At 63.9% G+C, this 56,803-nt stretch carries 48 protein-coding genes and 1 pseudogene (1 of these 49 running past the window's edge); 24 read left to right on the top strand and 25 right to left on the bottom strand.

The annotated features are described in order from the left end of the window. The 3 genes from NKI64_RS03410 to NKI64_RS03400 all read right to left on the bottom strand — a co-directional run. On the bottom strand, positions 1-121 hold the start of the coding sequence (locus NKI64_RS03410) for a hypothetical protein (protein WP_023736818.1). It extends 473 nt beyond the left edge of the window; only the first 121 of its 594 coding nucleotides appear in the window; it begins with the start codon at positions 119-121; its stop codon lies off the left edge, out of view. A 26-nt stretch (positions 122-147) separates the two neighbouring features. After that, on the bottom strand, positions 148-591 hold the full coding sequence (locus tag NKI64_RS03405) for a hypothetical protein (protein ID WP_023681428.1): 444 nt from the start codon (positions 589-591) through the stop codon (positions 148-150). A 76-nt stretch (positions 592-667) separates the two neighbouring features. Beyond that, entirely contained in the window at positions 668-1,285 is a 618-nt protein-coding gene (locus NKI64_RS03400; RefSeq protein ID WP_023681427.1) for a TetR/AcrR family transcriptional regulator, read from the bottom strand. A gap of 73 nt (positions 1,286-1,358) precedes the next feature. Here NKI64_RS03400 and NKI64_RS03395 point away from each other — a divergent pair, with 73 nt between their 5' ends. Next, complete coding sequence (locus NKI64_RS03395; protein WP_031198487.1) at positions 1,359-2,642, top strand: MFS transporter; 1,284 nt, start codon at positions 1,359-1,361, stop codon at positions 2,640-2,642. Between the two features lie 260 nt (positions 2,643-2,902). Further along, a complete protein-coding gene (locus tag NKI64_RS03390) occupies positions 2,903-4,477 on the top strand; it encodes an alkaline phosphatase D family protein (protein ID WP_352666485.1) in 1,575 nt (524 codons plus the stop codon). 47 nt (positions 4,478-4,524) lie between these two features. Here NKI64_RS03390 and NKI64_RS03385 read toward each other — a convergent pair whose 3' ends face one another. Next, the gene (locus NKI64_RS03385) at positions 4,525-4,803 is read right to left on the bottom strand and encodes a hypothetical protein (RefSeq protein ID WP_245262865.1); all 279 of its coding nucleotides are present in this window, start codon (positions 4,801-4,803) and stop codon (positions 4,525-4,527) included. A 197-nt stretch (positions 4,804-5,000) separates the two neighbouring features. Here NKI64_RS03385 and typA point away from each other — a divergent pair, with 197 nt between their 5' ends. Continuing rightward, positions 5,001-6,830 carry a translational GTPase TypA gene (gene typA / locus NKI64_RS03380; protein WP_023681424.1) on the top strand — a complete coding sequence of 610 codons (1,830 nt, stop codon included), beginning with the start codon at positions 5,001-5,003 and terminating at the stop codon, positions 6,828-6,830. A 54-nt stretch (positions 6,831-6,884) separates the two neighbouring features. On the opposite strand, the pseudogene NKI64_RS03375 reads toward typA, so the two are convergent. Beyond that, positions 6,885-7,226: pseudogene (locus NKI64_RS03375) on the bottom strand (DUF1062 domain-containing protein); the annotation flags it as partial. After that, positions 7,120-7,350, bottom strand: a complete 231-nt coding sequence (locus NKI64_RS03370) for a hypothetical protein (protein WP_352666619.1) — start codon at positions 7,348-7,350, stop codon at positions 7,120-7,122. The pseudogene NKI64_RS03375 and the gene NKI64_RS03370, both read right to left, overlap by 107 nt. Here NKI64_RS03370 and NKI64_RS03365 point away from each other — a divergent pair. Beyond that, the gene (locus NKI64_RS03365; protein WP_352666624.1) at positions 7,258-7,596 is read left to right on the top strand and encodes a hypothetical protein; all 339 of its coding nucleotides are present in this window, start codon (positions 7,258-7,260) and stop codon (positions 7,594-7,596) included. The genes NKI64_RS03370 and NKI64_RS03365 overlap by 93 nt on opposite strands. A 259-nt stretch (positions 7,597-7,855) precedes the next feature. On the opposite strand, the gene NKI64_RS03360 is transcribed toward NKI64_RS03365, so the two are convergent. Continuing rightward, positions 7,856-8,890, bottom strand: a complete 1,035-nt coding sequence (locus NKI64_RS03360) for an L-idonate 5-dehydrogenase (RefSeq protein ID WP_023750351.1) — start codon at positions 8,888-8,890, stop codon at positions 7,856-7,858. Positions 8,891-9,031: 141 nt separating this feature from the next. Between NKI64_RS03360 and NKI64_RS03355 the strand changes: the two genes are divergently transcribed. Further along, entirely contained in the window at positions 9,032-9,643 is a 612-nt protein-coding gene (locus tag NKI64_RS03355) for a LysE family translocator (RefSeq protein WP_023681421.1), read from the top strand. Here NKI64_RS03355 and NKI64_RS03350 read toward each other — a convergent pair. Further along, positions 9,594-10,232: a peroxidase-related enzyme gene (locus tag NKI64_RS03350; protein WP_352666482.1), complete on the bottom strand. Its 639-nt coding sequence runs from the start codon at positions 10,230-10,232 to the stop codon at positions 9,594-9,596. The genes NKI64_RS03355 and NKI64_RS03350 overlap by 50 nt on opposite strands. Positions 10,233-10,363: 131 nt before the next feature. Here NKI64_RS03350 and NKI64_RS03345 point away from each other — a divergent pair, with 131 nt between their 5' ends. Further along, positions 10,364-15,154, top strand: a complete 4,791-nt coding sequence (locus tag NKI64_RS03345) for an NAD-glutamate dehydrogenase (protein WP_352666480.1) — start codon at positions 10,364-10,366, stop codon at positions 15,152-15,154. A 263-nt stretch (positions 15,155-15,417) separates the two neighbouring features. Beyond that, on the top strand, positions 15,418-16,797 hold the full coding sequence (locus NKI64_RS03340; protein WP_023750353.1) for an MFS transporter: 1,380 nt from the start codon (positions 15,418-15,420) through the stop codon (positions 16,795-16,797). 44 nt (positions 16,798-16,841) lie between these two features. On the opposite strand, the gene purH is transcribed toward NKI64_RS03340, so the two are convergent. The 3 genes from purH to NKI64_RS03325 form a co-directional block, all read right to left on the bottom strand. Then, positions 16,842-18,458, bottom strand: a complete 1,617-nt coding sequence (gene purH, locus NKI64_RS03335; RefSeq protein ID WP_023752666.1) for a bifunctional phosphoribosylaminoimidazolecarboxamide formyltransferase/IMP cyclohydrolase — start codon at positions 18,456-18,458, stop codon at positions 16,842-16,844. Between the two features lie 106 nt (positions 18,459-18,564). Next, positions 18,565-20,289, bottom strand: a complete 1,725-nt coding sequence (locus NKI64_RS03330) for a heparinase II/III family protein (protein WP_023693200.1) — start codon at positions 20,287-20,289, stop codon at positions 18,565-18,567. 217 nt (positions 20,290-20,506) lie between these two features. Further along, entirely contained in the window at positions 20,507-21,364 is an 858-nt protein-coding gene (locus NKI64_RS03325; RefSeq protein WP_488473620.1) for a helix-turn-helix transcriptional regulator, read from the bottom strand. A 159-nt stretch (positions 21,365-21,523) separates the two neighbouring features. Here NKI64_RS03325 and NKI64_RS03320 point away from each other — a divergent pair, with 159 nt between their 5' ends. Then, on the top strand, positions 21,524-22,375 hold the full coding sequence (locus tag NKI64_RS03320; protein ID WP_488473743.1) for a phytanoyl-CoA dioxygenase family protein: 852 nt from the start codon (positions 21,524-21,526) through the stop codon (positions 22,373-22,375). Between the two features lie 19 nt (positions 22,376-22,394). Here NKI64_RS03320 and NKI64_RS03315 read toward each other — a convergent pair whose 3' ends face one another. After that, positions 22,395-23,780: an RsmB/NOP family class I SAM-dependent RNA methyltransferase gene (locus tag NKI64_RS03315; protein WP_352666477.1), complete on the bottom strand. Its 1,386-nt coding sequence runs from the start codon at positions 23,778-23,780 to the stop codon at positions 22,395-22,397. Further along, positions 23,771-24,796 (bottom strand): zinc metalloprotease HtpX, encoded by a 1,026-nt coding sequence (gene htpX / locus NKI64_RS03310; protein ID WP_352666475.1) that lies wholly within the window; start codon positions 24,794-24,796, stop codon positions 23,771-23,773. Before htpX ends, NKI64_RS03315 begins: the two co-directional genes overlap by 10 nt. Positions 24,797-24,901: 105 nt before the next feature. On the opposite strand from htpX, the gene NKI64_RS03305 reads away from it, so the two are divergent. Continuing rightward, positions 24,902-25,108: a DUF1674 domain-containing protein gene (locus NKI64_RS03305; RefSeq protein ID WP_023688862.1), complete on the top strand. Its 207-nt coding sequence runs from the start codon at positions 24,902-24,904 to the stop codon at positions 25,106-25,108. An 85-nt stretch (positions 25,109-25,193) separates the two neighbouring features. Here NKI64_RS03305 and NKI64_RS03300 read toward each other — a convergent pair whose 3' ends face one another. Continuing rightward, positions 25,194-25,859, bottom strand: coding sequence for an HAD-IA family hydrolase (locus NKI64_RS03300; protein ID WP_023693195.1), 666 nt, complete (start codon positions 25,857-25,859; stop codon positions 25,194-25,196). 180 nt (positions 25,860-26,039) lie between these two features. Here NKI64_RS03300 and NKI64_RS03295 point away from each other — a divergent pair, with 180 nt between their 5' ends. Beyond that, entirely contained in the window at positions 26,040-26,909 is an 870-nt protein-coding gene (locus NKI64_RS03295) for a transglutaminase-like domain-containing protein (RefSeq protein ID WP_023700201.1), read from the top strand. Positions 26,910-27,296: 387 nt separating this feature from the next. Next, positions 27,297-28,565, top strand: coding sequence for a class I SAM-dependent methyltransferase (locus NKI64_RS03290; RefSeq protein WP_023752663.1), 1,269 nt, complete (start codon positions 27,297-27,299; stop codon positions 28,563-28,565). Between the two features lie 66 nt (positions 28,566-28,631). On the opposite strand, the gene NKI64_RS03285 is transcribed toward NKI64_RS03290, so the two are convergent. Further along, complete coding sequence (locus tag NKI64_RS03285) at positions 28,632-29,369, bottom strand: MOSC domain-containing protein (protein ID WP_023726118.1); 738 nt, start codon at positions 29,367-29,369, stop codon at positions 28,632-28,634. A gap of 9 nt (positions 29,370-29,378) precedes the next feature. Then, the gene (gene acs / locus NKI64_RS03280; protein WP_352666472.1) at positions 29,379-31,334 is read right to left on the bottom strand and encodes an acetate--CoA ligase; all 1,956 of its coding nucleotides are present in this window, start codon (positions 31,332-31,334) and stop codon (positions 29,379-29,381) included. 305 nt (positions 31,335-31,639) lie between these two features. Here acs and NKI64_RS03275 point away from each other — a divergent pair, with 305 nt between their 5' ends. Then, entirely contained in the window at positions 31,640-31,912 is a 273-nt protein-coding gene (locus tag NKI64_RS03275) for an usg protein (RefSeq protein WP_023668649.1), read from the top strand. 60 nt (positions 31,913-31,972) lie between these two features. Here NKI64_RS03275 and NKI64_RS03270 read toward each other — a convergent pair whose 3' ends face one another. Further along, the gene (locus NKI64_RS03270) at positions 31,973-33,007 is read right to left on the bottom strand and encodes an aldo/keto reductase (protein WP_023736831.1); all 1,035 of its coding nucleotides are present in this window, start codon (positions 33,005-33,007) and stop codon (positions 31,973-31,975) included. 43 nt (positions 33,008-33,050) lie between these two features. Then, entirely contained in the window at positions 33,051-34,232 is a 1,182-nt protein-coding gene (locus NKI64_RS03265) for an MFS transporter (protein ID WP_023749346.1), read from the bottom strand. A gap of 127 nt (positions 34,233-34,359) precedes the next feature. Between NKI64_RS03265 and NKI64_RS03260 the strand changes: the two genes are divergently transcribed. Further along, complete coding sequence (locus tag NKI64_RS03260; RefSeq protein WP_023736833.1) at positions 34,360-35,268, top strand: LysR family transcriptional regulator; 909 nt, start codon at positions 34,360-34,362, stop codon at positions 35,266-35,268. 51 nt (positions 35,269-35,319) lie between these two features. On the opposite strand, the gene NKI64_RS03255 is transcribed toward NKI64_RS03260, so the two are convergent. From NKI64_RS03255 to NKI64_RS03240, 4 genes are all read right to left on the bottom strand, one after another. Next, positions 35,320-36,369 carry an aldo/keto reductase gene (locus tag NKI64_RS03255; protein WP_023736834.1) on the bottom strand — a complete coding sequence of 350 codons (1,050 nt, stop codon included), beginning with the start codon at positions 36,367-36,369 and terminating at the stop codon, positions 35,320-35,322. Positions 36,370-36,501: 132 nt separating this feature from the next. Then, a complete protein-coding gene (locus tag NKI64_RS03250; RefSeq protein WP_023728699.1) occupies positions 36,502-36,903 on the bottom strand; it encodes a type II toxin-antitoxin system VapC family toxin in 402 nt (133 codons plus the stop codon). Then, entirely contained in the window at positions 36,903-37,157 is a 255-nt protein-coding gene (locus tag NKI64_RS03245; RefSeq protein ID WP_023684084.1) for a type II toxin-antitoxin system Phd/YefM family antitoxin, read from the bottom strand. The genes NKI64_RS03250 and NKI64_RS03245 overlap by 1 nt, the downstream gene beginning before the upstream one ends. 89 nt (positions 37,158-37,246) lie before the next feature. Then, complete coding sequence (locus NKI64_RS03240; protein WP_023736835.1) at positions 37,247-37,909, bottom strand: YggS family pyridoxal phosphate-dependent enzyme; 663 nt, start codon at positions 37,907-37,909, stop codon at positions 37,247-37,249. A 148-nt stretch (positions 37,910-38,057) separates the two neighbouring features. Between NKI64_RS03240 and leuS the strand changes: the two genes are divergently transcribed. Beyond that, positions 38,058-40,685, top strand: a complete 2,628-nt coding sequence (gene leuS / locus NKI64_RS03235) for a leucine--tRNA ligase (protein ID WP_352666468.1) — start codon at positions 38,058-38,060, stop codon at positions 40,683-40,685. Continuing rightward, the gene (locus NKI64_RS03230) at positions 40,672-41,268 is read left to right on the top strand and encodes an LPS assembly lipoprotein LptE (protein ID WP_352666466.1); all 597 of its coding nucleotides are present in this window, start codon (positions 40,672-40,674) and stop codon (positions 41,266-41,268) included. The genes leuS and NKI64_RS03230 overlap by 14 nt, the downstream gene beginning before the upstream one ends. Positions 41,269-41,351: 83 nt before the next feature. Here NKI64_RS03230 and fsa read toward each other — a convergent pair whose 3' ends face one another. Beyond that, a complete protein-coding gene (gene fsa, locus NKI64_RS03225; protein ID WP_023688874.1) occupies positions 41,352-42,008 on the bottom strand; it encodes a fructose-6-phosphate aldolase in 657 nt (218 codons plus the stop codon). A 90-nt stretch (positions 42,009-42,098) separates the two neighbouring features. On the opposite strand from fsa, the gene NKI64_RS03220 reads away from it, so the two are divergent. The 4 genes from NKI64_RS03220 (at position 42,099) to NKI64_RS03205 (ending at position 48,440) form a co-directional block, all read left to right on the top strand. After that, positions 42,099-44,282 carry a primosomal protein N' gene (locus NKI64_RS03220; RefSeq protein WP_352666464.1) on the top strand — a complete coding sequence of 728 codons (2,184 nt, stop codon included), beginning with the start codon at positions 42,099-42,101 and terminating at the stop codon, positions 44,280-44,282. 280 nt (positions 44,283-44,562) lie between these two features. Then, positions 44,563-46,767, top strand: a complete 2,205-nt coding sequence (locus NKI64_RS03215) for a TonB-dependent receptor (RefSeq protein WP_352666462.1) — start codon at positions 44,563-44,565, stop codon at positions 46,765-46,767. A 15-nt stretch (positions 46,768-46,782) separates the two neighbouring features. Beyond that, positions 46,783-47,157 (top strand): hypothetical protein, encoded by a 375-nt coding sequence (locus tag NKI64_RS03210; RefSeq protein ID WP_155923829.1) that lies wholly within the window; start codon positions 46,783-46,785, stop codon positions 47,155-47,157. Then, positions 47,154-48,440: an MFS transporter gene (locus tag NKI64_RS03205; RefSeq protein ID WP_352666460.1), complete on the top strand. Its 1,287-nt coding sequence runs from the start codon at positions 47,154-47,156 to the stop codon at positions 48,438-48,440. Before NKI64_RS03210 ends, NKI64_RS03205 begins: the two co-directional genes overlap by 4 nt. Before the next feature lie 11 nt (positions 48,441-48,451). On the opposite strand, the gene NKI64_RS03200 is transcribed toward NKI64_RS03205, so the two are convergent. Continuing rightward, positions 48,452-49,618: an MFS transporter gene (locus NKI64_RS03200; protein ID WP_352666458.1), complete on the bottom strand. Its 1,167-nt coding sequence runs from the start codon at positions 49,616-49,618 to the stop codon at positions 48,452-48,454. A 119-nt stretch (positions 49,619-49,737) separates the two neighbouring features. Here NKI64_RS03200 and NKI64_RS03195 point away from each other — a divergent pair, with 119 nt between their 5' ends. The 5 genes from NKI64_RS03195 to NKI64_RS03175 all read left to right on the top strand — a co-directional run bounded on the left by NKI64_RS03195 (position 49,738) and on the right by NKI64_RS03175 (position 56,540). Continuing rightward, on the top strand, positions 49,738-51,525 hold the full coding sequence (locus tag NKI64_RS03195) for an IucA/IucC family protein (protein WP_352666456.1): 1,788 nt from the start codon (positions 49,738-49,740) through the stop codon (positions 51,523-51,525). Further along, positions 51,522-52,586: a GNAT family N-acetyltransferase gene (locus NKI64_RS03190; RefSeq protein WP_023755520.1), complete on the top strand. Its 1,065-nt coding sequence runs from the start codon at positions 51,522-51,524 to the stop codon at positions 52,584-52,586. The genes NKI64_RS03195 and NKI64_RS03190 overlap by 4 nt, the downstream gene beginning before the upstream one ends. Beyond that, positions 52,583-54,403: an IucA/IucC family protein gene (locus NKI64_RS03185; protein ID WP_050588432.1), complete on the top strand. Its 1,821-nt coding sequence runs from the start codon at positions 52,583-52,585 to the stop codon at positions 54,401-54,403. Before NKI64_RS03190 ends, NKI64_RS03185 begins: the two co-directional genes overlap by 4 nt. Next, positions 54,400-55,734, top strand: a complete 1,335-nt coding sequence (locus NKI64_RS03180) for a lysine N(6)-hydroxylase/L-ornithine N(5)-oxygenase family protein (protein WP_023726134.1) — start codon at positions 54,400-54,402, stop codon at positions 55,732-55,734. The genes NKI64_RS03185 and NKI64_RS03180 overlap by 4 nt, the downstream gene beginning before the upstream one ends. A 110-nt stretch (positions 55,735-55,844) precedes the next feature. After that, positions 55,845-56,540 (top strand): aspartate/glutamate racemase family protein, encoded by a 696-nt coding sequence (locus tag NKI64_RS03175; protein ID WP_023726135.1) that lies wholly within the window; start codon positions 55,845-55,847, stop codon positions 56,538-56,540. 16 nt (positions 56,541-56,556) lie between these two features. Here NKI64_RS03175 and NKI64_RS03170 read toward each other — a convergent pair whose 3' ends face one another. After that, positions 56,557-56,745 (bottom strand): hypothetical protein, encoded by a 189-nt coding sequence (locus tag NKI64_RS03170; RefSeq protein ID WP_023726136.1) that lies wholly within the window; start codon positions 56,743-56,745, stop codon positions 56,557-56,559. Between the last annotated feature and the right edge of the window lie 58 nt (positions 56,746-56,803).

Below are 56,803 nucleotides of genomic sequence, written 5' to 3'. Positions count from 1 at the left end.
CCTTCGCATAGGTGACGCAATCCTTTTGCGAGTCGAGGTCGGTGTAGACGCTGGATATTCCGTCGGCATGGGCGACCTGGCAGAGGCCGGCAAGGGCAAGCGAGAGCAGAAGAGCGCGCATGGCGAATAATCCCTGTGGTTATTTCGCTATCGGGCTCTGAGCCTCGCAAAAAAATATAGCGCGTACAAAGCGGAAAACGAAGCGGCTGCAACGAACGCCTGGTAGTCCATCCAGCAGATTGCGAGGAGTGACGCGCAGGCGGCAAGCAGGACGACGGGAACAAAAACATCCAGGTATAAAAATACCAAAGCGACTGCGCTTATCGACGCGATCAGAATGCGCGCCGTTTGGGTAATGCCGTGTGCCTTGCCGTCGAAATACATCCCAACATACATCGCAACCGATGCGACCAAAAACAGAAAAAGCACTCTGCGCAGAACGGCCTCCTTGACCCTGTGCTCGTTCAGGTCGAAGACCGTGGCAATATCCCTCTTTTCCTCGTGCGAGATCAACGCCAGGTCGCCCCGCTTCATGTAATTGATCCCGAACATTTTTTTGAGATCGTCCAAAATCGTCTGAGCAATGTTCAAGTCGTTACCTGCGATTCTGTTTTGATCGCTGACATGACAGCGATATTGCTTGCGGTTGGAATGGATCGCAAGAGGTCTATTTCTTCAAGCTCGCCTCGATCAGCAGGTCGGCGTTGCGGGCGACCGCTGCCGCCGGGCCGCCGAGGCCGAAGAGCTGGCCACTGATATAGGCGCCTTCGATCAACAGCAGCAGGCCGTCGCCGAGCGTCTCAGGGTCTTTAGCGCCCATCGCTGCGGCCATCGCGCGCAGGCGGTGGCGCAACTCCTGCTTGTTGGCCTCGCTGACGACGCGCGCCGGATGGCCATGTTCGGGATATTCCACCGCCGCGTTGGTCATGCCGCAGCCGCGATAGTCCGGCCTTTGCGTGCGCTTGCCGACGCGAGTCAGGAAAGCCCTGAGCTGTGCCCGCGGGTCGCCGGGATGGGCAGCCACGGCTTCGTCGAAACGCTCCCAATACTCACGGTCATATTGCCTGAGATAGGAAGCGGCGAGCTCGTCCTTGGAGGGAAAGCTGCGGTAGAGGCTGGGCTTGGTGACGCCGGCGCGCTTGACGATCTCGTCGACGCCGATCGCCCGGATGCCGCGGCGGTAGAACAGGTCGTAGGCCACGTCGAGGATTTTCTTGGCAGCCTTGGGCGGTGCGGCTGCATGACCGTCCTTGATGGTCAGTTCAATATTTTTGTCCGTTGGCATGGTATGACTCGATTGACGTGTTACCGATCGGTACGTATACATGTCCTCACCCTGCAACGTACCGGTCAGTAACATGATAGCTCAATCCCGTCCCTTTGGCCAGCGCTACGCTTTCGTCGTGGTTGGCGTCATCTTCCTTTGCCTGTTGATCGCGGCCGGGCTTCGTTCCGCACCCTCGGTGATGATGCTGCCGTTGGATAAAAGCTTCGGCTGGGGGCGCGATACGGTTTCGATTGCCGCTGCGATCGGCATCTTCCTTTACGGCCTGACCGGGCCGTTTGCCGCCGCATTGATGGAGCGTATCGGCTTGCGCCGCACGCTGCTTGCCTCGCTTGTGATCATGTCGGGCTCGACCGCGCTCAGCCTACTGATGACCGAGCCCTGGCACCTGTTCCTCACCTGGGGCGTGTTTTCCGGCATCGGCTCCGGCGCGGTCGCCACCGTGCTCGGCGCCACCATCGTCAACCGCTGGTTCAAGACCAATCGCGGCTTGGTGATGGGGCTGATGTCGGCCTCCAGCGCCACCGGCCTGTTGGTGTTCCTGCCGCTGCTGGCATCGCTCGCCCAGTCGGGCGGCTGGCAGCCCGTCGCTATCGCCGTCTCGATCGCCACCGCCTGTCTTCTGCCGCTGGTCTGGCTGTTGGTTCCGGAGCGTCCCGCTTCGATCGGCATGGTGCGCTATGGCGCCGGGGCGGATGACGTGCCGCCGGTATCGCCGGCATCGCAAGGCAATTTCCTGGCGCATACGCTGAACACGCTACGCCGCGCTGCCCGCACCCGCGTCTTCTGGTATCTGTTCGCCACGTTCTTCATCTGCGGCTTCACCACCAACGGGCTGGTCGGCACGCATCTGATCTCCTTCTGCGGCGACATGGGCATCCCCGAGGTACAGGCCGCGGGCCTGCTGTCGCTTATGGGCATTTTCGACCTGATCGGGACGACGCTCTCGGGCTGGCTCACCGACCGTTTCGACCCGCGCAAGCTGCTCGGCGTCTACTACGGCATTCGCGGCCTGGCGCTGATCTATCTGCCCTATTCCGGCTTCTCGGCGACCAGCCTGATCATCTTCGCGGTGCTCTACGGTCTCGACTGGATCGCCACCGTGCCGCCGACGCTCAGGCTCGCCAACGAGGCCTTCGGTGACCGCAGCGGCCCGATCGTGTTCGGCTGGATCGTAGCCGGCCACCAAGTCGGCGCCGCCACCGCCGCCGCCTTCGGCGGCACCATGCGCGAATTGCAGGGCAATTACGAACTGGCTTTCCTGATCGCCGGCATGACGGCGATCGTGGCTGCGTGTCTGTCGCTGCTGATCAATACGAGCAGGCCGGCTTTCGATCCGGAGCCGCAAGCGGCGTAAGGCGCGGTACTAATCTCCCCCCTCAGGGGGGAGATGGCCGCGAAGCGGCCAGAGGGGGTCCGTGCGACCGGACTCAGCCTCTTGCGCAGAGGTCGGCGCTCCAAGCGAGGCGACCCCCTTCTGTCGCCTTCGGCGACATCTCCCCCCTCAAGGGCGGAGATCACCTGTCGATTGTTATCAAAGTTTCATCTTCCCGAGATGTGGCTGAAACATTGAAGCTGGAGCTTGCTGGCACCGTTCGAAGCCATCAGGAGACAGCCATGAACAAGATCTCGTTGACCCGCCGCGCTTTCGTCACCTCTGCCAGCGCCGCCGGTCTGCTCGGCGCATCGGGGCTCGCTTTGCCCTATTATTCGCGCGCCAGCCAGCGCCCGGCCTTCACCCATGGCGTCCAGTCCGGCGATGTCGATGCCTCGAGCGGCATGGTGTGGACGCGCACCGACCGGCCTTCGTGCGTCATGTTCGAAGTGTCGTCGACGGAAAACTTCGCCAATGCGACGCGGCTGGCGCCGCTCGATACCTCGCCGGCCAGCGACTTCACGGTCAAGCGCCTGCTTACCGACCTCGCCTCCGACCAGGATATCTTCTACCGGATGACTGCCGCCGACCTGTCGGATATCAACGCCGTTTCCGAACCGATCGTCGGCCGTTTCCGCACAGCACCCGCCTCGAAGCGCGACATAAAATTCGCCTGGTCGGGCGACACGGCCGGCCAGGGCTGGGGAATCGATGAGACCGGCATGAAAACCTACGCCACCATCGCCAGGCACACGCCGGATTTCTTCCTGCATTCCGGCGACACCATCTATGCCGATGGCGCCATGAAGGACGAGGTAGACCTGCCTGGCGGCGGCAAGTGGAAAAACGTCGTCCTGATCGACGGCAAGCGCAAGGTGGCCGAGACGCTGGATGAGTACCGCGACCAGTGGAAATACAACATGATGGACAAAAACGTTCTGGCCTTGAGCGCCATCTGCCCGACCTTCTACCAGTGGGACGATCACGAGGTGCTGAACAACTGGTCGGATTCGAAGAATCTCGGCGCCGACAGCCGCTACACCGAAAAATCCATCCATGTGCTCGCGGCGCGTGCGGCGCGCGCCTTCCATGAGATGACGACGATCCGCTACGAGCCGTCCGAGCCCGGCCGCCTCTACCGCAAGATCGCGCATGGGCCGCTGCTCGACGTGTTCTTCCTCGACATGCGCTCCTATCGCGGCCCGAACGGCCCCGACATGCAGGAGGACATGACGCCGCAGTCACGCATGCTGGGCGAACAGCAGACGAAATGGCTGAAGCGCGAGCTGACGAATTCCAGGGCGACCTGGAAGATCATTGCCGCCGACATGCCGCTCGGCCTCGTCGTCTGGGACGACGGCGCCAAGAAGGTCGGCGCGGAAGCCATCAGCAATGGCGACAATGGCCTGCCCAAAGGCCGCGAGCTCGAGATCGCCGACCTGTTGCGCTACATCAAGACTGCCGGCATCACCAACACGGTCTGGTTGACCGCCGATGTCCACTACACGGCGGCGCACTATTACAACCCCGACAAGGCGCGGTTCCAGGATTTCAATCCTTTCTGGGAATTCGTCTCGGGCCCGATCCACGCCGGTACCTTCGGTCCCAATGATTTCGACATGACCTTCGGCCCGGAGCTGAAATTCATCAAGGCGCCGACCACCGAACAGGGCCAGAACCTGCCACCCTCGGCCGGCCTGCAGTTCTTTGGCCTGGTGGACATTTCAGGGGCGACAGAGCAGCTGACCGTGCGGCTGATGGATCGCGACGACATCGAGCTTTACAAGGTGACGCTCGATCCGGTGCGGTCGGCGTAAGCCTTTGGGCCGGTGCGAAGGATCGCTATGCCTGGAATGGGCAGCCGTCAGTCCGGGTAGCAAACCGTCGGAATCTTCGGCCACACCGCGCTGTCGCAGCCTGCAACCCGCTGCCTCTGCTTGAAAGAGGCGCTGACCGGGCCGGTGACCACGGGGTCGACGCCATCAGGGGCGTCGGCAAACATCTGCTCGGCCGTCCGGTCGGGCGACGAAGCCGGATTGGCTTCCTTCACCGTGGCGGCCGATTGAGCGGCATTGGCCGCCAGCACGGCAGCGAATGCGACCGAAGCGATGAGGGGCCAAAATCGGTTGAGTTTGTCGGTCATGAATTTCGAACTACCCGGGCCCAGAAAGGTTCCCGCCTTGGTTAACAAAACCATCTCACACCGAGATGCTTAAGATTTGATGAGTATTTGGTGGTGCGCCTCCTCTTTCGCAATTGCGAAAAACCCTGTATGAGCCGCGCAACCGAAAGAGGCGGCGCCTTCTGGCCTGCTGCCTGCAACGCTCCCGAGACCACAAAATGAAAATTCGTAATATCGCGATCATCGCGCACGTCGACCATGGAAAAACCACCCTCGTCGACCAATTGCTGCGGCAATCCGGTTCCTTCCGCGACAATCAGCGCGTCGCCGAGCGCGCCATGGATTCCAACGACCTCGAAAAGGAACGCGGCATCACCATCCTGGCCAAGGCGACCTCGGTCGACTGGAAGGACACCCGCATCAACATCGTCGACACGCCCGGCCACGCCGATTTCGGCGGTGAGGTCGAGCGCATCCTGTCGATGGTGGATTCGGCGATCGTGCTGGTCGACGCCGCCGAAGGCCCCATGCCGCAGACCAAGTTCGTCGTCGGCAAGGCGCTCAAGGTCGGCCTGAAGCCGATCGTCGTCATCAACAAGATCGACCGTCCGGACGCCCGCCACGTCGAAGTGGTCAACGAGGTGTTCGACCTGTTTGCAGCGCTTGACGCCACCGACGAGCAGCTCGACTTCCCGATCCTCTACGGTTCTGGCCGCGATGGCTGGGTCTCGGAAAATCCGGAAGGCCCGAAGGACCAGGGCCTGGCGCCGCTGTTCGACCTCGTCATCAAGCATGTGCCGGAGCCGACCGTTCATCCCGGCCCGTTCCGCATGATCGGCACCATCCTGGAAGCCAATCCATTCCTCGGCCGCATCATTACCGGCCGTATCGAGAGCGGCACGCTGAAGTCCAACCAGGCGGTCAAGGTGCTGCACCATGACGGCACCCAGATCGAAACCGGCCGCATCTCCAAGATCCTCGCTTTCCGTGGCCTCGAGCGCCAGCCGATCGAAGAGGCGCAGGCGGGTGACATCGTCGCCATTGCCGGCCTGTCCAAAGGCACCGTCGCCGACACGTTCTGCGACCTGGCGGTGACCGAGGCGTTGCATGCGCAACCGATCGATCCGCCGACCGTGACCATGTCTTTCCTGGTCAATGATTCGCCGCTCGCCGGCACTGAAGGCGACAAGGTGACCAGCCGCGTCATCCGCGACCGCCTGCTGCGAGAAGCCGAAGGCAATGTCGCGCTCAAGATCGAGGAATCGCCCGACAAGGATTCGTTCTTCGTTTCCGGCCGCGGCGAATTGCAGCTGGCCGTGCTGATCGAGACGATGCGCCGCGAAGGCTTTGAAATCGCCGTGTCGCGTCCGCGCGTCGTCATGCAGAAGGGCGAGAACGGTGAATTGCTGGAGCCGGTCGAGGAAGTCGTCATCGACGTCGACGAGGAGCACGCCGGCATCGTCGTGCAGAAGATGTCGGAGCGCAAGGCCGAGATGGTCGAGCTGCGGCCTTCGGGCGGCAACCGTCAGCGCATCGTCTTCCACGCGCCGACGCGCGGACTGATCGGCTACCAGTCGGAACTGTTGACCGACACGCGCGGCACCGCCGTGATGAACCGGCTGTTCCACGCCTACCAGCCCTACAAGGGCGAACTGCCGGGCCGCACCAACGGCGTGCTGATCTCCAACGAACAGGGCGAGGCAGTGGCCTATGCCATGTGGAACCTCGAAGACCGCGGCCCGATGGTCATCGACCCGGGCGTCAAGGTCTATCAGGGCATGATCATCGGCATCCATAGCCGTGACAACGACCTCGAAGTGAACGTGCTGAAGGGCAAGAAGCTGACCAACATCCGCGCCGCCGGCAAGGACGAGGCGGTGAAGCTGACGCCGCCGATCCGCATGACGCTGGAGCGCGCGCTGGCCTGGATCCAGGACGACGAGCTGGTCGAGGTGACGCCCAAGACCATCCGCCTGCGCAAGCTCTATCTCGACCCGAACGAGCGCAAGCGCTTCGAGAAGTCGGCCAAGGTTGTGGGCGCGGCGTAATCGTCTGATTGTCTAGATCGAGAGGGGCGAAGCACCGGTGCTTCGCCCCTCTTGTCATTCACCCACGGCAGCCGAAATGATGGCTTCACGATCCGGCTCGTCGGCCAGGTCAATGCGAATCGCCGTGCCGTCGCGGGCCGGCTTGCGCAAAGCTCTGGCGCCTTCGGGAACAACAACCAGCAATCGTTTCTCCTCCAGCGCCTGAAGCCTTGATCGGGAGATGCCGAGTTCGCCGGCGAGCAGACGGTCGAGCCGCAGCGATGTCGGCATTTCCAGCCCAAGCCTGATTTCAAGCGCGGCTGCGGGTCGGCCTTCGCCGCCGAGCCGGTGTTTGTGAACGGCGACATCGAGAAACTCCTCGACGCGGCCGACCCGGTTTCGCAAAGCCACGACATCGAAGGCATGGCGGCGGGCGAGGGCCGGATCGTTGCTTTCGAGCGGCTGCCAGCAGCGCGAGTTCGATGTCGCGGCGGTTGCAGCGTTCGAAAATGCCGAAATTCCACGAATTGTCGCAGTCGATGCAGCGATAGATCAGCCAGACATCAATGCGTTTGCCATTGGCGTTGACGCGGAATTTGTCGCTGCAGCGATAGGCTTTCACGGCGCTGCAGCGGTTGCAGTGGACCAGGGGTCGAGGCGCGATTTCGGGCGTGATTGCCCAGTGGATAGCGAGATGTTGGGACAAGCCGGAAGACCTTCCAGTGTGGAAGTTCTTCAGGTCGGCAATGGCGAGATGCCCATGCGGGCACGGCGTGGCGAGAGCTAGCTATGTCGGAAATCAGCTGTCACGGGCGGCAAAGCGCGCGACAACGGTTCAGCAGTGCCAAACCGGTCTCGAACCGCCGCCTGAGGAACACGTGAAATGGAGCAGGCACCGCTTAATGCGGCGCCCTGCCAAGTGTGATCAGGGGAGTTGGCGAGACCGGCGGTTACTGAGGCAAAATGAAGCTCGAAATGAATGTCGGGACGGTTCTTCTAGCGGCAAGATGCCGAGCGGGCAAGGTTCATAGGGTGTCTCGCCCTGCTCAGGCGAAGGCGATCTGTACCTTCATCGATTTGTTGCGGTCGCCGGCGATCTCGAAAGCCGCAACCGCCTCGTCCATTGGATAGATGCCGGTCAGCAGCGGCTTGACGTCGACGCGACGGTTGTTGATCAGATCGACGGCCAGCGCGAACTCGTCGTGGAAACGGAAGGAGCCGCGCATTTCGATCTCCTTGGCGACGATGAGATTCTGAGGCAGCGACATGTCGCCGCCTAGGCCGAGCTGCACGAGCACCCCGCGCGGCTTCAGCACATCGAGCCCGGCTCGCACCGCGCGCTCATTGCCGGAGCATTCGAACATGACGTCGAAACTGCCCTTCTCGACATTGTAGCCAGCGAGCTTGTCGGCATCTGTGGCGACATTGATGGTGCGGTCGGCGCCGATCTCGTTGGCCTTGGCCAGAACCGCGTCCATGACATCGGTGACGACGATCTCACGCGCGCCGTGGACGCGTGCGGCAAGGATGCTGAGCGCACCGATCGGCCCGCTGCCGGTGACCAGAACCCGCTTGCCGAGCAGCGAACCGGCGCGGTTGACGGCATGCAGCGTTACCGCGAACGGCTCGGCAAAGGCGGCTTCGTTGATGGAGACATGGTCGGCGATCTTGTGGCACTGCCAGGCCTCGGCGACGAGGCGCTGGCGGAAGGCGCCCTGTATATGTGGCATCGGCATGGCGCTGCCGTAGAATCGCATGTTGAGGCATTGGTTCTGCACGCCCTGCAGGCAGTACCGGCACGCATTGCAGGGCCGGCTGGGCGAAATCGCGACGCGGTCGCCGACAGCGAGGCTGGAGACGCCGGCGCCAAGCACCTTCACCGTGCCGGCGATCTCATGTCCCAGAATCATCGGCTCGCGCAGGCGCACCACGCCGAAGCCGCCATGATTGTAATAGTGCAGGTCCGAGCCGCAGATGCCGCCGGCCTCGACCGATATTTCGACCTGTCCGGCGCCAGGCGCGCCCGAATCGGTCTCTTCGATGCGCAGGTCTTTTGCGGCGTGGATAACGATTGATTTCACGGCCGCGATCCTTTCTCAAACCGCTGGCACGGGCAAGTCCGATCTCCGAAATGTGTCGCGTTCGTTGGCCCATCAGGCAGAGGGGTGCCAAATTGACGCCGACCGGATATCATTTGCCATCCAACGCTCGAAGGCTCCGCCATGCACCTCACCTCGCTGCTGATCTTCGCCGCCGCTCTCTTCGTTGCCGCCGGCTCGCCCGGCCCATCGATCGCCGCACTGGTTGCCCGCGTCATCTCGAAGGGCTTTCGTGACGTGTTTCCGTTCCTGCTCGCCATGTGGATCGGCGAGGCCATCTGGCTGTCGCTGGCGGTGTTCGGGCTGGCGGTCGTGGCGCAGACCTTCCATTTCGCCTTCGTCGTCGTGAAATGGATCGGCGTCGCTTACCTCGCCTACCTCGCCTTCAAGATGTGGACCGCACCTGTCGACGCAAAAGAAGGCGAGATGCCGCGCGAGGATTCGCCGGCAAAACTGTTCTTTGCCGGCATGGCGGTGACGCTCGGCAATCCCAAGATCATGATGTTCTATCTGGCGCTGCTGCCGACGATCATCGACCTCGCTTCGGTGAGTGTCATCGGCTGGGTCGAACTGACGGCGACGATGGCGGTGGTTCTGATCGCCATCGATCTCGCCTGGGTCGTCGCGGCCTCACAAGCGCGCAAGCTGCTCAAAAGCAGGCGCGCCATGAAGATCGCCAACCGAATCAGCGCCACGACGATGGCCGGCGCTGCCGGGGCCATCGCGGCGCGTTGACCTCTCCTATGAGGAGAAGGAAACTTTCACCTCGCCATGGCTGGTATTCGTCGTTCGGCCGCATGTCGATGGCCGCCGCCACGCGGTTCGACATGTTGAAGAAGGCGGCGGTCGAGGCGATGTCCCAGATGTCGCGGTTGGTGAAGCCGGCGTTGCGCAGTGCTTCCCTGTCCGCCTCGACGATCTTTGCCGGCTCTTCCGTCAGCTTGACGGCGAATTCGAGCATCGCCGTCTGTTTCGGTGAAAGATTGGCAGCGCGGAAGTTCATCACCATCATCTCGCCGAGAGCCGGATCGCCGGAGATCTGGCGCACCGCCGCGCCATGCGCGGTCAGGCAATAATAGCAATGGTTGATCGAGGAGACGACGACCGCGATCATCTCCCGTTCCAGCTTCGACAGGCCGGATTCACCCAGCATCAGATCATTGTAGGTTTCGGTAAAGGCGCGCAGCTTCTTCTCGTCGAAGGCATAGGCAAGAAGCACGTTGGGAACCAGGCCGAGCTTTTCCTCGCATTTGGCGAAATAGGCTTTTGTCGCCTCGCTCAGTTCCGCGATACCCAAGTCAAGTGCGCTGATTTTGCCGGACATGGGGTCTTCCTCCTCGTTCACCGCCGCCTGACCGTCGAATTCCTGTAATTCTTATCGAGCCGTCAAACCTTTGTCGCCAAACAGCGGTCATCTGCTACCATAGTCGTAAAAGCATGTGACGGGAGGACAACATGGCGAGCGTGAAATCCGCAGCTAAGCCGAAGAAAACAGCCACTGCCGGGGTGAAACCCGACGGGAAGCCGGCCAGGCTCGCCGACTATCTGCTGGCCCGCGCGCCGGCCGAAGACATTGCCGCCTATGACGCCGCCGACCTGGAGCGAGCCGCCGACCTGGCAGGACGTGCGGTCGCCGCCCACAAGAAGGGCCAAAGTGTCGTCGCCGTCGATGCCGGGTCGGGCGTCTCCCGCGAGGGCCGCCCGATGACGATCATCACCGTCGTCAACGACAACATGCCGTTCCTGTTCGATTCGATCCTCGGCGAGATCACAGAAACTGCCGGCGAACCGACTTTGGTCACCCATCCGGTCATCGTCGTGCGTCACGGCAAGGCCGGCGTCGACGAGATCCTCGGCGACGGCAGCGCCCTCAAGGACGATGGCAATCACGACCGCCTGAGCGTCGTCCATGTCCATATTCCGCGCCTGACGGCGGAGCAGGCCGACGCGCTGGCCGACCGCCTGCGCAAGATGCTCAACCAGGTGCGCGCCGCCGTCAGCGACTGGAAGCCGATGCTCGCCCGTCTCGACCAGGCGATTTCCGAATTCCGCTATTCCGCCGTGCCGCTCGACAAGAAGAGCGTTGCCGAGGCCATCGCCTTCCTTGAATGGCTGCGCGACGACAATTTCACTTTCCTTGGCATGCGCGAGTTCAAATATTCCGGCGGCGCGGAGAGCGGCAATCTAGAGCGCGCCGACAAACCCGGTCTCGGCATCCTCGCCGACCCGGATGTGCTGGTGCTCCGGCGCGGCACCGAGGCGGTGACGACGACGCCCGAAATCCGCGCCTTCCTGCATGGGCCGGAGCCGCTGATCGTCACCAAGGCCAACGCCAAGTCGCTGGTGCACCGCCGCATTTATCTCGATTATATCGGCGTCAAAACCTACACCGCCAAGGGCACGCTTGCCGGCGAGTTGCGCATGGTCGGCCTATTCACCTCGACTGCCTACACGCGCTCGGTGATGAAAATCCCGTATCTGAGGTCAAAGGCCGAGACCATCATCGCCAAGTCCGGCTTTGACCGGCACGACCATTCCGGCAAGGCACTGATCAACGTTCTGGAGAGCTATCCGCGCGACGAACTGTTCCAGGTGCCGGTGCCGATCCTGAAGAAGCACGCCGCGGCCATTCTCGGCCTGGTCGAGCGGCCGCGGGTGCGGGCGCTGGTGCGCGCCGACCAGTTCGACCGCTTCGTCTCGATCCTCGTCTTCGTGCCGCGCGACCGCTATGACAGCGTCGTGCGCGAGAAGATCGGCACCTATCTCAAGACCGTCTTCGAAGGCCGTTTGTCGGCTTACTATCCGGCTTTCCCCGAGGGCGGGCTGGCGCGTGTGCATTTCATCATCGGCCGCTCCGGCGGCAAGACGCCGAAGGTCGAGCAGGCGGTGATCGAAGCGGCGATCCGCGACATCGTGCGAACCTGGGACGACGCGCTGGCCGAAGCTGCGGAAGCCGTCGGCGGCGATCCATCGCTGAAGGCGATCGCCGCGCGTCTGCCTGAGAGCTATCGCGATTCCTTCAGCGCGGCCGTCGCGCTGAAGGATGCGGGGCGCATCGCCGGCATCAGCACCGCCAACCCGATCGCCATCGACTATTACCGCCATGCCGAGCAGAAACCGCATCAGGCAGCGCTGAAGATCTACCACCACGGCAGCCCGGTAGCGCTGTCGCGTCGCGTGCCGGTGCTGGAAAACATCGGCTTCCGCGTCATCAGCGAGCGCACCTTCGAGGTTGGCGAGGACGGCGGCGACACCGTCTTCGTCCACGACATGGAGCTGGAGAACAGCTACGGCAAGCCGATCGACCTCAGCGATGGCGGCGCGCTGTTCGAGGACGCGTTCCTGTCGGTCTGGCGCGGCGACATCGACAATGACAGCTATAACGGGCTTGCCCAGACCGCCGGCTTGTGGTCGGGCGAAGTCAGCATTCTGCGCGCCTATGGCCGCTACCTGCAGCAAGCCGGTATCCCGCAGAGCCAGGATTTCATCGCGGCCGCGCTCAACCGCTATCCCGACATTGCGCGCGGCCTGCATGCACTGTTCGTCGCTCGTCTCGGCCCGACCGCCGAGACGGAAGGCGTCATCGCCGCCAAGCACCTCAAGGCCAAGATCAAGGACGCGCTGGAGGAAGTCCCTAACATTGATGACGACACCATCATCCGCCGCTATCTCAACCTGATCGAAGCCTCGTTGCGCACCAACCATTTCGTTGCGGGAACGAAGGAGCGGGGCCAGTCACTGGCGATCAAGCTCGATTCGCAGGCGGTCGAAGGATTGCCGGCGCCGCGGCCGTGGCGCGAGATCTTCGTCTACGGTTCCGAGGTCGAAGGCGTGCATCTGCGCTTCGGCCCGGTTGCGCGCGGCGGCCTGCGCTGGTCGGACCGCGCCCAGGATTACCGCACCGAGGTGCTCGGCCTGGTGAAGGCGCAACAGGTCAAGAACGCCGTCATCGTGCCGGTCGGCGCCAAGGGCGGCTTCTATCCGAAGAAGCTGCCGATGAGCGCCGGCCGCGACGCCATCTTCGAGGCCGGCACCTCGGCCTACAAGAATTTCGTTTCCAGCCTGCTGTCGATCACCGACAACATCGGCCTCGATGGCGTCATACCCCCAGCCGGTGTCGTCAGGCGCGATCCTGACGACCCCTACTTTGTCGTCGCCGCCGACAAGGGCACGGCAACCTTCTCCGACACCGCCAATGCCATTTCGGAGAAACACGGTTTCTGGCTCGACGATGCCTTCGCCAGCGGCGGCTCGGCCGGCTACGACCACAAGAAGATGGGCATCACCGCCAAGGGTGCCTGGGAAGCGGTCAAGCGGCATTTCCGCGAGATCAACCGCGACATCCAGACCACCCCCTTCACCGTCGTCGGCGTCGGCGACATGTCGGGCGACGTGTTCGGCAACGGCATGCTCTTGTCGCCGCAGACCAGGCTGATCGCCGCCTTCGACCATCGCGACATCTTCATCGATCCCGATCCAGACAGGGTGGCGTCGATGGCGGAGCGCGAGCGCATGTTCGCGCTGCCGCGTTCGTCCTGGCAGGACTATGACAAGACCAAGCTGTCGGAAGGCGGCGTCATCGTCTCGCGCAGCCAGAAGTCGATCACGCTGCCTGCGGCAGCGGCGGCGGCGATTGGCCTCGCCAAGACCACCGCGACACCGGCCGAGATCATGACCGCCATCCTCAAGGCGAACGTCGACCTTCTGTGGTTCGGCGGCATCGGCACGTATTTACGGGCCTCGGGCGAAACCAATGCCGAAGTCGGCGACCGCGCCAATGACGCCATCCGCATCACCGCGCTCGATGTGCGGGCCAAAGTGATCGGTGAGGGCGCCAATCTCGGCGTCACGCAGCGTGCCCGCATCGAATTCGGCATGAATGGCGGTCGCTGCAACTCCGATGCCATCGACAATTCCGGCGGCGTCAACTGCTCCGACGTCGAGGTCAACATCAAGATCGCGCTGGCGTCCGCCATGCGCAAGGGATCGCTGACCCGGCCGGCGCGCAACAAGCTGCTGGCCGAGATGACCGACGAGGTCGCCGGCCTCGTGCTGTCCAACAATTACGAACAGACGCTGGCGCTTTCCATCGCCCGCAAGCGCGGCCTTGCCGACATTGCGCACCAGAGCCGGTTCATGGCGGCGCTGGAGGCTTGGGGCCTGCTCGACCGCGCTGTCGAGACGCTGCCGTCGCCGGCCGCCCTTGCCGAGCGCGAGGCGCGTGGCGAGCCGCTGACCCGGGCGGAGCTTGGCGTGCTGCTCGCCTATGCCAAGATCGTGCTGTTTTCCGACATCGTCGCCAGCGACGTGCCTGACGACGCGCATTTCGACCGCGATCTGATGGGCTATTTCCCTGACCGGATGGCGAAGAAATATGCGGCCGAGATCCATGGCCACCGGCTGCGCCGCGAAATCATCGCCCGCGTCGTCGCCAACGATCTCGTCAATCGCGGCGGACCGTCATTCGTCAACCGGCTGCAGGAAGCCACGGGGCGCAGCGCGGCCGACGTGGTGCGCACCTTCGCCGTGGTGCGCGACGGCTTCGCGTTGCCGGCGCTCTATCAGGAGATCGATGCGCTGGACAGCCACATCGACGGCCAGGCGCAGCTCGATCTCTACCAGTCCGTCAGCCGGCTTATCTTCGTGACCAGCGGCTGGTATCTGAAGAACGATGCCGGCACCGCAGCGCTCGGCCAGCGCATTGCCGAACTGCAAGAGGCGCGCATGGCGCTGGAGCCGAAGCTGCTCTCGCTGCTACCGGCCTTCTCGCGCGAGCGGGTCGAGGAGAGGCGGTATGGCCTGTTCAAGGCCGGCGCCCCCGAAAAGCTCGCCGGGCAGCTGGCAATGGCCGATGTGGCGGGACTGATCCCCGACATCGCACTGACGGCGCGCACGGCCAATGCCGACGTCGTCGCCTCGGCCAAGGCGTTCTTCGCCGTCAGCGATGCCTTCCGCATTCCGCGCGTCGAAGAGGCGGCGCGTTCAATCACGCCGTCGGACTATTACGACCAGCTGGCGCTGTCGCGCGCCACCGACACGATCGGCGCGGCGCGGCGCGGCATTGCGGTGGCGGCTCTCGCCGGCCATGCCGGGACGGCGGATCCTGTGGCGGCCTGGCTGGAAGCCGGAGGCGAGCGCGTGGCGCGCATCCGCGAGCGGCTGCAGGCGCTGACCGAAGGCGGGGATATCACCGTGTCCAGGCTGTCGGTGGCTTCGGGGCTGATGAGCGATCTGACGGGGATGTGAGGCTCGGGACTTTACCCTCCCCCTTGTGGGGAGGGTCGCTGCGAAGCAGCGGGGTGGGGGTGCGGCACCGACCCCACCCGGACCTTCGGTCCGACGTCCCCACAAGGGGGAGGTAGAGGCGCGGCGCCTTTCTTCGCGTCTCTATGCAGGTAGACAGCGGCGACATCCAGGTGAGGGGCAGCGCGAATCTTTGGCGGTTTGCATGAGCATTCGAAACATGCAGACATGGCATCCGACAAGCGCGGTGTCCCGGGGGAATCATCATGGCGGCGGTAGAAACAGTGCAGCGGGCATCCGGGCACGGCATCTGGGGATGGATGTTCTTCGACTGGGCGGCGCAGCCGTTTTTCACCGTCGTCACCACCTTCATCTTCGGGCCTTATTTCGTCTCGCGCATGGCGAGCGATCCGGTCTCAGGCCAGGCGGCCTGGGGCTACGGCATCGCTGTTGCGGGCCTGGTCATTGCCGTGCTGTCTCCCATCCTCGGCTCGATTGCCGACCAGACCGGGCCGCGCAAGCCGTGGATTGCGTTCTTCGCCTCGATCAAGATCATCAGCCTTTGCCTGCTATGGTTCGCCGCTCCCGGCTCGAACCTTTTCCTGGTGGTGCTGTTCTTTTCTCTCGCTTCGGTCGCGGCGGAATTCTCGACCGTGTTCAACGATTCGATGATGCCGCGCCTGGTGCCGAAGAGCGAGATCGGCCACGTCTCCAACATTGCCTGGGGACTTGGTTATCTCGGCGGCATGATCGCGCTGATCTTTGTTGTCGCCTGTCTTGCGGGTTCGCCGGAGACCGGCAAGACGATCATCGGCATCGACCCGCTCTTTGGGCTCGACCCGAAACTCGGCGAGGACGCGCGCGCCACCGGGCCGCTGTCGGCCGGCTGGTATTTCCTGTTCATCCTGCCGATGTTCTTCTTTACGCCGGACGCCATCAAGGGGATTCCGATCGGGCCCGCGGTGCGCGAGGGGCTGTCGGAACTGAAGTCGACGCTGACTGAAGTGCGCCGGCGCAAAGGCATCTTCCGCTTCCTTGTCGCCCGCATGATTTATCAGGACGGCGTCAATGCGCTGCTCGCTTTGGGCGGCACCTTTGCGGCAGCGATGTTCCACTGGTCGATCACTGAGATCGGCATGTTCGGCATTATCCTCAACGTCGTCGCCATCGTCGGCTGCCTGGTTGCCGCATGGCTGGACACCGCGCTTGGCTCCAAGACCATCGTGATGATTTCGCTCGTCCTGCTCAGCATCGCCACCATCGGCATCGTTTCGACCGGGCCAGGCTACACATTGTTCGGCGCCTGGATGATGCCGGGAGCCGATAGTGGCGGCCTGTTCGGCACGGCGGCGGAAAAGGCCTACATTTTCTATGGCCTGCTGATAGGGCTGGCGTTCGGACCGGTGCAGGCGTCGTCACGCTCCTACATGGCGCGCAGCGTCACCGCAGCCGAGTCCGGCCGCTATTTCGGCATCTATGCGCTGGCCGGACGGGCGACGAGTTTCCTGGCGCCGTTCATGGTGGCGTCGATCACGCTCGCCAGCGGCTCGGCGCGGCTCGGCATGGCGGCCATCGTGCTGTTCCTGGGCGTTGGGATCGCGATATTGATCTGGACGCCGTACCCGGCGGATCAGCCGGTGGAATAGCGCCGCACTTTTCCTTCTCCCCTTGTGGGAAAAGGCAGAGGCGCTCAATGCCTGAAATGCCTCACGCCGGTAAACACCATAGCAATGCCATGCGCGTCGGCAGCGGCGATAACGTCGTCGTCGCGCATCGAGCCGCCGGGCTGGATCACCGCCGTGGCGCCGGCTTCGATGGCTGAGATCAGCCCGTCGGCGAAAGGGAAGAAAGCGTCGGAGGCGACCACCGAGCCCTTGGTCAACGGCTCCGCGAGGCCAGCTGCTTCCGCCGCGTCGAGGGCCTTGCGGGCGGCGATGCGCGAGGAATCGACGCGGCTCATCTGGCCGGCGCCGATGCCGACGGTAGCGCCGTCTTTTGCATAGACGATGGCGTTCGACTTGACGTGCTTGGCGATGCGGAAAGCGAATTTGAGGTCGGCCATCTCGGCCGCACTCGGTGCGCGCTTGGTCACCACCTTGAGCTCGAGATCGTCGACCACCGCGTTGTCGCGGCCCTGGACGAGCATGCCGCCGGCGACGGATTTCACAGTGATGCCGCCGGCGTGCGGATCGGGCAGACCGCCGGTGACCAGCAGTCGCAAATTCTTTTTGGCGGCGATGATGCGGACAGCGTCCTCCGACGCGTTCGGCGCGATGATCACCTCGGTGAAGGTTTTTACGATCTCCTGCGCCGCTTCCGCATCGAGGATGCGGTTCATGGCGACGATACCGCCAAAGGCCGAAACCGGGTCGCAGGCCAGCGCTCTCGCATAGGCAGCAGCCAGCGAAGCGTCCTCGGCGACGCCGCACGGGTTGGCGTGCTTGATGATGGCAACGGCGGCGCAGCGGTTGGGGTCGAACTCGCCCACCAGCTCGAAGGCGGCATCGGTGTCGTTGATGTTGTTGTAGGACAGCTGCTTGCCCTGCAACTGGCGAGCCGTGGCGACCCCCGGCCGCTTGTCGCCATTGACATAGAAGCCGGCGCTCTGATGCGGGTTCTCGCCATAGCGCATGACACTTTCCAGCCTGCCCCCGAAGGCGCGCCAGGTCGGATGCTCGATCTCCAGCGTTTCGGCGAACCAGCCGGAGATCGCCGCATCGTAGCTGGCGGTGCGGGCAAAGGCCTTTGCCGCCAGCTTCTGGCGGAAATCCAGCGACAGCGAGCCGATGTTCATCTCTAGCGCGTTCAGCACCGAGGCATAATCGCCGGGATCGGTGACGATGGCGACATAGGCATGGTTCTTGGCCGAGGCGCGGATCATCGCCGGGCCGCCAATGTCGATGTTCTCGACAACAGCGGCATAGTCGGCGCCGGAGCGGCGGACCTCCTCGAACGGGTAGAGATTGGAGACGAGCAGATCGATCGGCTCGATGCCGTGATCGTGCATCGCCTTGGCGTGTTCGGGATCGTCGCGCACGCCGAGCAGTGCGCCATGCACCGACGGGTGCAGCGTCTTGACGCGGCCGTCCATGATCTCGGGAAAGCCTGTCAGTTCCGAGACGTCACGCACCGCCAGCCCCGCCTCGGCGATCGCCTTTGCCGTACCTCCGGTCGAGACCAGCTCGACGCCGGCCGCGACCAGCCCTTTGGCGAAGTCGGTCAGGCCGGTCTTGTCGAAGACGGAAAGCAGGGCGCGGCGGACCGGAAGGAGGTCGGGTGCCGGAATGTTCTTGGCGGCGACGGCCATGGGCTGGCGGCCTTTCAGGGCTGATTGGAGAGCGTTGCCGGGCCGTAGCACATGAGGTCAGGAAATCAAGCCGGAAGCTCGATCAAGCCGGCGCCGGCAACGACGCTCAGCTGTTCTCGGGATAGCCGGCGATGCCGGTGCGCGTGAGCTGCCAATGCACCTCGGCGATCTCCGAGGCCTTGAAGGCGAGCACGATCTGGCGGCTGCGGCGCGGGCCGCCAAGGCCGGCGAAATAGATCGATTCCTCGACCTCCGGCACCACTTCGGTGCAGGTGAACACCCATGTGTCGGCCTGGTCGGCGGTCAGCACCAGGCGGTCATGCTCGTCCTGCAAAAGGTTGATATCAGGGTGGATGTGGAAGCGCACCACGACGAAGTCGCGGCCATTGTTGCGGATCGCCGCACCGCCCGGGCGGAGGAAGCGATCCCTGCCGGCGAGCACATTGCCCTCGCTCGACAGTTTCAGCTCGCGCTCATGCAGGAAGCCAAAGCGCTGCATATAGCCGTCATGGCGGGCGATGAAGCCTTGCGTGCCCTTCTGGTCGATGCGCTTGCAAGGCACATGCTGCGGGCCGCCGAGCAAGGGTGAGCCGAGCAGGTCGTTGACGCGCAGCGAATGGGAAAACCGCGCCGACGAGGTGTCGTTGATGGTGGCGGTCGAATGCGCCGCGGTGGCACGGGCCAGCGGCCGGAACTCGGCAGCGCCATAGGTGTCGATGCCGGCATTGACGATATAATGCTGGCGACCGGACGAGAGTTCGAAGGCCAGGCACCCGGCATGCGCGGCGTTGGACACATCGACGGCCGGCGACGGGCCGGTATCGGCAATCACCGTCACGCCGCCCATCGACAGGCGCTCATAGCCGGAATGCGGCGCGTGCAGCAGCGGCGCGCCGGCGGTGTCGTCGTGGCGCAAGATGGTGGCTATACGGTCGTGGATGGTGGCGCCCATGCCGTTGAAGCGGGCGAGGCTGCCATCCTGATGGCGGAAGAAGCGCAGCGCCGGCAGCATGCGGTCGATGGCGCCCATCAGGGCGGCCGGTGGCGTTTCGGCCTGGTTGGCATAGGTCTGACGCAGCGGCAGGAGATCGGCGAGCAATTCGAGCACCGCCATCGGGTTGCGCGAAATATGGCCGCCATCGGGAAGGATCTGGCGGTCGAGTTCTTCCGCCAGGTTGCGGGTGGCGCCGCGCAGTGCCGAGGCCGGCGCCGGCAGCGACAGCGCGGCGAAGGCAAGCGCGATACGAGCGCGCAGCCTGTCCTTGCCGTCCGGCATCTCGCGCGCCATCGAGCGGAGATAGCGGATCTGCACGGCGAGCGATTTCAGGAAGGCGCGATAGAACGGAAATTCGGCCCCTTGTAGGACAACCGAGGAGTGTTGCAACCAGGCAATGACTCGCTTGGCGGTGGTGCCGGGCTCCCAGGCTATGCCGGAAATCTGGTTGCCATGCATGGCGATCCAGTCGGAGACAAGCGCGCGTGCATTGGCGGCGGCCAGCTCGGTGCCGGCGGCGCGCATATGGCGCAGCCAGCGAAAGCCGTGCAGCGTCTTCACCCAGCCGCGATTGGCGACATCGATCTGGAATGGCGATTTGCCGCCGGTCTCGACCAGATGTCCCGACAGCGGATAGCGGCCATAGTAGATCTCGAGCGCGATCTGCGGATCGGCGAGCCTGAGGTCGGGCGGTGCAATCAGGACGCGTTCGGGCGTGCGCCCGGAATAGCGCCAGCGATAAACTGGCCCCGCGCGAAGGCGCCGGCGCGTCTTGCGCCAAAACTCCTTAGCGACAAGCGTCCACAGACGTGTCGTGCTGCCGGCAGCCAGTGCCAAAACCCCTCCTCGTCGCCTGGAGATAGAGCATGCTGTCGCCCGAAAACCGCGTCACACTTTTCGGCATCATGTTCCGGTACCCCAGCACAAGCTTATATGATTCAAGAACTTATGCGAAGTCGAATTCCGCCGACGTGAAGCGCCTCACGCTGCCGGCCACCGACCCACCCCGAAAAAAGTCAAGCGCTTCGCGGGTTTAAGCCCGGCAATCCTGCACTCACTTGCGGTTGTGGCGAGACCGAAATTCGCTGGGCGAACAGTTTTCGCGGTCGCGAAACAGACGGGAGAAATAGAAGGCGTCGTGGATGCCGACGGCGGCCGCAATGGACTCGATGGGCGAATCGGAGGCGGCCAGCATCTGTTTGGCGCGGTCGAGCCTCGTGCGCAGTTGGAAGGCCTTGGGCGACATGCCGGCTGCCCGCGCAAATCTGCGCCGCAAGGTTGCCGGCGACATCGAGAATTTCGCGGCGAAGGCATCGAGATCGACCGGGTCGCACGCGCAGCGGCGCAATTCGTCGACGATGGGCTGCATGTCGGCGGCATCCTGGAGGCTGTGGTTTCGTTGACGGCTGTTCCAATCCATTGCCTGGCGGGCAGCACGCACGACGATGCGATGCATCGTGGCGGCGGCTTCTGCCTGGCTCAGCATCGTATCGAGCGACAGCTCACCATGCAGCCTGTCGAACAGCCGCTGCATTTTGCCGAGGTCGCGCAAGGGGACGACAGGGGCGTCCTCGGCAATCAGCCGCAGCCGGGTGAAATCGCGTATCAAGGCGCCGTCGAAGAGCGCCCAGCGTTCGAGCCAGCCCGATGCGTCCGGCCCGTAGGAATGCATCCTCCCGGGAAGCAGCCAGAACAGGGCCGGCGCTTGGATCGTCTGCATGCCGGCAGTCCTGGTTTCAAGCCAGCCTTGACCGTTCTCAATCAGCACCACGGCGAATTCCGGCAATTTGCGCGCTTGGATCGCCTGCGTGACGCGATGCCGACCAATCCCTGTAACCGACAGGCCGCCGGCCGCGGCCGGTGCGGATCTGTAGAGTGCGTAAGAGAGATCGTTCATGAGCGAAAAGTCCATGGCTTCGTTCCGTCCATGGGCGAGTGTGCAAACAGCATGGCATTTCCAGCTAAGGATGGAAAATCGCAGGTGGCTGAAATGTCTAGCTCAACAGGTGGCATGCAACGACGGAGTCCTGTTGCGTCAATCGATCTGAACGCCAACGGCAAGACATTATCGATGGCGCCGAACCGGTTGGGTCATCTCGTGCCGACCGACGCCGGGATCGGCATCGATGCCATTCGAGGCCTCCTTGCCGAGCAAGGCTATGTCTGGCTGAAAGGTATGCTGCCGCGCCGCGACGTCATGGATTTTCGCGGCTGGGTGTTTTCGTATCTGGCCGACACCGGCTTGCTGCAGCCCGGGTCCGATCCCGCGCTTGGCCTGGCGGCCGGCACGTTCGACCGTCAGCTCGCCGATCGCCGGTTGATGGCGCTGGTTCGCTCCACCGCCTATGAAGGGTTCTGCGCACAGCCCCTGATGGCTCGGCTAATGGATGCGTTCGTCGGCGGGCTGTCCTATTTGCACAAGCGCAAGATCATGCGTTTCACCCAACCGGGCACCACTGTGGCGACGCCGGCGCATTACGACCTCGTCTATCTGCGCGGCGGCACTAGCCGCATCGTCACTGCCTGGATCCCGATCGGCGACGTTCCCGTCGACATGGGCGGCCTGGTCTATCTCGAGGGATCGCACGCCATCGGCCTCGACATGGAGGCCCGGTTCGCCAGGGACAATGCCGGGCTGAGCCCGCAGGAGCGCATCAGCGCCTACAACAGGAACATGAGCGAGGGCGGCTGGGTGTCGAAGGACCTGCCCGACATGGCGGAGCGGTTCGATACACGCTGGCTGATCGCGGATTTCGAGGCCGGCGATGTCGTCCTCCACTCGCCCTACATGATCCACGCCTCGACAACCAACCAGAGCGCGGAGGGGCGTATCCGGCTCTCCACCGATATCCGCTACCAGAATATCGATGATGAGATCGATGCAAGGTGGGGGAAGCACTGGTCCTTGGACGACATGCTTTAGGCATGTCGTCGCGTCGGAGTCAGGCCAGTCGTCGCATGCGGGCGGCGAAGAAGCCGTCCAGGCCGGAAACCCCTGGCGAACCAAGGTCAAGATCGGCGGGTGTGGTGCGCAGCGTGCCTTGCGGGGTCAGGAAGGCGTCGATGCCGGCGATTTCGCCGGGCTGCAGCGGATCGTCGGCGACGGTCTTGCTGCCGGCCAGAAAGGCGCGATACAGATCCTCGCCTTCGATCGGGTCCAGCGAACAGTTGGAAAAAACAATCCGGCCGCCCGGTTTGACCAAAGTGACGGCGCGGGCGAGCAGCTTTGCTTGCAGATCGGCTAGCTTTTCGACGTCGGCTGCCGTCTTGGTCCATGGCACGTCCGGGTGGCGCCGAACCGTGCCGGTGGAAGAGCAGGGCGCGTCGAGCAGGACGGCGTCGAAAAGCTCCGCCGGCTGGTATTTCAGCAGATCGGCCTGCACGATCTCGGCGGACAGCCCAAGCCGTTCGAGGTTCTGCGTCAGCCGCGCCAGCCGGTTCTTCGAGGTGTCCAAGGCGGTGACTTTGGCGCCGGCAAGGATAAGCTGAGCGGTCTTGCCGCCGGGGGCGGCGCAGAGGTCGGCGACGCGTAATCCTTTGACATCGCCGAACAGCCGCGCCGGAAAACTGGCGGCGGCGTCCTGGACCCACCATGCGCCTTCGCTGAAGCCCGGCAGTTCGGTGACGGAGGCGCTGAGCTTTTCCACTCGCACCGTGCCGGTCGGCAGCACGATGCCGCCGAGCTTTTCGGCCCACAATTCGGGATCGGCCTTGACCGTGAAATCCACCGGCGCCTCAACGCGATGCGCCGCCAGGATCTGTCTGGTCATCTCGGCGCCATAGGCAGCCTTCAGCCGGTCGGAGAACCATTTTGGCGCCTCATCGGTGGCGGCAAGAGCGGCAGGCAGTTCGGTCTCCTTGGCGCGCGCCAAAGTGCGCAGCACGCCGTTGACGAGGCCGGAAAAGCGCTGCGTGCGTGGGTCCGACTTGGCGTGGGTCACAGCCAAATCGACGGCGGCGCTGTCGGGGATGTCGAGGAACAGGATCTGCGCCGCCGCAACATGCAGGATGTGCAACAAAGCTGTGGCGTTGGGCGGCAGCGGCTTTTCAAGGCGGCGGGCGAGGAGCCCGGCAATGGTCATGCGGTAGCGCAGCGCGGTCACCAGTATGGCGCGCACCAGGCCGCGGTCGCGCAGGTCGAGCACTTTGTATTGCGGATGGCCGTTCTCGTGGTCGGTCAGCCCGTCGAGCGGCGTCTTGGCGTCGATAACGGCGGCCAGCAGCCGCGCCGCGGCCTTGCGCGCGGCGAGGCCGGCGACGAATTCGTCCGAGCTGTTTTCGCGATCGCCTGAATGTGCGGGCCGGGATCTGGCGCCGCTCACGACCACGGACCTTTGGGTCCGGTCGGATTGCGGCCCCACGGATTGGCTTTCGGCTTGGCCGGTTTGGTCGGCTGCGTGGGGCGTGCTGCCTTACCCCACGGACCTTGCTCGGCATCGGCCGGCAATTCTTCGATCGGCTCTGGCGTCGGCGCCTGGCGCGGCGCCGGCTGGAGGCCTGCCATGTCGCGCGCCATCGCCTGCAGCGCGGCGATGCGGTTGTCGGTGTTCGGGTGGGTCGAAAACAGGCTGTCCATTCGCTCGCCGTGAAGAGGATTAATGATGAAGAGATGCGCGGTCGCGGGATTGCGTTCGGCATCCGGGTTGCGGATGCGTTCGGCGCCGCGGGCGATCTTGTCAAGCGCTGATGCCAGCCAAAGCGGATTTCCAACGATTTCGGCGCCGCGCCGGTCGGCCTCGTATTCGCGGGTGCGGCTGACCGCCATCTGCACGATCATGGCGGCGAAGGGCGCGACCAGCATCGCCACCAGCACGCCGACAAAGCCGAACGGGTTGTTGTTGTCGCGGCTGCCGCCGAAGAAGAAGGCGAAATTGCCGAGCATCGAGATGGCGCCGGCGAGTGTCGCGACAATGGTCATGGTCAGCGTGTCTCGATGCTGGATGTGGGCCAGCTCATGCGCCATGACTGCCGCCACCTCCTCATGCGACAGGCGCTCCAGCAGCCCGGTCGAGGCCGCGACCGCGGCGTTCTCGGGATTGCGGCCGGTGGCGAAGGCGTTCGGCTGCGGATTGTCGATCAGATAGGTCTTGGGCATCGGCAGGCCGGCCTGCTTGGCCAACGCCTCGACGATGGCGTGGAATTCGGGCGCGTTCTTCGCGTTGACCTCGACGGCGCGGTTCATCGACAGCACCATCTTGTCGGCATTCCAGTAGCTGAACAGATTGGTGCCCGCGGCGACCAGGAAGGCGATCATCATGCCGCCGGTGCCGCCGATCAGAAAGCCGACGCCCATGAACAGCGCCGTCATCGCGGCCAGAAGCATGGTGGTGCGTAGCGTGCTCATCATCTGCTCCCTGTGCGGCCGTGGCAAAAAAAGGTCGATCGGGGTGAACTCATGGCTATATGATGGGAAACGCCGCCCTTTGTTTCAATCCGCCCGGACTATCGCATGACCGACCAACCCAGCAAAGCCGATGCCGACCGGGAGAAGGACCTGACGCCGGCGGCCAGCCGAGCGCTGGCTGAAGCCGAGGCGCGCCGTGAAGCGTATCGCCAGAAGGAAGCTGCGTTGCCGAAGGAAATCGGCGGCCGCGGCGGCAAGGAACCCGGCCGCTACGGCGACTGGGAAGTGAAGGGACTGGCTAGCGATTTCTAGTGGTTCAGGAACGGAAGAACTGGGGAACTGGTGAGCTGAAGAGTTGAAGAAAAAGGCGCACAGCAGTTCTCCAGTTCTCCAGTTCTCAGGCCGCGCTGCGCTGTGCCCCCAACGTCATCCAGCCGCTGTCATCGATCGTGATGGAGACGGTTTCGTAGCCGCCAATCGAGTTGTGCTGAGTCGTCATTGGATGCTGGTGAGTGGCGCTGATCACCATCACCGACGCGCCCGCTGCTTCCGCCGCCGCGATACCGGCCGGTGCGTCCTCGAAGACCAGACAGTCGCCGATATCGACGCCGAGCCGTTTTGCCGCCAGCAGGAAACAGTCGGGCGCCGGCTTGCCGTGCGACACATCCTCGGCCGCGACCACCAAGGCGGGAACCGGGATGCCGGCGGCCCGCATGCGCAGCAGCGCCAACGGGCGCGGCGCCGAGGTGACGATCGCCCAGCGCTCTGGCGGCAAAGCGTTGAGGAACGGCACGGCGCCAGCGATCGGCAGCACGCCTTCGACATCGTCCGACTCGGCCTGCAACAGCACAAACGCCTCATGAACAGGGTCGACGCCGGGAAGCGCCAGCCTGGTGATGGTCTCGACCGCCCGCACGCCATGGATCGTCGGCAGGAAGGCTTCGACGTCGAGACCGTGCTTAAGCGCCCACGCCGCCCAGACGCGCTCGGCCGAGGCGATCGAATTGAGCACCGTGCCATCCATATCGAACAGGAACGCGGCGAATTTTCTGCCTGCAAACATCCGATTTTCCATGGGGTTAGGGATCGTTTCGGGAGGGTCGAAACATGTCGTGCGACCGTAACGTCGCCACGCCTGCCTGGGAAGCCGCGCGAGAGCCTTTTCGATAGTTCCAGGGAACCATGGTCCCGCCTCTGGCGTTTTGAGCATACTGTTTTCCACGGGATCGAAGGGGCAATCATTGTGCTGATCCGGCTCGGCTACGAAATCGCCATTGAATGCGTCGGCGCCACGCCGGTCATCTCGCTGCTTGATATCCACAGGGATCGTCAGGCCGACATCAAACGGCAGACGCGCGTGCTGACGTCGCCTTCAGTGCCGAGCAAGGTCTATCACGATCTGTTCGGCAATACCTGCCGCCGCTTCACCGTACCCGCCGGCAGTTTCCGCATTCTCTATGACGCAGCCGTCGAGGACAGCGGCGAGCCTGACGCGGTCAACACGCTGGCCAGGGAAGTGCCGGTGGCGGAACTGCCGGACGATGTGCTCGGCTACCTCCTCGGCAGCCGCTATTGCGAGACCGATCATCTGAGCAGTCTGGCCTGGCAGCTTTTCGGCCATGTTCCCTCCGGCTGGGCGCGGGTGCAGGCGATCGTCGACTATGTCCACAACCGGCTGTCCTTCGGCTATGGCTATGCGCGGTCGACGCGCACCGCAGCCCAGGCGCATGAGGAGCAGGTTGGTGTATGCCGCGACTTCGCCCATCTAGCGATCACGCTCTGCCGCTGCATGAACATCCCGGCCCGCTATGTGAACGGTTATCTCGGCGACATCGGCGTACCGGCCGACCCGGCGCCGATGGACTTTTCGGCCTGGATGGAAGTGTTCCTCGACGGCAAATGGTACACGTTCGACCCGCGTCATAATCGTCCGAGGATAGGCCGCGTCGTCATCGCGCGCGGTCGTGATGCCACGGATGTCCCGCTGCTGCACAGCTTCGGCCCGCATCAGCTCTCGCTGTTCAAGGTCTGGACCTATGAGCAGGAAGGCAATCTGTTCAACCCGCCCTATCACGGCGTCGACAAGACGGTGAGCGCGCGGATGCTGGCGTGACCGGACTCTGATCCGCTTCGACACACAATCCGGGAATGGAAAAGGCCGCCGCTTCTTGACGAAGCCGGCGGCCTTCCGTGTTTCCGTCCGTGGCGCGGCCAATGGCGGCGACCGAGGTCACCCGCCGCGCTTATCGCGCCTTAACGGGAAGACTGCTTCCCGAAAGTGCAATCCGCTGAGGCCACGTTCTGGAAAACGAAATCACTCGACATCGGATCACCTCCTTTCGATTTGTTGAACACGTACAGATGATGGGGTGCGTTGCAGCAAAAAACAAGATGCCGATTTGAAATAGCTGGCGAGCCGCCTTTTGCGCCGGGTTGCGAAGAGCCGCGCGGGCGGGCAAAATCCATGCAAGGTGGATTGTCAGGACTCGGGAGGATTGCCATGGAGGCAGCCGAGAAGGCCGCGCGCATCGTGCGAACGGTGATCGAAACGCTGAAGCCGGGTTTTGCGGTCAAGCTGTGGACCGGCGAGCGAATCGGTCCCGCCACCGGGCCCGTGCTCACCATCAACGACCAGGACATCGTCTGGCAGGTGGTGAAGCGGCCATCGTTGTCGACGCTGATCGAGATGTGGATCTCCAAGACGATAGACATCGAAGACGGGACGATTTTCGATTTCTACGCACTGCCGTCGCAAGGCAAGCTCAGGACCAAGCTCAAGTCGCTGCCGAAGCTGGCGATCCTGCGCGACCTGCCGGCGGTGCTCCTGTCACGCAAGCAGATGAGTGCACGCACCGATCTGTCGGGTCGCAACCCCTATGTCAGCGGGTCGAGCCAGGAGGCGATCCAGCATCACTACGACATTTCGAATGCCTTTTACCGGCTCTTCCTCGACGAGCGCATGGTCTACAGCTGCGGCTACTTCAAGGATTTCGCCGATGGCATCGACCAGGCGCAGGCCGACAAGCTCGACCATATCTGCCGCAAGCTCAGGCTGAAATCGGGCGAAAAGCTGCTCGACATCGGCTGCGGCTGGGGCGCCATGCTGATCCATGCGGCCAAAAATTACGGCGTCGTCGGCCATGGCGTGTCGCTGTCGCAGGCGCAGACCGATCTCGCCCGCGAGCGCATCCGCGCCGAAGGGCTGCAGGACCGCATCACCATCGAGATCAAATCCTATGCGGAACTCAAAGGCTCCTTCGACAAGATATCCTCGATCGGCATGTTCGAGCATCTCGGCCTCGCCAACCACGCCAGCTATTTCAAGACCATCCATCGCTTGCTGAAGCCCGGCGGCATCTATCTGCACCACGCCATCACCAGGCGAAGCAAGGGCGACTTGAAGAAAACCTTGCGCAAGGGGCCGGAGTTCAAGGCGCTGCTCAAATACATTTTCCCCGGCGGGGAACTCGACACGATCGGCATGACGCTGGGCAATCTGGAGGCGCATGGCTTCCTGGTCTACGACGTCGAGAATCTGCGCGAGCACTATGCGCGCACCTGCCGGCTGTGGGCCCAGCGGCTACAGGCTCGCTTCGACGAGGCGGTCGCCGAAGTCGGCGAGGCCAAGGCACGGCTGTGGCTGCTTTATCTCACCGGCTGCTCGATCACCTTCGAGCGCGCCTCGGCGCAGATTTTTCAGACCGTCGTCACCAAACGCGCACGCGGCCCGAGCGGGCTGCCGCCGACACGGGCGGATCTGTATCGGTAGGGATAGGATTCGGGGCCGAACCCCACGCTTTCCAAGGTCTGCGATTCGCTGCCTCGCGGTAGAGGCCTACACGAACCGCATCGGCGCGCCGATCTCGACACGGGCAGGCCTGTCCACAGTGCAATAGACGCCGAGATTATGGGCGTTGTGGCGGACCAGATTGCGCAGGATGCCGGGATCGTGGTCAAAGCCGTCCTGGCTGATGATGGTGAAGCCGCAGCGGCGGCACGGCTCCGAGACGGTCACCAGCAGGTCGCCGATGGCAAGCTTGCGGCCAATCCACTCGGTCTCGGGAAACGAGCCTTCGACCGCCGCCATGTCGACGACGATGTTGGGGCGGAAGCGGCGCGGATCGGGAATGCCTTCGGGGTGCAGCGCCTTTAGCCGCGCCAGCGATGCGGTGGTCAAGAGATGGATCGGCGCTTTGCGGTAGCGCGCCGCGGTGAGCGGGCCGGTGTAGCCGGGGGCGTTGTCCTGGCTGAACGGCCGGATCGAGGCGGCGAAGCCGAGATAGGTCGAGACGGCGCTGTCGCATTCAGCGCCCGGCGCTACCAGCCAGTCGCCGTCGGGAACGGCGATCTCCAGCTTGCGGTCCTTGCTCAGCCGGGTGCGGATGCGCGGCACCTTGTGCCACTTGGCGTCGCGGTCGGGCCGCGCGATCTCATTATCCGAGACATCGACAAGGCCGAACAGCCGGTCGCCGTCGATGGTTTCAAGGCCGACCGAAATGGCGTCCTGGCGTTCGCCGGCAAGCGAACTAGCGGGGTAACGCCAGAGCTCCGTGACTGCGCCCAGTGCAGCCATCAAATCCCCTCAGCCCTTCTTGTTCTGGCGGTTGGCGATCAGATCATCGACCACGGCCGGATCGGCCAGTGTCGAGGTATCGCCGAGCGCGGAAAAATCGTCCTCGGCGATCTTGCGCAGGATACGGCGCATGATCTTGCCGGAGCGGGTTTTCGGCAGTCCGGGCGCGAACTGCAGCTTGTCGGGCGAGGCGATTGCGCCGATCTCCTTGCGGACATGGGCGACAAGCTCCTTGCGCAGTTCCTCGCTCGGCTCCACGCCTTTCATCAAGGTAACGTAGCTGTAGATGCCCTGGCCCTTGATGTCGTGGGGATAGCCGACGACAGCTGCTTCCGACACCTTCTCATGGCTGACGAGCGCCGATTCGACCTCGGCCGTTCCCATGCGGTGGCCGGAAACGTTGATGACGTCGTCGACGCGGCCAGTGATCCAGTAATAGCCATCGGCGTCGCGGCGACAGCCGTCACCGGTGAAGTATTTGCCCTTGTAGGTGGAGAAATAGGTCTGCACGAAGCGGTCATGATCGCCATAGACGGTGCGCATCTGGCCGGGCCAGGAATCGGCGATGCAGAGATTGCCGTCGGCCGCCCCTTTCAGCACCCTACCTTCGCCGTCGACCAGCTGCGGCCTGATGCCGAAGAAGGGCCGCGTCGCCGAACCAGCCTTGAGGTCGGTGGCGCCGGGCAGCGGCGTGATCAGGATGCCGCCGGTCTCGGTCTGCCACCATGTGTCGACGATCGGCACCTTGCCGTTGCCGACGATGTTGAAATACCACTCCCAGGCTTCCGGATTGATCGGTTCGCCGACTGAGCCCAGCACGCGCAGCGACTTGCGCGAGGTCTTCTTCACCGGTTCGTCGCCGGCGCCCATCAGCGCGCGCAGTGCCGTCGGCGCAGTGTAGAAGATGTTGACCTTGTGCTTGTCGATGACTTCCCAGAAGCGCGACTGCGAGGGGTAATTCGGCACGCCCTCGAACATCAGCGTGGTGGCGCCGTTGGCGAGCGGGCCATAGACGATGTAGCTGTGGCCGGTGACCCAACCGACATCGGCGGTGCACCAGTAGATATCGCCATCATGGTAGTCGAAGACATATTGGTGGGTCATCGAGACATAGACGAGATAGCCGGCGGTGGTGTGCAGCACGCCCTTCGGCTTGCCGGTCGAGCCTGAGGTATAGAGGATGAACAGCGGATCCTCGGCCTTCATCTTCTCCGGCTTGCAGTCGCCTTTCACCGTGGCGATCTCGTCATGGTACCAGATGTCGCGTCCCTGAACCCAGCCGGTCTTGCCGCCGGTGCGGCGCACGACGACCACCTTATCGACCTTGGTGCCGGCCTTGGCGGCGATTTCGATCGCTCTGTCGGTGTTTTCCTTCAGCGGGATCGGCTTGCCGCCGCGCAGGCCCTCGTCGGCCGTGATGACGAAGGTCGACTTGCAGTCATCGATGCGGCCGGCCAGCGCGTCCGGTGAAAAGCCGCCGAAGACGATCGAGTGGATGGCGCCGATGCGGGTGCAAGCCAGCATCGCGTAGGCCGCTTCCGGGATCATCGGCATGTAGATGGTGACGCGGTCGCCCTTCCTGACGCCGTGCTTCTTCATCACATTGGCGAGCCGGCAGACATGCTCGTAGAGCTCGTTATAGGTGATCTTCTTGTCGTCGTAGGGATTGTCGCCTTCCCAGATGATGGCTGTCTGGTTGCCGCGCTTCTTCAAATGGCGGTCGATGCAGTTGTAGGAGACGTTGGTTTCGCCGTCCTCAAACCATTTGATCGAGACCTTGCCCTCGAAGGAGGTGTTCTTGACCTTGCTGAACGGCTTGAACCAGTCGATGCGCTTGCCGTGCTTGCCCCAGAACTTGTCCGGATTCTTCACGCTGTCGGCATACCATTTGAGGTAGGTGTCGTTGTCGATCAGCGCATTCTTCTTCCACGCCGGCTGGACGCGGTGGATCTTCACCTCGGACATGTCTTCACTTTCCTCCCAAACCACCCCGCCGGCTTGACCTCAGCCAGGATCACGGCGACGCAGCCGCGAATTCGGCGGCATTATTAACAGTTCCGCGCTGACGGCAACATTAGACGTTGGATTCGCGTGGCGGGATGCCGCAGCTCCCGTTTCGGTTGCATCAGCACTCGGCAGCGGTCGCTGCTAACTGCATGTTTTCGTGCATAAAACCCGACTGGGATCAGGAAAATCATAGACAGTTAAGGAACGGCGCGCACAATTCGGTGTTGGGAGGAATGGAGAATCAACTAGGCCAAGGGGCTGTCATGCGCGATCATTCCGAAATGGACCTGATGCTCAAGGGGTATGGCCTGACCACGGCCAAGATTCTGTACCATTTTCCCGACCACCCGCATCTGCTGCAGAGCTTCATCTGGCAGGATTACGATCTGGCGCCGAAGTTTCCGGTGCTGATCAAGTTCATCGAGTTCTGGAAGGCCAGGCTCGACGGGCCGCTGCATTCGATCAGCTACACGCACCAGAAGCTGATCGCGCCGAACGAATGGCGGAAGGTGGATGGGGAGTTCGTGCTGCACTGAGCGGCAGTATAGCTGATCTCCCCCGCAAGGGGGGAGATTGGCAGCTTCAACGTCGTGTGATCACACCGCAGGCGGGTTCAGCCGGGCGAAACCTTCCTGGCGGAGATAGGGGAAGTACGGGTAGGGCGCGGTCACTTCGCTTGCCATGTCGAGCTTTTTGACCTGCTCCGGCGTCAACGCCCAGCCGACGGCGCCGAGGTTCTGGCGCAGCTGTTCCTCGTTGCGGGCGCCGATGATGACGGAGGACACGGTCGGGCGCCGCAACAGCCAGTTGATGGCGATCTGCGGCACGGTCTTGCCGGTCTCTTCAGCCATCGCATCAAGCGCATCCATGACCCGGTAGAGATGTTCGTCCGCGACCGGCGGGCCGAAATCGGCGGTGTCGTGCAGCCGGCTCTTTTCCGGCAGGGGCTGGCCGCGGCGGATCTCGCCGGTCAGGCGGCCCCAGCCGAGCGGGCTCCACACCAGCGCGCCGATGCCCTGGTCGATACCGAGCGGCATCAGCTCCCATTCATAGTCGCGACCGACCAGCGAGTAGTAGACCTGATGCGCGGCGTAGCGCGGGTAGCCATGCTTGTCGGCTTCCGCCAGCGATTTCATCACCTGCCAGCCGGAGAAGTTGGAGACGCCGACATAGCGCAGCTTGCCGGCGCGCACGAGGTCGTCCAGCGTCGACAACACCTCCTCGATCGGCGTGCCGGCATCGAAGGCGTGCAGCTGCAACAGGTCGATGTAATCGGTGCCCATGCGCTTCAGGGCGGCGTCGACGGCTTTGATCAGCCGCGAGCGCGACGAGCCGTAGTCGGCCGGTCTGTCGCCCATCGGCAGCGAAGTCTTGGTCGAGATCAGCACCGCGTCGCGGCGGCCTTTGATGGCTTCGCCAAGCACTTCCTCGGAGGCGCCGTTCGAATAAACATCGGCGGTGTCGAACAGATTGACGCCGGCCTCGAGGCAGATGTCGATCAGCCGCCGCGCTTCCTTGGCATCGCTGTTGCCCCAGGCCCCGAACAGCGGCCCGGAGCCGCCGAAAGTGCCGGCGCCGAAAGAGAGTGCGGGCACTTTCAGGCCCGATGCGCCGAGACGTCGATAATCCATTTTATGCTCCTTGATGATGTCGAAGAAGGATTGCGCGTGATGCTCATGACTGGGCGCAGACCGGCGCCCCGATTGTGGGGGCGCGATCGAGGCGCAGCGCCAGGGCAGCGACGCCAAGAGCCGCGACCGGCAGCAAAGCGGCGATCCAGGTTAGTGAGCCGAGGCCGAGGCCATGGGCAATCACCGCGCCGCCAAGCCAAGCGCCGGCGGCATTGCCGAGGTTGAAGGCGGCGATGTTGAAGGACGAGGCGAGGCTCTGGCCCGCGCCTTGCGCCTTTTCCAGCACCCACATCTGCAGCGGCGCCACGGTGGCGAAGGCGGCGGCACCAAGCAGGCCGACATAGATGACGGCCAGGATTTGGCTGTGGACGGCGAAGGTCATTGTGGCCAGCACCAACGCCAGCACCACGAGGCTGCCGAGCACCGCCGGCACCAACCAGCGGTCGGCGACCTTGCCGCCAAGCAGATTGCCGGCGATAAGACCGCCGCCGAAGACGAGCAGGATCGGCGACACGGCGGCTTCCCTGAAGCCGGTGATCTCGGTGAGCAGCGGGGCGATGTAGGTGAAGACGGCGAAGACGCCGGCGTAGCCGAGCACGGTGGTGGCGAGGCCGAGCAGCACCGGCGTGCGGCGCAGCACGGCGAGATCGGCGCGCAGGTTGGTCTTCTCGGGCGCCGTCTGGCTGCGTGGTACCAGAAGCAGGATCACTGCGAAGGCAGCGAGACCGACCAGAGCTACCGCCCAGAAGGTGGCGCGCCAGCCGAAGGTCTGGCCGAGCCAGGTGCCGAAGGGCACGCCGAGGATGTTGGCGATGGTCAGGCCGGTGAACATCAGCGCGATCGCCGAGGCTTTCTTGTTGGGTGCGACCAGGCCGGTGGCAACCACCGAGCCGACGCCAAAGAAAGTGCCATGGGCAAGGGCGGTGATGATGCGGGCGCCCATCAGCGTCCAGTAGTCGGGGGCGATCGCACAGGCGAGGTTGCCGAGCGTGAAGATCGCCATAAGGGCCAGAAGGACGGTCTTGCGGGGCCAGTTGCCGGTGGCGATGGTCAAAAGCGGCGCGCCGATGACGACGCCCAACGCGTAGCCCGAAATCAACTGGCCGGCGGCCGAGATCGAGACTCCGAGATCTTTGCTGACATCGATCAGCAGCCCCATGATGACGAATTCGGTGACACCGATGCCGAAGGCGCCGGCAGCGAGGGCGTAGAGAGCAAGAGGCATGGCGGTTTCCAGTTCGAACTCGAATGAGCGCGCTGTCCAGACCCGCGCCCCGACCGCAGAGATCGTGTTGCCATGCCTTGTGAACCAGACTTGCTTTGGGCATATTTCCTGTGAAATAGATTCACAAATGGCCAGACCCGATATCAACCGTTCCGGCGAGATCGAAGTGTTCGTCCGCGTCGTCGAGGCGAGCAGCTTCTCGGCTGCGGCTCGTTCGCTGCGTATGACACCGTCGGCGGTGAGCAAGCTGATCGCGCGACTGGAGGCAAGGCTCGGCGCGCGGCTGGTCACCCGCTCCACGCGCAAGCTGCAGCTGACGCCGGAAGGGACGGCGTTCTATGACAGCGGGGTGCGCATCCTGGCCGATATGGCGGCGGCCGAGCGCGAGGCGGCCGTGGGTGCCGCGCCGCGCGGACGGCTGCGCGTCAACTCCTATGTGCCCTTCGGGGTGCATCGGCTGATCCCGCTGCTGCCTGAGTTCCTCGAACGCTATCCCGAGATTTCGGTCGATCTGGTGCTTACCGACAGCGTCATCGATCTGATGGCTGAACGTGCCGACGTCGCCATCCGCGCCGGGCCGCTCGGCGAATCGCGGCTGGTGGCGCGCAAGCTCGGGCAAACCCGGATGACAGTCGTTGCCGCACCGTCCTATCTCAAGACGCATGGCACGCCGCTGATGCCGGCCGATCTCGACCGGCACAATCGCATGGCTTTCGGCTTTGTCCGGCATGTCGATAGCTGGTCGTTTGTCGATGCAACCGGGAACGCCGTCATGGTGCCGATCACCGGAAACACGCTGGTCGGCGATGGCGAGTCGATGCGGCTGATGGCTGTTGGCGGCGCCGGCATCGCCCGGCTGGCGCACTGGCATGTGGCCGATGACATCGCGGCGGGCCGGCTGACGGCGCTGCTGGAGGATTTCAATCCGGGCGACGAGGAGCCCACCCACGCCGTCTATGTCGGCCAGGGCCGGCATTTGCCCGCACGGGTGCGGGCGTTTCTCGACTTTCTGGTCGAGAGCGTGCGGATGAGCTGAAAAGACGTTGGGGAGCCAGATGACCCCCCAAGCATCAGGCGACAGCGATGACTACTTCTTCGGGGCGAACGGAGCCGGGCGACGGCCGGCGCCCTGGCGCTCCAGCATCCAGCCGGGATATTCGGCCGGCAGCGCACTGACTTCGTCCAGTTTGGCAAGATCGTCGGCGTCGAGCTTCAGCTCGGCCGCGGCAAGGTTCTGCTCGAGCTGCTCCATGCGGCTGGCGCCGATGATGACGCTCATGACGAAAGGTTTGGCCAGGACATAACCGAGCGCGACCGTAGCGACGCTGACATCGTGCTTTTTGGCGATGTCGCGCATGACTGCGACGGCTGCCCAGGCGCGGTCCTCATTGACCGGCGGGAAGTTGAAGGCGGCGCGGCGGCCTTCGCCATTGCCGGGCGCGCCCGGTCCGTACTTGCCGGACAGCAGGCCACCGGCCATCGGCGACCAGACCATGAGGCCGAGCTTCTCCTCGTTGATCAGCGGCACGATCTCGCGCTCGAGGTCGCGGCCGGCGATCGAATAATAGGACTGGATGGTCTCGAAGCGGGAAAATCCCTTGCGCTCGGCTATGCCGAGGGCCTTAGAGATGCGCCAAGCCGCCCAGTTGGAGACGCCGACATAGCGGACCTTACCGCTGGCAACGAGATCGTCGAGCGCCCGCAGCGTCTCGTCGATGGGGGTCACCGTGTCGGTGCCGTGCAGCTGGTAAAGATCGATATGGTCGAGCTGCAGCCGCTCCAGGCTGCCCTCGACCGAATCCATGATGTGGCCGCGCGAAGAGCCGCGCTCGTTCGGGCCCTGGCCCATGGCGCCATGCACCTTGGTGGCAATGACGACGTCTGAGCGCTTGACGCCAAGATCCTTGAGCGACTGGCCAAGCAGGCGTTCGGACTGGCCGAATGAATAGACGTCGGCCGTGTCGAAGAAATTGACGCCGGCGGCGACGGAACGGGCAACGATGTCGTTGACGCCCTTCTGGTCGAGGCTGGCGATCAGGCCCCATTGGGCATTCTCGCCGGCGGCGCCGAAGGTCATGGTGCCGAGGCACAGTTCGGAGACGAACATCCCCGTATTTCCGAGTTGATTGTAGCGCATGGTGGCTCCAGCAGATTGGTGATGACTCCAAGCAAATAGGAACGGCGCGTTTCGTTTCCAGTCGTGGCGCAATGATGGGCCGGCTCTGGCTCAACCTGTGGCCGACCCCAACACCGGATCAACACAGGCGGGTCAGGCTTCCCAAGGGTTGAACATTGTGACGCCAGTATCGTCGAAATCGGCGACGTTGCGTGTGACCAGTATGAGGTCGTGGAAGAGCGCCGTCGCGGCTATAAGCCCATCTGCGTCGCCGCGCGTGCGGATCGCGGAGATGCGACCCCATTGGGCAGCGATGCTCTCGTCTATGCCGAGAATTCGGTTTTCGTAGCTGTGGCGCAGACCGTGGAACCACGCTGCTAAATGGTTTGCAGTGTCGGGGTCGTTTCGCCGCTTCATTTCGATTCCGCGTGCGATTTCACCGAGCGTGATGACGCTTAGAAACAGAGACTGGCGCTCTTGCTTGATTATCCAATCCGCCACTGGCCCCTCTCGCTTTCGCGCACCCGACACGACGTTCGTGTCCAGAAGAAACATCAGAGGTCCACGTCTCTGCCGGGCCCCTTGGAGCGGCGATTGACCTCTTCGACGAAGTCGTCGTCCCACTCGGGACCGGAAAGAAGGTATTCCGCAAGTGAGGGCTTAGAGCCGACGAGCCTTTCGTATTCTTCAGCGGCCAACACGACAGCAGCGGGCTTTCCACGCAAGGTGATGGTCTGCGGGCCCTTTTCACGAGCCTGCTGAACCAGCTTCGAGAGATTGTTTTTTGCGTCCTGCAGATGCCAGTTCATGGAAGATACCTAGCTAGCTTGGCTAGATATAGCATCGCTGCAGCGATGCAGCAACAAATGCTACTGTTAGGGCCGCGAGATCACCGAGGTTATCGGCCGCCAAAAATCGCCGAGCCGACGCGGACGCTGGTGGCGCCGAAGGCTATGGCGGTCTCGAAGTCGCCAGACATGCCCATCGACAGTTTTGCCACGCCGGCCTCCATGCCGAGCTTTTCCAGCAGGGCGAAATGCGGGCCGGGGTTTTCGTCGGCCGGCGGGATGCACATCAGGCCTTCGATGGCGAGGCCATGGACATCGCGGCAGCGGGCGACGAAGGCGACGGCGTCGCGCGGCTCGATGCCGGCCTTTTGCGGCTCCGAGCCGGTATTGACCTGGACGTAGAGTTTCGGCGTGCGGCCCTGGCGCACGATTTCCTTGGCGAGTTCGGCGGCGATCTTTTCGCGGTCGACGGTCTCGATGACGTCGGCGAGAGCTACGGCTTCCCTCGCCTTGTTCGACTGCAGCGGGCCGATCAGATGCAGTTCGATATCAGGGAATTCCGCTTTCAAGGCCGGCCATTTGCCTTGCGCTTCCTGCACGCGGTTTTCGCCGAAGACGCGCTGGCCAGCCTCGATGACCGGGCGGATGACGTCGGCCTCAAAAGTCTTCGACACCGCAACCAGCGTCACCGAACCGGCGTCGCGGCCGGCCTCGCGCTCGGCGGCAGCGATCCTCGTCTTGACGGCGAAAAACTGTTCGACGGCGCTGGCCATGTCCATATCCTGCCTGTCTTTAATCGTCTTGGCCGGCTCGCCGCAGTTGACGGGTCCGGCAATCCATGGTGAACACCGCGACGACATTTACCTTGGCCACCGGGCCTTGTCCGGCGGTCTGCGCCTGCTTTTAAGTGAAAATCATCCGATGGCAACCGAACGATACAATCCGCGCGCGTCAGAGCCCAAATGGCAGAAGGCCTGGGCCGAAAAGAAGCTGTTCGAAGCGCATAACAACGATCCAAAGCCGAAATACTACGTGCTGGAGATGTTCCCCTATCCCTCGGGGAAGATCCATATCGGCCACACCCGCAACTACACGATGGGCGATGTGGTGGCGCGCTACAAGCGGGCCAAGGGTTTCAACGTGCTGCATCCGATGGGCTGGGACGCGTTCGGCATGCCGGCCGAGAATGCCGCGATGCAGAACAAGGTCCATCCCAAGGAATGGACCTACGCCAACATCGCTGCCATGCGCGAGCAGCTCAAGATGATGGGCCTGTCGCTGGACTGGTCGCGTGAATTCGCCACCTGCGACGTCGACTATTACCACCGCCAGCAGATGCTGTTCCTCGATTTCGTCGAGAAGGGGCTGGTGACGCGCAAATCCTCCAAGGTCAACTGGGATCCGGAGGACATGACGGTGCTCGCCAACGAGCAGGTCATCGATGGGCGCGGCTGGCGTTCGGGCGCGCTGGTCGAACAGCGCGAGCTGACGCAATGGTTCTTCAAGATCACCGACTATGCGCAGGACCTGCTGGATTCCCTGAATGGTCTCGGCGAGTGGCCGGAAAAGGTCAAGCTGATGCAGCAGAACTGGATCGGCCGCTCGGAAGGGCTGCTGATCCGCTGGCCGCTAGCAGAGCCTGTTGGCGACACGAACGAGCTGGAAGTCTACACGACCAGGCCCGACACCATCTTCGGCGCCTCCTTCATGGCGGTCGCCGCCGACCATCCGCTGGCCAGGAAGGCCGCGGAGAGCAATGTCGAACTGGCCAAGTTCATTGACGAAATCAGACATATGGGCACCTCGGTGGCCGCACTTGAAACGGCGGAGAAAAAGGGCTTCGACACCGGCATCCGCGTCGTGCATCCGTTCGACGACACGTGGACGCTGCCGGTCTTTGTCGCCAATTTCGTGCTGATGGAATACGGCACCGGCGCCATATTCGGCTGCCCGTCCGGCGATCAGCGCGACCTCGACTTCGCCAACAAATACGGCCTGCCGGTCATCCCGGTGGTGATGCCGGAAGATGGTGACGCAAAGACTTTCCAGGTCACGGAAGAGGCCTATGTCGACGACGGCGTGATGATCAATTCACGTTTCCTCGATGGCATGAAGCCGGATCAGGCATTCGACGAAGTCGCAAAACTGCTGGAGCAGAAGGCCATCGGCGGCCGGCCGATGGCCGAGCGCAAGGTGAACTTCCGCCTGCGCGATTGGGGCATTTCGCGCCAGCGCTACTGGGGCTGCCCGATCCCGATGATCCATTGCGAGGATTGCGGCGTGGTGCCGGTGCCGAAGGCCGACCTGCCGGTCAAGCTGCCCGACGACATCGAATTCGACCGTCCCGGCAATCCGCTCGACCGTCATCCGACCTGGCGGCATGTCAAATGCCCGCAATGCGGCAAGGATGCGCGACGCGAGACCGACACGATGGACACGTTCGTCGATTCGTCGTGGTATTTCGCGCGCTTCACCGCGCCCTGGGCCAACGAGCCGACGGAGCCGAAGGCTGCCGATGACTGGCTGGCCGTCGACCAGTATATTGGCGGCATCGAGCACGCGATCCTCCATCTGCTCTATTCGCGCTTCTTCACCCGCGCCATGCGCGCGACCGGGCATCTCGACCTGGCCGAGCCGTTCAAGGGCCTGTTCACGCAAGGCATGGTGGTGCATGAGACCTACCGCGTCGGCGGTGCGTCGAACAATGGCCGCTGGCTGTCGCCGGCTGAGGTCAGGATCGAGGATGTCGGCGGCAAGCGCCGCGCCATCGAGATCGCCACCGGCGAAGAGGCGGCGATCGGCTCACTCGAAAAGATGTCGAAGTCGAAGAAGAATACGGTAAGCCCGGAAGACATCACCGACGGCTACGGCGCCGACACCGCACGCTGGTTCATGCTGTCGGATTCGCCGCCCGAGCGCGACGTCGAATGGACGGACGATGGCGCCGCCGGCGCACATCGCTTCATCCAGCGTGTCTGGCGCCTGGTGTCCATTGCCGCCGAGACGCTTGACGGCGCCAAGCCGCAGGCGGCGCCGGAGGGCGAGGCGGGGGCCGTTTCCAAGGCCGCGCACAAGATCCTGAAGGCCATCGGCGAGGATATCGAGAAGCTCGGCTTCAACCGCGCGATCGCGCGCATCTACGAACTGGCCAATGCGCTGACCACGCCGCTCAACGACGTCGCCGAGGGCAAGGCCGACGCCGCGCTCAAAGGCGCCTGCCGCGAGGCGGTGGAGATCCTGGTGCATGTCGTCGCGCCGGTCATGCCGCATCTGGCTGAAGAGTGCTGGCACACGCTCGGTGGCACCGATCTGGTCGCCGAACGGCCATGGCCGGTCTACGACCCGGCGCTGGTGGTCGACAACGAGGTTGTGCTGCCGGTCCAGGTCAACGGCAAGATGCGCGGCTATTTGACAATTGCCCGCGACGCGGACCAAGGTGCGATCGAAAAAGCGGTTCTGGCTCTCGACTTCGTGCAGAAAGCGCTGGAAGGTAAGGCGCCCCGCAAGGTGATCATCGTGCCGCAGAGGATCGTCAATGTCGTTGTTTGACTTCAGAAGGATGGGGCCTGATCTGGAAAAGACGGCGCGTTTGCTGCGCCGCGCAGCGCTGTACGGCATGGTCGCTTCGATGGCGCTGGTTTCGGCCTGCACGGTCAGGCCGCTCTATTCCAGCGCGCCGTTGACGGCCGGTTCGACGCTCAGCGCTTCGGCGGAACTGGCGTCGGTCGCGGTCAAGCCGGTCAAGACCCGTTACGCCCAGCAGGTCCGCAACAATCTGATATTTGCCTTTGGTCAAGGCGCCGGCGAGCCGCCGGCGCCGGTATACATGCTCGATCTCGGCGTCACCGAACTGGTCGAATCGGCCGCGGTGGTGCAGATCCAGACCGACGAAGACGAGCCGACGGCGGGCACTGTGACACTGACCGCAAGCTATGTGCTGACCGATGCCAGGACCGGCGTGGTGATCGCCACCGGCAAGCGGTCGATCCCATCATCCTTCGACAAGCCGACGCAGGAGTTCGCTTCCTACCGGGCGCAGCTCGACGCTGAGAACCGCGCCGCGCGTGAACTGGCTGAAATGGTGAGCCTGTCCGTCGCCCAGGACTTGGTCAGGCACGGCAAGAAAGCCTGAGCATTCCCTGGCGCTGCCAACTCGACTTTAGCAGTCCGCAATAAAAAGGCCGGTTTCCCGGCCTTTTTGTATCGAACCCGATCTCAGCCGATCTTCTGGCCGGTCTTGGCCCAGTCGGCAGCGAACTGATCCAGGCCCTTGTCGGTCAACGGGTGCTTGACCAGCGCCTTCAGCGTCGCGGCCGGCGCGGTAACGACATCGGCGCCGATCAGGGCTGCCTGCTTGACGTGGTTCACGGTGCGAACCGAAGCGACGAGGATCTCGGTGTCGAAATCGTAATTGTCGTAGATCTGCCGGATCTCCTGGATCAGTTCCATGCCGTCCGCGCCGGTATCGTCGACGCGGCCGACGAAGGGCGAGATGAACGAGGCGCCGGCCTTGGCCGCCAGCAGCGCCTGGTTGGCCGAGAAGCACAGCGTTACATTGACCATGCGGTTCATCTCGGTGCGGATCGTCTTGCAGGCGCGCAGGCCGTCGAGCGTCAGCGGCACCTTGATGCAGACATTGTCGGCGATCTTGGCCAGGATGTTGGCCTCGGCCATCATGTCCTTGTATTCGACCGCAACAACCTCGGCCGAAACCGGGCCCTTGACGATGTCGCAGATCTGCTTGGTGACCTCGGCGATCTTGCCGCCGGATTTCAGGATCAGCGAGGGATTGGTGGTCACGCCGTCGAGCAGCCCCAGGTCGTTCAGTTCCTTGATGTCCTTGATGTCAGCGGTGTCGACAAAAAATTTCATGGGGGTCTCCTGAAAGATTTCCATGTGCATGCCATGCACATTCGGGGTTGCCCTTTGATCTAGACCAAAGTCGGGGCAAGGTCACGCCCGATGATCGAAGATTCGCCCTTTGTCGCAGCCGCGCCGGTGCTGGTGCCGATGCCCGCCGAACGGCCCTACACCTACGCTGTGCCCGCCGGCATGCGCGTGGTGCCGGGCTCGATCGTGCGCGTGCCGCTCGGTCCGCGCCAGGTTGCCGGCATCGTCTGGGATGGTGCGGTCGAGAATATCGACGCCAAAAAGCTGCGCCCGATCGAACAGGTCTTCGACTGCCCGCCGATCGACCGCGGCATGCGCCGCTTTGTCGACTGGCTGGCGCAGTACACGCTGTCGCCGCCCGGCATGGTGGCGCGCATGCTGTTGCGCGCGCCGGAGGCGTTCGATCCCGAACCATGGATCGAGGGCCTGCAGCGGACCCTCGTCATGCCCGACCGGATGACGGATGCCAGGACGCGCGTGCTGGAGACGGCGGAAGGGGGGCTTGCCTGGACGCGATCCGGCCTGGCGCACGCGGCGGGCGTGTCGTCGACGGTGGTCGAGGGGCTCAAGGCGCAAGGCGTGTTCGAGACGGTGATGATCCCGCCTCGACCGGTGGTCGCCGCGCCCGATCCCTCCTACGCCATGCCGGAGCTGATGCCGGACCAGGCAGACGCGGCCGCCATGCTGCGCGCCAATGTCACGGCCGCTGCTTTCAACGTCACGCTGCTCGACGGCGTCACCGGTTCAGGCAAGACGGAAGTTTATTTCGAGGCGGTGGCGGCAGCCCTCGACCAGGGCAAGCAGGTGTTGATCCTTTTGCCGGAGATCGCGCTGACGCATGCCTTCCTCGAACGCTTCCAGCAGCGCTTCGGCGCCAAGCCGGCGGAATGGCATTCCGACCTGCCGCCCCGAATGCGCGAAAAGGTCTGGCGACAGGTGGCGGAAGGCGGCGTGCGCGTCGTCGCCGGCGCACGCTCGGCGCTGTTCCTGCCGTTCCGCGAGCTCGGGCTGATCGTCGTCGACGAGGAGCACGACCCTGCCTACAAGCAGGAGGACCGCGTCTTCTACAATGCCCGCGACATGGCGGTGGTGCGCGGCCATATCAGCGGCTTCCCGGTGGTGCTGGCGTCGGCGACGCCATCGGTCGAAAGCCGGGTCAATGCGCAGCAGGGCCGCTACAGCAGGGCGGTGCTGTCGGCGCGCTTTGCCGAAGCCGCGCTTCCCGATCTCAAGACGATCGACATGCGGCGCGCGCCGCCGGCCCGCGGCGGCTTTCTGTCGCCGCTGCTGATCGACCAGATGCAACGTACGCTGGAGAAGAAGGAGCAGTCGCTGCTGTTCCTCAACCGGCGCGGCTATGCGCCGCTGACGCTGTGCCGCGTCTGCGGCCACCGCTTCGGCTGCCCGGTTTGTTCGGCCTGGCTGGTCGAGCACCGCTTTCGCGGCCAACTCGTCTGCCATCATTGCGGGCACAATGAGAAGCGGCCGGAGGCTTGTCCGGAATGCGGCACGCTCGACCATCTGGTCGCCTGCGGGCCTGGCGTCGAGCGGATAGCTGAAGAAGTCGTGGCGCATTTCCCCGACGCGCGCACGATCGTCCTGTCGTCCGATTTGATGGGTGGAGTGCGCCGGCTGCGTCTGGAGCTCGAGGCCATTGCCAATGGCGAGGCCGACATCGTCATCGGCACGCAGCTGGTCGCCAAGGGCCATAACTTTCCCAACATGACGCTGGTCGGCGTCGTCGATGCCGATCTCGGCCTCGCCAATGGCGATCCGCGCGCCGCCGAACGGACCTTCCAATTGCTCAGCCAGGTGACTGGACGCGCCGGCCGCACCGGCAAGAAGAGCCTCGGCCTGCTGCAGACTTTCCAGCCGGACCATCCGGTGATGCGGGCGATCGTCTCGGGCGATGCCGAGGCCTTTTACGAACGCGAGATCACTGAGCGCGAACGGGCAGCCCTGCCGCCCTTCGGCAGGCTTGCCGGCGTCATCGTCAGTGCGGTGACGCGGGCCGAGGCCGAAGGCCACGCGCGCGGCCTGCGCCGTGCAGCACCCCAGGCCAGCGACCTGTTCGTGCTCGGCCCGGCCGAGGCGCCGCTGTCGCTGCTTGGTGGGCGCCATCGTTTCCGCTTGCTGATCCAGGGTGAAAAGCGCGCCGACATCCAAGGCTTCATCCGCACCATGCTGGCCGAAGGGCCGAAGCAGCGCGGCTCGGTTCGCGTGCAGGTCGACATCGATCCGCAGAGCTTCTTGTAAGCACAAAGGCTGACGACGCCGCCGGCTGCCCTATGCCGTTTTGTCAAGAAAGCTCAACATCTTAGCGCCGGCTAAAATGCGCGCCGTTCATGTACCCGGCTCCCATCCGTTCGCTGACTAATCCTGATTTGAAAAGCCACAAAATAAATGTTGACTCGTTTTATCATGAATTATAACTGGGCCTTTCCGCTCTGGCGCTGGGGACCAGGGCATAGATGGGGACAGCATGCGCAGATTTTTCAGTACGCTTCTTTGGTCATCGGCTTTGGGTTCGTCGATTATGGCAGGCGCGGCATTTGCCCAGGAAGCCGCTCCGACGGACCAGCAGGGAGCCACCGTGCTCGATCAGATACTGGTCACCGGCCGCAATGAAAGGTCGATTTCCAGCGTCGCTCAGTCTGTCCAGGTCGTGGAACAGGAACAGGTCGAGGAAGCCGCGCAGGAAAATATCGACGCCGCGACCCTGATCAGCCGCATCGTCCCCGGCTACGCGCCACGCAACCAGACCATTTCCGGCGCTTCGGAAACCTTCCGCGGGCGCAGTCTTCTCATCATGGTCGACGGTGTGCCGCGCAACACACCGCTGCGGGACGTCTCACGCATCCTGTCGATGATCGACCTGAATTCGGTCGAGCGCATCGAAGTCATCAATGGCGCGTCCAGCCTTTATGGCGCCGGCGCCACCGGCGGCACGATCAACTTCATCACCAAGCGCGGCGACAGCGACAAGCCGAAGGTGACGGTGCGCACCGGCGTCACCGCCTTCACCGAAAACCCCGGCAAGTCGGCCGGGTCAAGCACCAGTGTCTCGGTCGAGGGCAAGAAAGGCGATTTCGACTATTTCTTCTCGGCGTCCGGTGATCTGTCGCGCCGCACCTATGACGGCCACGGCAACGAGATGGCTTCGGACGCCATGCTTGGGCAAGGCGGCGGCGACCGCACCGGCACGGGCAATCTCTTCGGCGTGGCCGGCTACCAGTTCGATTCCAGGCGCTTCGAGGCCAGCGTCGACTGGACCTATGCCAACCAGAAGCCGGACTGGTTCACCGATTACACGACCAATCCCGTCTCCCCGGATTTCGGCGATCCCTATGAAGGCAAGCCGCTGAAGGAAGATTCGAAATATCTGACCGCCAAATACACCGACAGCGACTTCGCGCTCGGAAACCTCGAGGTCAAGGCGTTCTACAACGACATCTTCAAGCAGTCGCCCTTTACCAAATTCTCGGCCGTCAACAGCCAGGTGTATTTACCGACGAACCCGACGCGGCCGGTGATCCTGCCGCCGGGTACGGACCCGACCGCCGACTTCAACCAGACGGCGCTGCAATCGCGGCGCAGCGGCGTCAACCTGACCGTCAACACGCCGATGGACTTTATCACTCAGGGCAGCACGCTGACCTGGGGCGCCGACTACGTCTTCGATGCCACCGATCAGCAGCTGACCAACGGTCAGGACGCCATCTCGCCCACGACCCAGAACTCGGTCGCCTTGTTTGCGCAGGGCGAAATTCCGGTGACGGATCGCTTTCGCATCAGCGGCGGCGCGCGCTACGACCAGTTTTATCTCAACGTTGAAGACTTCACCCGGCCTGCCGCTGCCGTTCTGCTAGGCCGGAACATTATCGGCCTGCCGGCGATCCAGGTGACCGGCGGCTCGTTCGACTACGACGCCGTCACCTTCAACGCCGGCGCCGTCTACGATCTGACCGAAAGGATGCAGCTTTTCGGCAATTTCTCGCAAGGCTACAGCCTGACCGACATTGGCGGCTTCACCCGCCGGGCCGGGTTGAACTCCAACGCCGAAACCTGCGACGCCTATGGCACCGCCATCCGGCCGCTGCTGCCGTGCACCAACGCGCCGGATTACGCGATCAGCTATGCCGATATCGCGCCTGAACCCCAGCTGGTGAACACCTGGGAAGCCGGTCTGCGCGGCGATTGGGGCGACTATCGCGGCGGCGTCAGCACCTATCTGTCGACCTCGGACAACGGCGTCAGCTACGACATCGTCAACAACCGGGTATCGCAGCAGAAGGAACGTATCTGGGGCGTCGAAGCCAATCTCGAGGCAGACCTCAGCGGCATGTTCACGCTGGGCGGATCGGTCGGCTATGTCGAAGGCAAATACGACGCGGATCGCGACGGCCACATCGAAGCGAACGAGTATCTGCCGAACAACCGTGTCCCCTCGACCTACAAGGGCCTGGTCTATCTCACCACCCGTTTCGAGAACGAGCTGACCCTGCGCAGCGAGTTGGAGCTGTTTTCCGGACGCGACCGCATCGCCACCCAGGAACTGGACGGTGCAGCACTGGTCAATCTCGCCGTCTCGAAGACGTTCGGCAATGAAAGCGTGCTGAACCTTGCCGTGCGCAATGTGTTCGACACCTACTACATCAACCCTTCCGCATCGGCGACCCGCGGCGCCGACGTTCCGGGTCTGGGACGTTCGGTTGCGTTGTCCTACCAGATCACATTCTGAGGGGCGGCGGTGGCGGTGTCTCTCCAACGAAACGGTGCATTGGTCTCGCTGCTGGCAGAAGCGCCAGCCGATCCGGCGGATGGCGCGCGCTATATCGAGGCGCTCGGCCGCCTTTCGCAGGAACGGGAGCCGTTCGTGCTCCTGGTCGATATCCGCATCGAGATCGCGCTGAGCGACGCCCAGCGCAAGGCGCAAAACCTCTGGTACAAGGCGGAACGCGAGCAGCTCGAAAAAGCCTGCCGCGCCTGTGCGCTGGTGCGCCCCGCCGCCGACGAGAACATGCAGCGCGTCTGGCAAAGCCTGTTCGGCTTTCCAGTGCTCGTCACCCGCAGCCGGGCGGAGGCCGGCGCCTTCCTGAACGGTTACGCACCGAAGGACTATGTCAAATGAGCGCCGACGCAGACCGGCCGGCGCCCGCCGGGCTTTCGCGCCTGCGGCTTTTCGTCGTTCTCGCCTGCCTTTATCTGGCGCAGGCCATCCCGAGCTATCTGTTTGCCGCGGCGATCCCGCCGATCCTGCGCGAGCAAGGCGTGTCGCGCACCGCCATCGGCATGATGGCGCTGCTGATGCTGCCGCTGGTGCTGAAATTCCTATGGGCGCCGCTGGTCGACCGCTTTCGGCCAATGGCCCGCGCCCATCGCGCCGGCTGGGTCATCATCACCCAGATCGGCGTCATCGCCGGCATCGCCGCCATGCTTTGGATCGAGCCGACCGATGTCGCCGGTATCTTTGCCGTCGGCCTTGTCGTGAGCCTGTTGATGTCGACCCAGGACATCGCCACCGACGGCTACGCGGCCAAATATCTCGACCCGAAGGACAGGCCGATCGGCAATGCGATCCAGGGCGGCGCCGTCGCGCTCGGCGTCGTTCTCGGCGGCACGCTCGGCCTGTTGGCTTATCATCATGCCGGCTGGCAAACCATGGTGGCCATGGTGGCCGCGCTGTCCATCATCCCGCTGGTCGCCGCCTTCGCCATGCGCGAGACCGATCCCGTCGCCAGCGCGCTGCAGGCGGCCATCGACCGCCCCTCGATCATGCGTTTCCTGCGCCGGCCCGAGGCACGCCAGATCCTGTGGATCGCGCTCATCTACCGTGCCAGCGAGGGGCTGGTGAAGTCGATGGAAGGCTCCTATCTCGTCGATGCCGGCGTGCCGCTCGACATCATCGGTTATCTCTCGGGGGGTGCTGCGCTCACCGTCGGGCTTGGCGGCTCGGCGTTGGCGGCGTGGCTGCTGCACAAGCGCGGCGCCGCCTCGGTGCTGGGCCTGCTCGGCGCGCTGCGCACCATCTGCTTCCTGATCTTCGCGCTGCATGCTTTCGGCACTATTGCCGGCTTTTGGCCGATCTTCGGCGCCTCGTTCCTGCAGACGCTGGTGCGCTACATGGAGATCGTGGCGCTCTACAGCCTGTTCATGTCCGTCACGTCGTCGGACCAACCCGGCACCGATTTCACCATCCTGTCCTGCGCCCAGCTTATCGTCTATCTCGTCGGCTCCATGCTGGCCGGCCGCCTCGCCGACATGCTCGGCTACTCCGCGTTGTTCACCCTGGCGACAGTGCTGTCGGGCATCGCCGTGGTGGCGACCTATCGCATGCTGAATGCCCATTTCGCCGATGCCGCAAAAGCCCAGCCGGGTACTCCGATGCGGCCGCTGCCGGAGGTCGCCGAATGAGCGCGGTTTGGCTAGTGCTTGCGAACCATGGCAGCGAGACAGGCAGCGGCCAGCGCCAGCGCCGCGCAGCCGGCCAGCGGCGCAAAGGGCCAGAGCGTGAAGGCGAAGCCGCCGGCCAATGCGCCGATGCTCTGGCCGAGCACATGGGTGCTGGTGAGCCAGCCGGCCGCCGCGCCCTGCTCGCCGGGCTCCAGGCGCTTCATCAGCCAGGCGGTGTAGCCGGGTGTCGCCAGGGCAATGCCGGCCGCCGCCACCACCAGAGACGCTGCCGAGGCAACATGGCTGGCCGTGACGGCCAGCGCCGTCATGCCGACGCAAACCATGAGACAGCCGACGATGACGCTGTTGCGCTCCGCCAGCCGCAGGCGCGCCATGAGCAGTCCCTGGACCAGAACCATGACGACGGCGACCAGCATCAGGGCCAGGCCGGTCAACGTCGTGGCCTGCGTCGCACCAAGGCCAAAACGCTGCTGGGTCATCGGGCCGAGCATCATCTGCACCTGTCCGAAGCCGAGCGTCAGGCACAAGCCCATCGCCAGGCAAGGCAGAGCGCGGCGATCGAAGGGCGATATTCCTCGGCCGACGTCGGCCGCCCTGCCGTCGGTCCGTCCGCCGGCTTCCCCTTTGCCCCGCGCGAGCCACAGCAACAGCGGGCTGAACAGGAACAGGATGGGCGGCAGCAGCGGCGACAGGACGGCAGCCGTTGCCGCCAGCGCGCCGGCCAGCCGCCCCATGCTGACGCCGGCGCCAAGCAGTCCCAGCGCGGCCTGTCGCCTGTCATCGGCAACCGAGCGGCTGGCCCAGACCTGCGCCGTCGGCATGACGCCGGACGCGGCAAAACCGTACACGGTTCGCGAAAGCATCAGCAAAGCGATGCCCAGCGCGGCTCCCGTGCCGGCTATCAGCAGAATGGCGAACACCGCCTGGCCGGCCAGCATGGCGAGGCCGAGCAAGCGCAGCAGCCTGGCATGGCCAAGCCGCTCGCCCATGCGACCCCACAGCGGCGAGCCGACCAGAAAGGCCGCCGCGCCGACAGCAGTTGCCGCGCCGATGGCAAACGTGTCGAGCCTCAGCCGCTCCATCACCAGGGGAACGAGCGATACGAAGGCCGACTGGCCGAAGCCGATTGCCGAGACCGCGGTTGCCAGGCGGCGCAGAAGCGAAGATCGATTTTTCATACGGGTCGTCACAAGACCAAGCTTATTTCTTGTTCAGAATAGATAATCAACAGAAATGTTTAAAGACGACAACGTATAAATGCAATGCATGCAGTTATTGGGATTTATGGGGGATGCACATGGAACAAGTAAAACCAGAATCTTTCTCTGCATTAAGCCCGTTACTCAATGCGTTGCTGCGGGAATGGGATAGCTGGGAATTCGTCGACGCCAGGCAAACCGGGCTGTTTCGGCCGCAGGCAGCCGTGCTGCGTCTGAATTTCCCTGCCTCGCGCGCGGCGGTGCTCGTCGAGGCGCGGCATCGCTCGAAGGTTGGTTACCACGATTTAGCGATGCCGCTCTGGCGCCTCGATATTAGTAACGAGGGGGCCGATGGCGAAGCGACCGAGATCGACCTTTTCAGCCTTTTGGCGCTGATCCTGGCGGATCCCGACATTGCCGGCCGGGCGACAGCGAAAAGCCGACTGACCTTCCTGCGCCGCAGCCTGGCCAGCATCGCCGCAATCGCTGACGCGACTGCGGCGCGTGGATCGTCGCGGCCCTTCTCCGAAGGCGATCCTGATTTCATCGATGCCGAAAGCGCCCTGCGCTTCGGCCATGCCGTGCATCCGGCGCCGATGAGTCGCGAAGAGTTCACGCACACGGATTCCGCGCGCTTCGGGCATGAATACTGCAATGCGTTCAAACTGCGCTGGTGGGCCGTCGACCCGACCATCCTCACTGGAGGCAGCGTCGAGCCGCTAGATGTCACCGAGATGGTCCGCGGGCTTGCCGCCAGCGATCCGCAGCTGCTTGCTCGGGCTGGCAAGCAACAGGGCAAGGTTCTCGTTCCGATGCATCCGTGGCAGGCCGTACGGCTCATGCTGGAAGACCGCGTCGAGCGCCTGTTTCGCGCCGGTCGTATCGTCGATGTTGGGCTCGGCGGACCAGCGTGGCGGGCCACGACCTCGCTGCGCACGGTTCATTCGTCTGAAGCCGAGTGGATGCTGAAATTCTCGCTCAGCCTGCGCCTGACCAATTCCAGGCGCATCGTCGAGGAGCATGAGTGCCGGCGCGGCCTTTCGGTGCACCGGCTGGTCAAGGGCAAGCTCGGCTATGCCTTGCAGCGGCGCTGCCCGACCATGACGGTGCTGGGTGAGCCCGCCTGGTTCTGCCTGCGTGACGAAGACGGCCGGCTGATGACGGATACCATCGTCTCGTTTCGCGAAAATCCGTTTCGCGGCACGGGCAATCCGCCGGCTGCCGTTCTCGGCGCGCTTTGCGAGCGCCATCCCGGCCGTACCGAAAGCCATCTGTCCGACCTGGTCCACCGTATCGCCCGCGACGAGAAGCGACCTGTCGAGGAAACGGCGCGTTTGTGGTTCGAGCGTTTCCTTCATGCCGCCATCGAGCCGTTTATCGTTGCCTTCTCGGAATTCGGCCTGCTGTTCGGCGCCCATCAGCAAAACCTCGTCGTCGGCCTCGCCGGCGGCTGGCCGAATGCGCTCTATTTTCGCGACTGCCAGGGCACCGGTTATGTCGAGGAATTCCTGCCCAGGCTGCGCGAATTCGCGCCCGAGGCTGGTCAGGCGGGCGATCATGTCTTCCCAGCGGAAGCGGCCGCGAAGCTGTTCGGCTACTATCTGGTCGTCAATGGCGCTTTCGCCGCCGTCGCAGCCCTTGCCGCCGCTGGCCTCACCAACGAAGACGATCTGCTGGCGATATTCCGCCGCTCGCTCGAGCGGCTGGCCGCCACGCCGATGGCTGACCGGTCCTGCGTCGACTATTTGCTCAACGCGCCGACGCTCGCCGCCAAGGGCAATTTCCTGATCGCGCTGCGCGACATCAATGAGAACACCGAGGTGACCGATCCGCTGGCCGGTTACGTCGAGCTTCCCAACCCCCTGCATGTGAGAGAATACGCATGAACATCGAGGCTGCGAAAAACTGGTCACCCGCCACCGTCGCCGGCAACGAAGGATGGCAGCATCTGGCCTCGGCCGCGGAGCCGCTCGCCATTTGTGCCGGCGATGGCCATGTCAGCCTGGTCAACGCTGAGGGAACAGCGGTGGGACAGGCCCGCATCTCCATCGCGGATGGCCGCCTGCTCATCGACGATGTCGCGTTCATTGGCGGCCGCCTCGACCAACCGCAAATCCTGGCAGGTCTCGTCGACGCCGCGCTGCGCCTGCATCCTTCCTTCGACTGCGCCTTCCTGCCGGCGGCCAAGACGCTGTGGCCGGTTTCGGCGCTGGCCACCGAGACGGCCGCAGGCGAACCGGAGCGCGCCGTCATTCATCGCTCGGTCCTGCGCCAGCTGCCGCTGCTGTGGCGCAGCCAGGCCTCGCATGTCACCTATCCGGCATTGACGACCGCTATCGGCCCGGAAGACCGGCTGCCGCCATTGCGCCAACCGCGCCCCTGCGGCCCGATGTACGAACGCTGGATTCCGGAAATCGGCCTCACCGTGTCGCTGCGGCCGATCGACCGCCGGACCGATCTCGACCTCTTCCATCGCTGGATGAACGATGGCCGCGTCGCCTTCTTCTGGGAACTTGCCCAGAGCCATGAGGATCTCGACAAATATCTCGCCGAGCAGGAAAGCGATCCGCATATTTTCGGCGTCATCGCCAGCTTCGACGGCGAGCCGACCGGCTATTTCGAGTTCTACTGGGCCAAGGAGGACCGGCTCGGGCCCTATTATGAGCCGCACGACTGGGACCGCGGCTGGCATGGGCTGATCGGCAATATGCGCCATCTCGGCCGGCCGAAGACGCTGTCACTGTTCCGCTCCGTCACCCACTATCTGTTCCTCGACGAGCCGCGCACGCAGCGCGTCGTCGGCGAGCCACGCGCCGCGCACCAGAAGATGCTGAGCTATTGCGCCGGCGCCGCCTACGACAAAGTCAAGGAGTTCGACTTCCCGCACAAGCGCGCGGCGCTGGTCTGCTGCGAACGCGAGCGCTTCTTCCGCGAGGTGCCGCTGTGACGGTGCAGCAACCGATTGCCAAAGCGGGGGAGGCGACACGCTGGGCCGCGATCAACCGCGACGCCGTCGCCAAGGCCATTTCCGAACTGACCTTCGAGGAGTGCCTGTCGCCGCGCGAGCTTTCGCCCGGCCGATGGGAGCTGACGCCCGGCCCCGGCGTGACCTATCGCTTTGCCGCGACGCGGCGCCTGTGGGGCCAGATCGCCGTCCGTCCGGAGACGCTGACTCGCGACGCCGGCATCGAGCTGCCGGTCGACGATGCGGTCGCCTTCTTCGCCGACGCGCGCGAGACGCTCGGCATGTCGCCGGCAACATTCTGCACCTATGCGAAGGAGCTTTACAACACGCTGATGGCCGACATGCGGATCGCCAAGGCACGCGGCAATCGACCGGCCGCCGATCTAGCCGCGCTGCCGGATACCGAGTTGCAGGCATTGCTCGACGGCCATCCGAAGGCCCCTGCCAACAAGGGACGGCTTGGCTGGGGACGGGACGACTTCGAGCGCTACGCGCCAGAATCGGCCACCGCATTCCAGCTCTTCTGGCTTGCCGCCGCCAGCGATCGCTGCCTGCTGGCGCTTGACTGCGGGCTCGACGAAGAGGCGCTGCTGCAGGCCGCACTCGGCGACTACGAGCGCGCAAGGCTCGAAGCGGCTTTCAGCGCCGCCGGGATCTCGCGATCGACGCATAGGCTGCTGCCGGTCCACCCCTGGCAGTGGCAGGCGATGATCGCCTCGCAATATGGTAGCGAGATCGCCGCCGGCCGGCTGGTGCCGCTTGGCCAGTTCGGCGATCCGTTCCTGCCCTTGCAGTCGCTGCGCACGCTTGCCAATGTGGCACGGCCCGAGGCGCTGCACGTCAAGCTGCCGCTGACCGTCCTCAACACCTCAGCGTGGCGCGGCGTGCCGGGCAAATACATGGCGATCGGCGCCGATCTGTCGCGCTGGCTGGCCACGGTGGCGGCCGCGGACCCGGTGCTCAAGGACGTCAAGGTGCTGAGGGAAGTCGCCGGCGCCTTCTATCCGCACCCGCACTACACCGGCGTTGAAGGCGCGCCCTACCAATTTTGCGAGATGCTGGGCGCCATCTGGCGCGAAAGCCCCGAAAAGGATCTGCCGGCGGGCCAGCGGCCGATGATGATGGGCGCCCTGCCGCAGCGCGACGCGCATGGCAGGCCGATCGCCAGCGCCTTGATCGAGCAATCCGGCCTTGGTCCGGAGGCATGGCTCGATCGCCTGTTCTCCACGGCCTTCGTGCCGCTCTACCACTTCATGTGTCGTTACGGCGTCGGCTTCATCGCCCATGGCCAGAACGTCACCATCATCCTCGATGGCGCGACGCCCGTCGGCGTGGCGGTCAAGGACTTTCAGGGCGACCTCGATCTCGTCGACCAGCCGTTTCCCGAACTGGCCGACCTCGACGGAAAAATCCTGTCGACGCTGAAGCGCCGGCCGCCGGCGCATCTTCTCCAGCATTTGCAGACCGGCCACATCGTCAGCGTCCTGCGCTTCCTGTCCGAGGCGCTGGCCGCCTGGGACCGCTTCGACGAGAGGATTTTCTATGCCATCCTCGCCGGCGCCATCCGGCGCTACCAGGCGCAGAACCCTGAACTGGCGGAACGGTTCGCGCTTTTCGATCTGTTTGCGCCCAAGATTCCGCGCATCGCCATCAACAAGGTGCGGTTCGCGATCGGGTACGGCGACAGCGGCGAACGCCCTCTGCCTGACCTCGGCACACCGCTCGACAATCCGCTTAACCCCGAGTCAGCCCGGCGATCTCCCATCAGCCCAGCCAGCTCCACAAGGAGTTCGCCATGACCCATACGCTTGACCTCGCCGGCATCGGCATCGGGCCGTTCAACCTCAGCCTCGCCGCCCATCTCGATGCGGTGGACGGCGTCGACGCGCGCTTCTTCGACAGGGCGACGCGGCTCGAATGGCACCCGGGCATGATGCTGCCGGGCGTCGAACTGCAGACATCCTTCCTCAAGGATCTCGTCACCGCGACGCATCCGACCAGCCCATGGTCGTTCATGTCCTATCTGGTCGCGCAGAAGCGGTTCTATGAATTCCTCAACGCGGATTTCTCAGCCATCCCGCGGCCGGAATTCGCCCGCTATCTCGGATGGGTCGGCGAGAACTTGTCTTCGCTGCGCTTCGCCAGCGCCGTCGACCGGATCGACTTCGACGGAACGAATTTCAGGCTGCGTATCGGCCGCGAGCAGGTGAACGCGCGCAATCTCGCCATTGCCGTCGGGCTGGTGCCCAACATCCCCGCCTGGGCGCGGGCGGCGGCCTCCGATCAATGCTTCCACAACGCCCAGGCCGCCAACCGCCTCGATCGCCTGAGCGGACAGCGTGTCGCCGTGATCGGCGGTGGCCAGAGCGGCGCCGAAGTGCTTCTGCATCTGATCTCCTCCGACCGCTTCGCCGGCCGCGAAATCGAGTGGATCTCGATGCGGCCGAATTTCCTGCCACTGGACGACTCGCCTTTCACCGACGAACTCTTCACGCCGGGCTATGTCGAAAGCTTCCATCGGCTGCCGCAAGGGCGGCGTGAGACGATCCTGGAACAGCAACTGCTTGCCGGTGACGGCGCATCGACGAGCACACTGAAGGCGATCTATCGCCAGCTTTACACGCTGCGGCACCTCTCGGAGGAAACGACGGCGGTCAACATGACGCCGCACCGCGAAGTGCTGAACGTGACGCGGGAAGGCAGCGAATACCGGCTGATCATGCGCAACGGCTTCGACGGCGCCATCGAGACGCGCACCGTCGATGCGGTGGTTCTGGCCACCGGCTATGCCTTTGCCATTCCTGATTGCATGGCGCCGCTCATGAACAGGATCGCGCTGGACGAGCGCGGTCATTACAGGCTCAACGCCAGCTTCGAGGTCGAATGGGACGGGCCCGACGACCGCCGGATCTACGCGCTCAATGCCGGCCGGCTCAGCCATGGCATAGCCGAGCCGCAGCTCAGCCTGATGGCTTGGCGCAGCGCCAAGATCGTCAATTCGCTGCTCGGGCGGGCACAGTTCGATCTCGATCTGCCCGATCCGCCGGTTGCCTGGAGTTCAAGGCACACGACACAAAGCCTGCATCATCTCGGCGCCAATGCGAGGATGACCGAATCGGGCGCGCGGTGATGTTTGTGGAGGCGGGCCGAAGAGCGTGGTACGGCGCGCGTTAAGGTTGACATCGACCCGTAAAGCTTTTCTGTGAGAGAGATCGTTCGGTCCTGCTGGAGGCTCAGCGCATGAAAACCCTTGGCCTCATCGGCGGCATGAGCTGGGAATCGACGGCGATCTATTATCGCCTGCTCAACGAGATCGTGCGCGAGCGGCTGAGCGGGCTGCATTCGGCAAAGCTGTTGCTCTATTCCTTCGACTTCGCCGAAATCGCCGACCGGCAGCATCATGGCGACTGGGACAGTGCGGGCGTGCTGCTGGCGGATGCGGCGCGCAAGCTGGAGGCGGGCGGCGCAGAGGGGCTTTTGATCTGCACCAACACCATGCACAAGCTCGCCGACCGGGTGCAGGCGGCGGTGTCGATCCCGCTTATCCACATTGCCGACGCCACGGCCGTCGCGGTCAAGGGCGCCGGCGTCAAGCGGCCGGCGCTGCTGGCGACCCGCTTCACCATGGAGCAGGATTTCTACAAGGGCCGACTGACGGAGAAATACGGGCTGCAGCCCGTGGTGCCGGACCAGGCCGGGCGCGACATGGTGCACCAGGTAATCTACGACGAGCTCTGCCGGGGCATCGTCAGCGCGGCATCGAAGGCGGCCTATATCGACGAGGTCGCCCGTCTGCGACGCGATGAGAAGATCGATGGCGTCATCATGGGCTGCACCGAGATCACCATGTTGATTGGCGAGCGCGATTTCGACATTCCGGTGTTCGACACCACGCGCATCCATGCCGAGGCGGCGGTCGCATTCATGCTGCCCTGAAGGGCCAAAACAGAGATCAGGGCTGGGCGGCCACGGCGACATTGCCGCTGCCGACCACTTTCAGCTTCCATCGATCTGCTTCCGTGCCGGCCAGATTGAGGTGCCCGGTCAGGAAATAAAGGCGATCGGTGTCGGGGCCTTTGGCTGTGCAAAACCGGTCCTGCAGATAGGAGTGAGGCGTCGCCTGACAATACAGGTTGGCCACGATGCTGGCCGGACGCGCGCGCGGCCTAAACAGCCTTCCGCTCCTTCACGAATTGCGT

The organism is Mesorhizobium sp. M0478 (assembly GCF_040321305.1).
Lineage (GTDB): Bacteria > Pseudomonadota > Alphaproteobacteria > Rhizobiales > Rhizobiaceae > Mesorhizobium.
Note: the sequence above shows the minus strand (reverse complement) of the source record. Positions and strands in the feature narration are given on the sequence as shown.

What these genes read in the sequence shown, in the direction of transcription:
- NKI64_RS03400 (WP_023681427.1), bottom strand. Translation starts at nt 1,285, where the DNA reads ATGCCAACGGACAAAAATATTGAACTGACCATCAAGGACGGTCATGCA.
- NKI64_RS03395 (WP_031198487.1), top strand. Translation starts at nt 1,359, where the DNA reads ATGATAGCTCAATCCCGTCCCTTTGGCCAGCGCTACGCTTTCGTCGTG.
- NKI64_RS03390 (WP_352666485.1), top strand. Translation starts at nt 2,903, where the DNA reads ATGAACAAGATCTCGTTGACCCGCCGCGCTTTCGTCACCTCTGCCAGC.
- NKI64_RS03385 (WP_245262865.1), bottom strand. Translation starts at nt 4,803, where the DNA reads ATGACCGACAAACTCAACCGATTTTGGCCCCTCATCGCTTCGGTCGCA.
- typA (WP_023681424.1), top strand. Translation starts at nt 5,001, where the DNA reads ATGAAAATTCGTAATATCGCGATCATCGCGCACGTCGACCATGGAAAA.
- NKI64_RS03355 (WP_023681421.1), top strand. Translation starts at nt 9,032, where the DNA reads ATGCACCTCACCTCGCTGCTGATCTTCGCCGCCGCTCTCTTCGTTGCC.
- NKI64_RS03350 (WP_352666482.1), bottom strand. Translation starts at nt 10,232, where the DNA reads ATGTCCGGCAAAATCAGCGCACTTGACTTGGGTATCGCGGAACTGAGC.
- NKI64_RS03345 (WP_352666480.1), top strand. Translation starts at nt 10,364, where the DNA reads ATGGCGAGCGTGAAATCCGCAGCTAAGCCGAAGAAAACAGCCACTGCC.
- NKI64_RS03340 (WP_023750353.1), top strand. Translation starts at nt 15,418, where the DNA reads ATGGCGGCGGTAGAAACAGTGCAGCGGGCATCCGGGCACGGCATCTGG.
- purH (WP_023752666.1), bottom strand. Translation starts at nt 18,458, where the DNA reads ATGGCCGTCGCCGCCAAGAACATTCCGGCACCCGACCTCCTTCCGGTC.
- NKI64_RS03325 (WP_488473620.1), bottom strand. Translation starts at nt 21,364, where the DNA reads ATGGACTTTTCGCTCATGAACGATCTCTCTTACGCACTCTACAGATCC.
- NKI64_RS03320 (WP_488473743.1), top strand. Translation starts at nt 21,524, where the DNA reads ATGGCGCCGAACCGGTTGGGTCATCTCGTGCCGACCGACGCCGGGATC.
- htpX (WP_352666475.1), bottom strand. Translation starts at nt 24,796, where the DNA reads ATGAGCACGCTACGCACCACCATGCTTCTGGCCGCGATGACGGCGCTG.
- NKI64_RS03305 (WP_023688862.1), top strand. Translation starts at nt 24,902, where the DNA reads ATGACCGACCAACCCAGCAAAGCCGATGCCGACCGGGAGAAGGACCTG.
- NKI64_RS03300 (WP_023693195.1), bottom strand. Translation starts at nt 25,859, where the DNA reads ATGTTTGCAGGCAGAAAATTCGCCGCGTTCCTGTTCGATATGGATGGC.
- NKI64_RS03290 (WP_023752663.1), top strand. Translation starts at nt 27,297, where the DNA reads ATGGAGGCAGCCGAGAAGGCCGCGCGCATCGTGCGAACGGTGATCGAA.
- NKI64_RS03285 (WP_023726118.1), bottom strand. Translation starts at nt 29,369, where the DNA reads ATGGCTGCACTGGGCGCAGTCACGGAGCTCTGGCGTTACCCCGCTAGT.
- acs (WP_352666472.1), bottom strand. Translation starts at nt 31,334, where the DNA reads ATGTCCGAGGTGAAGATCCACCGCGTCCAGCCGGCGTGGAAGAAGAAT.
- NKI64_RS03275 (WP_023668649.1), top strand. Translation starts at nt 31,640, where the DNA reads ATGCGCGATCATTCCGAAATGGACCTGATGCTCAAGGGGTATGGCCTG.
- NKI64_RS03270 (WP_023736831.1), bottom strand. Translation starts at nt 33,007, where the DNA reads ATGGATTATCGACGTCTCGGCGCATCGGGCCTGAAAGTGCCCGCACTC.
- NKI64_RS03265 (WP_023749346.1), bottom strand. Translation starts at nt 34,232, where the DNA reads ATGCCTCTTGCTCTCTACGCCCTCGCTGCCGGCGCCTTCGGCATCGGT.
- NKI64_RS03260 (WP_023736833.1), top strand. Translation starts at nt 34,360, where the DNA reads ATGGCCAGACCCGATATCAACCGTTCCGGCGAGATCGAAGTGTTCGTC.
- NKI64_RS03255 (WP_023736834.1), bottom strand. Translation starts at nt 36,369, where the DNA reads ATGCGCTACAATCAACTCGGAAATACGGGGATGTTCGTCTCCGAACTG.
- NKI64_RS03250 (WP_023728699.1), bottom strand. Translation starts at nt 36,903, where the DNA reads ATGTTTCTTCTGGACACGAACGTCGTGTCGGGTGCGCGAAAGCGAGAG.
- NKI64_RS03245 (WP_023684084.1), bottom strand. Translation starts at nt 37,157, where the DNA reads ATGAACTGGCATCTGCAGGACGCAAAAAACAATCTCTCGAAGCTGGTT.
- NKI64_RS03240 (WP_023736835.1), bottom strand. Translation starts at nt 37,909, where the DNA reads ATGGCCAGCGCCGTCGAACAGTTTTTCGCCGTCAAGACGAGGATCGCT.
- leuS (WP_352666468.1), top strand. Translation starts at nt 38,058, where the DNA reads ATGGCAACCGAACGATACAATCCGCGCGCGTCAGAGCCCAAATGGCAG.
- NKI64_RS03230 (WP_352666466.1), top strand. Translation starts at nt 40,672, where the DNA reads ATGTCGTTGTTTGACTTCAGAAGGATGGGGCCTGATCTGGAAAAGACG.
- fsa (WP_023688874.1), bottom strand. Translation starts at nt 42,008, where the DNA reads ATGAAATTTTTTGTCGACACCGCTGACATCAAGGACATCAAGGAACTG.
- NKI64_RS03220 (WP_352666464.1), top strand. Translation starts at nt 42,099, where the DNA reads ATGATCGAAGATTCGCCCTTTGTCGCAGCCGCGCCGGTGCTGGTGCCG.
- NKI64_RS03215 (WP_352666462.1), top strand. Translation starts at nt 44,563, where the DNA reads ATGGCAGGCGCGGCATTTGCCCAGGAAGCCGCTCCGACGGACCAGCAG.
- NKI64_RS03205 (WP_352666460.1), top strand. Translation starts at nt 47,154, where the DNA reads ATGAGCGCCGACGCAGACCGGCCGGCGCCCGCCGGGCTTTCGCGCCTG.
- NKI64_RS03200 (WP_352666458.1), bottom strand. Translation starts at nt 49,618, where the DNA reads ATGAAAAATCGATCTTCGCTTCTGCGCCGCCTGGCAACCGCGGTCTCG.
- NKI64_RS03195 (WP_352666456.1), top strand. Translation starts at nt 49,738, where the DNA reads ATGGAACAAGTAAAACCAGAATCTTTCTCTGCATTAAGCCCGTTACTC.
- NKI64_RS03190 (WP_023755520.1), top strand. Translation starts at nt 51,522, where the DNA reads ATGAACATCGAGGCTGCGAAAAACTGGTCACCCGCCACCGTCGCCGGC.
- NKI64_RS03180 (WP_023726134.1), top strand. Translation starts at nt 54,400, where the DNA reads ATGACCCATACGCTTGACCTCGCCGGCATCGGCATCGGGCCGTTCAAC.
- NKI64_RS03175 (WP_023726135.1), top strand. Translation starts at nt 55,845, where the DNA reads ATGAAAACCCTTGGCCTCATCGGCGGCATGAGCTGGGAATCGACGGCG.